41 protein-coding genes, 1 tRNA gene and 1 pseudogene (2 of these 43 cut by a window edge) are annotated in these 57,671 nt (G+C 35.6%); 19 read left to right on the plus strand and 24 right to left on the minus strand.

Features of this window, described 5'->3' with window-relative positions:
- From rpoN to Q0L65_RS07135, 3 genes are all read left to right on the plus strand, one after another.
- Positions 1-1,241: the 3' portion of an RNA polymerase factor sigma-54 gene (gene rpoN / locus Q0L65_RS07125; protein WP_296684824.1), read on the plus strand. 226 nt of this gene lie to the left of the window's left edge; only the last 1,241 of its 1,467 coding nucleotides appear in the window; its start codon lies beyond the left edge, outside the window; it ends in the stop codon at positions 1,239-1,241.
- A gap of 340 nt (positions 1,242-1,581) precedes the next feature.
- The gene (locus Q0L65_RS07130) at positions 1,582-2,964 is read left to right on the plus strand and encodes a hypothetical protein (protein ID WP_296684825.1); all 1,383 of its coding nucleotides are present in this window, start codon (positions 1,582-1,584) and stop codon (positions 2,962-2,964) included.
- 3 nt (positions 2,965-2,967) lie between these two features.
- Entirely contained in the window at positions 2,968-3,555 is a 588-nt protein-coding gene (locus tag Q0L65_RS07135; protein ID WP_296684827.1) for a hypothetical protein, read from the plus strand.
- A 55-nt stretch (positions 3,556-3,610) separates the two neighbouring features.
- Here Q0L65_RS07135 and Q0L65_RS07140 read toward each other — a convergent pair whose 3' ends face one another.
- Positions 3,611-4,201: a thymidine kinase gene (locus Q0L65_RS07140; protein ID WP_296684829.1), complete on the minus strand. Its 591-nt coding sequence runs from the start codon at positions 4,199-4,201 to the stop codon at positions 3,611-3,613.
- 191 nt (positions 4,202-4,392) lie between these two features.
- Here Q0L65_RS07140 and Q0L65_RS07145 point away from each other — a divergent pair, with 191 nt between their 5' ends.
- The 6 genes from Q0L65_RS07145 (at position 4,393) to Q0L65_RS07170 (ending at position 9,968) form a co-directional block, all read left to right on the plus strand.
- On the plus strand, positions 4,393-5,301 hold the full coding sequence (locus Q0L65_RS07145; protein ID WP_296684830.1) for a hypothetical protein: 909 nt from the start codon (positions 4,393-4,395) through the stop codon (positions 5,299-5,301).
- A 31-nt stretch (positions 5,302-5,332) separates the two neighbouring features.
- On the plus strand, positions 5,333-6,046 hold the full coding sequence (gene rsmI / locus Q0L65_RS07150; RefSeq protein WP_296684832.1) for a 16S rRNA (cytidine(1402)-2'-O)-methyltransferase: 714 nt from the start codon (positions 5,333-5,335) through the stop codon (positions 6,044-6,046).
- Between the two features lie 3 nt (positions 6,047-6,049).
- On the plus strand, positions 6,050-6,394 hold the full coding sequence (locus Q0L65_RS07155) for a HopJ type III effector protein (RefSeq protein WP_296684833.1): 345 nt from the start codon (positions 6,050-6,052) through the stop codon (positions 6,392-6,394).
- Positions 6,395-6,415: 21 nt separating this feature from the next.
- Entirely contained in the window at positions 6,416-8,104 is a 1,689-nt protein-coding gene (gene recJ, locus Q0L65_RS07160; RefSeq protein ID WP_296684835.1) for a single-stranded-DNA-specific exonuclease RecJ, read from the plus strand.
- Entirely contained in the window at positions 8,104-9,375 is a 1,272-nt protein-coding gene (locus Q0L65_RS07165) for an MFS transporter (RefSeq protein ID WP_296684837.1), read from the plus strand. The genes recJ and Q0L65_RS07165 overlap by 1 nt, the downstream gene beginning before the upstream one ends.
- 230 nt (positions 9,376-9,605) lie before the next feature.
- Entirely contained in the window at positions 9,606-9,968 is a 363-nt protein-coding gene (locus tag Q0L65_RS07170) for a DUF2200 domain-containing protein (protein WP_296684839.1), read from the plus strand.
- A 9-nt stretch (positions 9,969-9,977) separates the two neighbouring features.
- Here Q0L65_RS07170 and Q0L65_RS07175 read toward each other — a convergent pair whose 3' ends face one another.
- The 4 genes from Q0L65_RS07175 to Q0L65_RS07190 are packed head-to-tail and all read right to left on the minus strand — an operon-like array spanning position 9,978 to position 12,177.
- Positions 9,978-10,733, minus strand: coding sequence for a UDP-2,3-diacylglucosamine diphosphatase (locus Q0L65_RS07175; RefSeq protein WP_296684840.1), 756 nt, complete (start codon positions 10,731-10,733; stop codon positions 9,978-9,980).
- A gap of 10 nt (positions 10,734-10,743) precedes the next feature.
- On the minus strand, positions 10,744-11,196 hold the full coding sequence (locus Q0L65_RS07180) for a 6-carboxytetrahydropterin synthase (RefSeq protein WP_296684842.1): 453 nt from the start codon (positions 11,194-11,196) through the stop codon (positions 10,744-10,746).
- 35 nt (positions 11,197-11,231) lie between these two features.
- Positions 11,232-11,399 carry a hypothetical protein gene (locus Q0L65_RS07185; RefSeq protein ID WP_296684844.1) on the minus strand — a complete coding sequence of 56 codons (168 nt, stop codon included), beginning with the start codon at positions 11,397-11,399 and terminating at the stop codon, positions 11,232-11,234.
- Positions 11,400-11,409: 10 nt separating this feature from the next.
- Positions 11,410-12,177, minus strand: coding sequence for an enoyl-CoA hydratase/isomerase family protein (locus tag Q0L65_RS07190; RefSeq protein WP_296684845.1), 768 nt, complete (start codon positions 12,175-12,177; stop codon positions 11,410-11,412).
- A gap of 126 nt (positions 12,178-12,303) precedes the next feature.
- Here Q0L65_RS07190 and Q0L65_RS07195 point away from each other — a divergent pair.
- The 6 genes and pseudogenes from Q0L65_RS07195 (at position 12,304) to Q0L65_RS07220 (ending at position 17,109) form a co-directional block, all read left to right on the plus strand.
- Positions 12,304-12,377 (plus strand) — tRNA-Ala (locus Q0L65_RS07195).
- 266 nt (positions 12,378-12,643) lie between these two features.
- A pseudogene (locus tag Q0L65_RS07200) lies at positions 12,644-12,862 on the plus strand (GntR family transcriptional regulator); the annotation flags it as partial.
- A gap of 2 nt (positions 12,863-12,864) precedes the next feature.
- Positions 12,865-14,349 (plus strand): FGGY family carbohydrate kinase, encoded by a 1,485-nt coding sequence (locus tag Q0L65_RS07205; RefSeq protein WP_296684847.1) that lies wholly within the window; start codon positions 12,865-12,867, stop codon positions 14,347-14,349.
- Between the two features lie 6 nt (positions 14,350-14,355).
- On the plus strand, positions 14,356-15,681 hold the full coding sequence (xylA, locus tag Q0L65_RS07210) for a xylose isomerase (RefSeq protein WP_296684848.1): 1,326 nt from the start codon (positions 14,356-14,358) through the stop codon (positions 15,679-15,681).
- A 376-nt stretch (positions 15,682-16,057) separates the two neighbouring features.
- Positions 16,058-16,522, plus strand: a complete 465-nt coding sequence (locus Q0L65_RS07215; protein ID WP_296684850.1) for a mobile mystery protein A — start codon at positions 16,058-16,060, stop codon at positions 16,520-16,522.
- On the plus strand, positions 16,513-17,109 hold the full coding sequence (locus Q0L65_RS07220; protein WP_296684851.1) for a mobile mystery protein B: 597 nt from the start codon (positions 16,513-16,515) through the stop codon (positions 17,107-17,109). The genes Q0L65_RS07215 and Q0L65_RS07220 overlap by 10 nt, the downstream gene beginning before the upstream one ends.
- A gap of 572 nt (positions 17,110-17,681) precedes the next feature.
- Here the strand turns inward: Q0L65_RS07220 and Q0L65_RS07225 are convergent.
- The 9 genes from Q0L65_RS07225 to rhaT form a co-directional block, all read right to left on the minus strand.
- Positions 17,682-20,591 (minus strand): glycosyl hydrolase 115 family protein, encoded by a 2,910-nt coding sequence (locus tag Q0L65_RS07225; protein ID WP_296684852.1) that lies wholly within the window; start codon positions 20,589-20,591, stop codon positions 17,682-17,684.
- A gap of 170 nt (positions 20,592-20,761) precedes the next feature.
- On the minus strand, positions 20,762-21,349 hold the full coding sequence (locus Q0L65_RS07230) for an LUD domain-containing protein (RefSeq protein WP_296684854.1): 588 nt from the start codon (positions 21,347-21,349) through the stop codon (positions 20,762-20,764).
- On the minus strand, positions 21,339-22,742 hold the full coding sequence (locus Q0L65_RS07235) for a lactate utilization protein B (RefSeq protein ID WP_296684855.1): 1,404 nt from the start codon (positions 22,740-22,742) through the stop codon (positions 21,339-21,341). The genes Q0L65_RS07230 and Q0L65_RS07235 overlap by 11 nt, the downstream gene beginning before the upstream one ends.
- Before the next feature lie 32 nt (positions 22,743-22,774).
- Positions 22,775-24,151, minus strand: coding sequence for a glycoside hydrolase family 28 protein (locus tag Q0L65_RS07240; RefSeq protein ID WP_296684857.1), 1,377 nt, complete (start codon positions 24,149-24,151; stop codon positions 22,775-22,777).
- A gap of 26 nt (positions 24,152-24,177) precedes the next feature.
- Positions 24,178-24,918, minus strand: coding sequence for a (Fe-S)-binding protein (locus tag Q0L65_RS07245; RefSeq protein WP_296684858.1), 741 nt, complete (start codon positions 24,916-24,918; stop codon positions 24,178-24,180).
- Between the two features lie 4 nt (positions 24,919-24,922).
- A complete protein-coding gene (locus Q0L65_RS07250) occupies positions 24,923-26,287 on the minus strand; it encodes an FGGY family carbohydrate kinase (protein ID WP_296684860.1) in 1,365 nt (454 codons plus the stop codon).
- An 11-nt stretch (positions 26,288-26,298) separates the two neighbouring features.
- Positions 26,299-27,573: a TIM barrel protein gene (locus tag Q0L65_RS07255; protein ID WP_296684861.1), complete on the minus strand. Its 1,275-nt coding sequence runs from the start codon at positions 27,571-27,573 to the stop codon at positions 26,299-26,301.
- A 115-nt stretch (positions 27,574-27,688) separates the two neighbouring features.
- Positions 27,689-29,830: a bifunctional aldolase/short-chain dehydrogenase gene (locus tag Q0L65_RS07260; RefSeq protein WP_296684863.1), complete on the minus strand. Its 2,142-nt coding sequence runs from the start codon at positions 29,828-29,830 to the stop codon at positions 27,689-27,691.
- A gap of 31 nt (positions 29,831-29,861) precedes the next feature.
- Positions 29,862-30,911: an L-rhamnose/proton symporter RhaT gene (gene rhaT, locus Q0L65_RS07265; RefSeq protein ID WP_296684864.1), complete on the minus strand. Its 1,050-nt coding sequence runs from the start codon at positions 30,909-30,911 to the stop codon at positions 29,862-29,864.
- Positions 30,912-31,234: 323 nt separating this feature from the next.
- Here rhaT and Q0L65_RS07270 point away from each other — a divergent pair, with 323 nt between their 5' ends.
- Complete coding sequence (locus Q0L65_RS07270) at positions 31,235-32,275, plus strand: GntR family transcriptional regulator (protein ID WP_296685206.1); 1,041 nt, start codon at positions 31,235-31,237, stop codon at positions 32,273-32,275.
- A 63-nt stretch (positions 32,276-32,338) separates the two neighbouring features.
- Here the strand turns inward: Q0L65_RS07270 and Q0L65_RS07275 are convergent, their stop codons facing one another.
- From Q0L65_RS07275 to Q0L65_RS07285, 3 genes are read right to left on the minus strand one after another with little or no spacing between them, the layout of a single operon-like run.
- A complete protein-coding gene (locus Q0L65_RS07275) occupies positions 32,339-34,228 on the minus strand; it encodes a rhamnogalacturonan lyase (RefSeq protein ID WP_296684866.1) in 1,890 nt (629 codons plus the stop codon).
- Positions 34,229-34,255: 27 nt separating this feature from the next.
- Entirely contained in the window at positions 34,256-36,379 is a 2,124-nt protein-coding gene (locus tag Q0L65_RS07280) for a hypothetical protein (protein WP_296684868.1), read from the minus strand.
- An 11-nt stretch (positions 36,380-36,390) separates the two neighbouring features.
- On the minus strand, positions 36,391-40,059 hold the full coding sequence (locus tag Q0L65_RS07285) for a DUF4450 domain-containing protein (RefSeq protein WP_296684869.1): 3,669 nt from the start codon (positions 40,057-40,059) through the stop codon (positions 36,391-36,393).
- 188 nt (positions 40,060-40,247) lie between these two features.
- Here Q0L65_RS07285 and Q0L65_RS07290 point away from each other — a divergent pair, with 188 nt between their 5' ends.
- The 3 genes from Q0L65_RS07290 to Q0L65_RS07300 are packed head-to-tail and all read left to right on the plus strand — an operon-like array spanning position 40,248 to position 46,005.
- Positions 40,248-41,606: a rhamnogalacturonan acetylesterase gene (locus Q0L65_RS07290; RefSeq protein WP_296684870.1), complete on the plus strand. Its 1,359-nt coding sequence runs from the start codon at positions 40,248-40,250 to the stop codon at positions 41,604-41,606.
- A gap of 13 nt (positions 41,607-41,619) precedes the next feature.
- Positions 41,620-44,490, plus strand: a complete 2,871-nt coding sequence (locus tag Q0L65_RS07295; protein ID WP_296684872.1) for a glycoside hydrolase family 2 TIM barrel-domain containing protein — start codon at positions 41,620-41,622, stop codon at positions 44,488-44,490.
- Positions 44,491-44,496: 6 nt separating this feature from the next.
- Complete coding sequence (locus tag Q0L65_RS07300; protein WP_296684874.1) at positions 44,497-46,005, plus strand: rhamnogalacturonan acetylesterase; 1,509 nt, start codon at positions 44,497-44,499, stop codon at positions 46,003-46,005.
- A gap of 41 nt (positions 46,006-46,046) precedes the next feature.
- Here the strand turns inward: Q0L65_RS07300 and rhaM are convergent, their stop codons facing one another.
- The 7 genes from rhaM to Q0L65_RS07335 form a co-directional block, all read right to left on the minus strand.
- Positions 46,047-46,373: an L-rhamnose mutarotase gene (gene rhaM, locus Q0L65_RS07305; protein WP_296684875.1), complete on the minus strand. Its 327-nt coding sequence runs from the start codon at positions 46,371-46,373 to the stop codon at positions 46,047-46,049.
- Complete coding sequence (locus Q0L65_RS07310) at positions 46,370-47,383, minus strand: family 43 glycosylhydrolase (RefSeq protein ID WP_296684877.1); 1,014 nt, start codon at positions 47,381-47,383, stop codon at positions 46,370-46,372. The genes rhaM and Q0L65_RS07310 overlap by 4 nt, the downstream gene beginning before the upstream one ends.
- A 51-nt stretch (positions 47,384-47,434) precedes the next feature.
- Positions 47,435-48,979 carry a sialate O-acetylesterase gene (locus Q0L65_RS07315; protein ID WP_296684879.1) on the minus strand — a complete coding sequence of 515 codons (1,545 nt, stop codon included), beginning with the start codon at positions 48,977-48,979 and terminating at the stop codon, positions 47,435-47,437.
- Between the two features lie 126 nt (positions 48,980-49,105).
- Positions 49,106-50,623, minus strand: coding sequence for a RagB/SusD family nutrient uptake outer membrane protein (locus tag Q0L65_RS07320; RefSeq protein WP_296684881.1), 1,518 nt, complete (start codon positions 50,621-50,623; stop codon positions 49,106-49,108).
- Positions 50,624-50,630: 7 nt separating this feature from the next.
- Complete coding sequence (locus Q0L65_RS07325; RefSeq protein ID WP_296684882.1) at positions 50,631-53,771, minus strand: TonB-dependent receptor; 3,141 nt, start codon at positions 53,769-53,771, stop codon at positions 50,631-50,633.
- A gap of 260 nt (positions 53,772-54,031) precedes the next feature.
- On the minus strand, positions 54,032-56,446 hold the full coding sequence (locus Q0L65_RS07330) for a glycoside hydrolase family 2 TIM barrel-domain containing protein (protein ID WP_296684884.1): 2,415 nt from the start codon (positions 56,444-56,446) through the stop codon (positions 54,032-54,034).
- A gap of 190 nt (positions 56,447-56,636) precedes the next feature.
- On the minus strand, positions 56,637-57,671 hold the 3' portion of the coding sequence (locus tag Q0L65_RS07335) for a glycosyl hydrolase family 28 protein (RefSeq protein WP_296684886.1). It continues 291 nt past the right edge of the window; the window shows 1,035 of its 1,326 coding nt (coding positions 292-1,326); its start codon lies off the right edge, out of view; it ends in the stop codon at positions 56,637-56,639.

A 57,671-nucleotide genomic window follows, 5' to 3' on the forward strand; every position in this document is an offset into this window, starting at 1 on the left:
TCGATGCCGAAGAAATCAACATAGACGATTATCTAAGCAACGACGAAACTCCCGATTACAAAACACAGACCAATAATTATAGCGATGACGATGAGGACCATGATGCGCCTTTTGCGGCACCGATTAGTTTTCACCAAGATTTAATTAACCAACTCAATACGTTTATCCTCACAGAAGCCGACCGAGAAATCGCGGAATTCTTAGTGGGAAGTATTGACGACATGGGTTACATTCGAAGAAGCATTTCGGATATTGTGGATGATTTGGCCTTTACACAAGCCGTTTACACCGATGAAAAAACCGTAGAACGCCTCTTGCACGTGATTCACGAATTAGAGCCGTCTGGTGTGGGCGCGCGCGATTTACAAGAATGTTTGTTGTTGCAACTCAAACACAAAACACCTACGGAATACATCGAATTGGCTACTGATATTATCGAAAATCAGTTTGATGCGTTTACCAAAAAACATTACGACAAGCTCTTACAGAAATATAATGTTTCTAACGACCAACTGAAAAAAGCGATTCACGAAATTGAAAAACTGAATCCAAAACCAGGAGGTTCTTTCACAGGAAACACTAAAGTAACCGAGAACATTGTGCCTGATTTTGCTATTCGAATTGTAGAAGGCAAATTAGAATTGAGTTTGAACGGTCGAAATGCCCCTTCCCTACATGTTTCTAGAGATTACCAAGAAATGTTGCAAACATACAAAGTCTCGAAAGACAAATCGAATCAACAAAAAGAAGCAGTTCAGTTCATCAAACAAAAATTGGATTCGGCTAAATGGTTCATCGATGCGATTCGCCAACGCCAAGAAACACTTTTTGTGACCATGAATGCGATTATGCATTACCAAGAAGAATTCTTTTTAGACGGAGACGAAACCAAATTAAAACCGATGATTTTAAAAGACATCGCCGATTTAGTAGGTTTGGATATTTCGACTATTTCCCGTGTAGCCAATAGTAAATATGTGGAAACGCCTTATGGAACCAAATTGATCAAAGAGTTTTTCTCTGAAGCGATGAAAAATGACCAAGGCGAAGATGTTTCGACCCTAGAAATCAAAAAGATTTTACAAAATGTCATTGAGGAGGAAGACAAACACAAACCCCTTCCAGACGATCAATTAGCGGAAATTCTAAAAGAAAAAGGCTATCCAATTGCTAGAAGAACGATTGCAAAATACCGAGAGCAATTGGATATTCCAGTGGCGAGAATGAGGAAAAAGATATAATTTTTTTATTACAAATAAAATCTTTATGTTTGTAAGGAACAAATGAAAGCTTAAATAATTTTAAGCTAATTATCAATCCTAAATCTACCCCCAACTATCCATGAAAAATCCATAGTTTAAAATCCGTCAATTAGAATATATCTATAAATTCTAATCGCTACTCTTAGCAAAAAATCAAAAAAAAATTTCAGTTTATTATTCATATTAGTTTACACATAAAATAATGAATAAGGCTTTTTGTATGCAAAAAAATTAAACTGAAAAGGTCGGAGTAAACTAACCCAAACTCTAAAATCTTCGCCCCAAATGGCTTGTTAAGCAAAAGAGAGATTTAACAAAAATGAAACAAATATTCATATCAATATTCTTATGTTCTTTTTTATTTTCATGTACTTCCATTGAAAATTTAGAACCAATGGAGAATGCTACAAATTTAGCACCTAAAGACAGTATCAAAAATGAAATTTCTATTTTGATTGGAAAAACAATACTTGACAAGAATGCTAGAAAAGAATTTCTAGAAATAACATCAAATATTACTGATAATCGTAACTCGATATCTTTAGCAGCACTTCTAAATTCAAATGAGAATTTATCAATTCATGAAAAAAGAATGATAACTTCAAAATATCAAAATAAGTCTATGCCTACTTCATATTTTAAGGAAAGATTCAACAATATACTCAACACAGAAAAGAAAAACACTCCTGCAATTAATAATCTAAAAGAAAAAAAATCGATTACTAGCAAAGGTGTTTCTTCTTTATTAAACATCCTAGCAAAAGAAAATTTAGAAATTGTTGTGCCTTATCTTGAGGATTTTGACATGGATTCTAATAAAGAAATATCTGTCACTTATGACCCCGAAGTAAGAGATGATTGGAATTTTGGTAATAAATTCGAATTCAATGATAACGGAGAAATAGTGTCTGGAAAACAAGTAGTAATAAATGATGATTATGCATATCAAAATAATACACTCTTTGTTAGAAGTATTCCAGATTATGTTTTAGAAGACAGAGTTTATGTAGCCCCTATGCCTAATGTGACAACATCTATTACGAGTACGGATCCATATATAACCCCAGGAAGCCAGTTTTGGCTTACTCAAAACGTTGACCACACAAAAATATCGGAAAAAGATGTGTTATTGGTAACAATTCCAAAAATCAGAATGAATGGGCATCTCGGAAATATGTTTACTTCTAATCTGATTAGTATTGTTCGTGGTTCTGGAGACATTGCAACAAATTCAGATCCAAATTCAGGATTTTTAGCTAATTCACACGACGTAATTTCTTATTTTGAAATCAGCAAACACAATGCAAGAAATAATATATGGACAGATTTAAATGCAACATTTGATGGAGATTGGGATGTTCATGAAGCATCTCAACAAATTGTATTCATGAATCACAAAAGAAATGCTTACAATGACGAAGATTCAAAATTATCTGCAACTGTAGCAATTGGTTATGACAAGACCACCAATACCATAACATACGACCCTAAATTCAATCTGGAATGGAAAATGAATAGTAAGAAAAATTCGAAAATTCGATTTCACTCCGAGTTAAGCAGAAAAGATGTTCTATCCCATCTATTTGGAGACTTTTTTGGAAATAAAGTACAAACTGATGAAAGTGTTAACCTGCCATATTCAATCCGATCCGCTGGAATGTTTCAATATTATTTCAAAGTACATTTAACTAAAATTGACTAAACTATGAAACGAATACTAATTATAACTTTTAGCTTTTTATCAATATCCATATATTCTCAAAATTCAAAGTTTAGTTTAAAATACAATTATGGACTGAACATTGCTTTGCAATCCGATTTAATAGGAGTTTGTACAGATTGTAAGGCTAATACAATTGGAACCGTTGGAAATCTTGAACTTGAATACAAAATATCTCCATCAGAAAGTATTGGATTTGGGGTTGCAATGGCAAAAAACAAAAAAAATAGTACAACTATAGCGGGAGAAATCTATCCTTCTGTAGTTGAATATATTCTAGAGAAAAAAAGTACTTTTTTCGAATTGTATTACAAAAAAGACCTACTCAACGCTAAAAAACTTTTTGTCATAGGAGGAATCGGTCTTATGGATGTATACAGTCAAGAAAAAACGGGTCATTCCTCTGATAATCACAAACTCCTTTCTGAACCTGGAATTACCTTTGGGGCAGAATACTACTTAATCCAAAAGTTAAACTTTGAAATAGGTATTCATTCTAAAATTTATTGGACACCTTTTAATGATGGGATTCAAAACATCGGCATCGCTCCTGTCATCAAGTACAATTTTTAAACAAAAAAAGGGAAAACAAATTGTTTTCCCTTTTTTATATCAGAACGAAGAATATTTATTGTTCTTCATTTTTTTTCATCGCATGAAAATAAGCCGCTCTACTTAAAGGCTCATATTCTTCGGTTTCTCCCAACATCACTAATTTATCATTATCGGTTTTTCTAAAGCTGTAATTGGCTAAATTTCCGGTACGGGTACATACCGCATGTACTTTAGTTACATACTCGGCAGTAGCCATTAAAGCAGGCATAGGCCCAAACGGATTTCCTTTAAAATCCATGTCCAATCCTGCTACAATCACACGAATACCTCGATTAGCCAAATCATTGCAAACCCGTACAATCTCATCATCAAAAAACTGAGCCTCATCAATCCCTACCACATCACAACCTTGTGCCAAAATCGCAATATTAGCAGCAGCTGGAACGGGTGTCGAACGAATTTCGTTCGAATCGTGTGACACTACCATTTCATCATGATAACGAGTATCTACAGCAGGTTTGAAGATTTCCACTTTCTGTTTGGCAAACTGAGCGCGTTTTAATCGGCGAATCAATTCCTCTGTTTTACCCGAAAACATAGAGCCACAGATGACTTCAATCCAACCAAATTGTTCTTTATGATTTACTGTATTTTCGAGAAACATGGTGTGTTTTTATAACTTAAAAAATGAATCGTTTTTTTCCTTTGTAAGGGTATAAATTGAATGTAAAATTTTATACTTTTACGTGTTTCCAAATGTAAAAAAAAATTCTAAAGCACCGCCCCTAGTTTACCGAAATAAAAACAAAAAATAGTACTCAAACCAAACAACCTACACAGTATAATTTTTACGAGATGAAAAAAAGATTGGAAGCCGATTTAATCAGCATTGCACACCGAATTTTACAATTAAAAAACAAGTCTGATATCAATCAATTGTATCTGGAAACGCAAAAATTATATGAAAAACTAGCGTTGTTGCGTTTTGTTGACGAGCACTTTGGCGACAGCAAACCTACCATTGGGCAAGCAGCAATAGAACAAAAAATAGAGGCCGCTTTTGAGGCTATCGAAAACGAAACTCCTGTTGCTATCAGCATAGAAGAAATTACTATTCCTGCAATAGAAGAAACTCCTGAATTGATTTTGGAGGAAGAAGAACAAGAGGAAATCACCGAAATGGAGGAGCCCATTTTTGAAGAAAGCGAAGAGTTGGAAACCATAGATGAAGACGAGGATGAAGAGGAAGAAATCGAAGCGCCTTTCATCCCTGCTTTTGAATTAGAAAAAGAGGAAGAGGAAGAACTTATCGAAGAAACCCCAAAACAAGAAGCCGTTCAAATTTCTTTCGAAGAATTAATTGGGGGTGATTTTAGCGAAGACCTTTTTGTAAAAGTAGAAAGTAACGCTTTTGAAACTCCAATTGATGAAGAACCAGAAGAAGTTATGGAAACACCTTCCATAACACTTGACGAAATCGAACTCCCTGGGGAAGTAGAAGAGCCAAAATCAGTCACACTAAACGAAAAATTAGCCAAAGGAATCAGCATCGATTTGAATGATCGTATCGCGTTTACTAAACATCTTTTCGGGAACGACCCCGAAGATTACAATCGCGTGTTGAACCAATTAATCACTTTTGACACCTTTTATGAAACCCGCGATTTCATTAGAGATATGGTAAAACCAGACTACAATAACTGGGAAGGAAAAGAAGAATACGAAGAACGTTTTATGGAGATTATCGAGAAAAAATTCTTGTAATTCCGTTTATTAATTGAATTTTTAGCGCCGAATGTCAAAATTATACATCGTTCCAACGCCTATTGGCAACCTCGAAGACATGACTTTTCGTGCCATTCGCATTCTGAAAGAAGTCGATTTAATTCTTGCCGAAGACACCCGTACGAGTGGCAAATTATTGAAACATTTTGAGATTAGTACTCACATGCACAGCCACCACATGCACAATGAACACAAAACGGTGGAGAATGTCATTGCGAGATTACAAGCGGGAGAAAACATCGCCTTGATTTCGGATGCAGGAACGCCTGCTATTTCAGATCCTGGCTTTTTATTGACACGCGCCTGTATTGAAAACGGTGTGGAAGTAGAATGTTTGCCTGGCGCCACGGCTTTTGTACCTGCGTTAGTGAATAGTGGTTTACCTAACGACAAATTCATTTTTGAAGGTTTTTTGCCTGACAAAAAAGGAAGACAAACTCGTTATTTGGCTTTGGCCGAAGAAACCCGAACGATGATTTTGTATGTTTCGCCACACAAATTAGTAAAAACGTTGGCTGAATTTTGCACTTATTTTGGCGAAGACCGCCCCGTTTCGGTTTCAAGAGAATTATCCAAACTCCACGAAGAAAATGTCAGAGGTACAGTTAGAGAAGTATTGACTCATTTCGAAAAAACAGCTCCAAGAGGCGAAATCGTGGTGATTGTGGGAGGAAAAACAGTAGTAAAAGAAGCAAAGAAAAATAAATTTTCAGAAGAAGAATAAAACATGACTATAAACGCCTTTTTAGAAAAACTAAAACAAACACCTGAAGCCATTACTTTTGCGGAAACGATAGCAACGATTGAAAGCAATTACGAATTTACACCTACTGCTTTTCAGAATGGAAACCAACACAATGGAGCGGGAGAAAATTCAGGTTCTTGCAAATTATTTGCGTTCGCCAAAATCGAGCAATTGACGCAAGCGGAAACTTTAGCCTGCTTTGGCGGGTATTATTTTGAAGAAGTACTTGGCGACCCTCAAGGGACCAACCACCAAAACATTCGCAATTTTATGCAATCGGGTTGGGACGGAATTCAATTTGAAGGCGAAGCATTAGCATTGAAATAAACCCCAAAATCCCAAATCACTATGCGTTGGACCATCAAACCAAAACCCCAAAAAGAACAAATACAACAACTCGCTCAAGAGCTGAATGTAGATTCTTTAATTGCGACTTTATTAATTCAGCGCGGCATTACCACTTTTGACCAAGCCAAAGATTTTTTTCGCCCTTCGCTAGATCATTTGCACGACCCTTTCTTGATGAAAGATATGGAAGTGGCAGTGAACCGAATCGAACAAGCCATTGCCAACCAAGAAAATATTTTGGTTTTTGGCGATTATGACGTGGACGGAACCACAGCAGTATCTTTGGTTTCTTCCTATTTAAAAAGTGTTTATCCCAACATTGCGACTTATATTCCAGACCGCTATGCCGAGGGTTACGGAATTTCGTTTCAAGGCATCGACTTTGCCGAAGACAATGGTTTTTCGTTGATTATTGCTTTGGACTGCGGCATCAAATCGATTGAACATGTGGCCTACGCCAAAGAAAAAAATATCGATTTTATCATTTGTGATCACCACAGACCGGGAGATTCATTACCTGAGGCTATCGCTGTTCTCGACCCAAAAAGAGACGATTGCACCTATCCTTACGACGAATTATGCGGTTGCGGAGTGGGTTTCAAATTGATTCAGGCGTTGAGCCAAAATCGCAATCAAACTATAGACGATTTAATTCCGTATTTGGATTTAGTCGCCACAGCCATTGCAGCCGATATTGTTCCCATAACTGGTGAAAACAGAGTGTTAGCACATTTTGGATTGCAAGTGATTAATCAAGCACCACGACCTGGAATCCAAGCGCTGATTCAACAAATTAAGAAACAAACACTCACGATAACGGATGTCGTTTTTGTCATTGCGCCCCGAATCAATGCAGCGGGACGCATCAAACACGGCAATCATGCAGTAGAACTATTAACTGAATTTAATTTGGCTCAAGCCCAACAATTTGCCAAAGAAATTGAAGACTACAATTCGGAACGCAAAGGATTGGACCAATTAATCACCAAAGAAGCGCTACAACAAATCGAAGAAAATCAAGAACAAGAACGTTTTACGACGGTAGTTTTTCAAGAGAATTGGCACAAAGGTGTCATCGGAATTGTTGCTTCTAGATTAATTGAAACCCATTACCGACCTACTTTGGTTTTTACCCAAAGTGGCGACAACTATGCAGCTTCAGCACGTTCTGTAAGAGGATTTGATGTGTACAATGCGCTAGAAGCTTGTTCTGAACATTTAGAGCAATTTGGCGGACATAAATACGCCGCAGGAATGACTTTGAAAGCCGAGAATTACGAAGCTTTCAAAAATGCCTTTGAAAAAGTGGTGCAAGAAACCATTAATCCTGAATTACGCACTCCCGAAATTGAAGTAGATGCCGAAATTGATTTTTCAGAAATTACTCCAAAACTCGTTCGGATTTTAAAGCAATTTGAACCTTTTGGCCCACAAAATATGACGCCCGTTTTTGTAACTCAAAATGTTATCGACACGGGGTATCCAAAATTCATGGGGGCCAATGAAGAACACATTCGCCTTTTTGTAAAACAAAATAATTCGGAAGGCTTTGCTGCCATTGGTTTTAACCTAGCCCATAAAAAGGATTTGGTCGCCAATAGAAACTCGTTTCAAATGGCGTATTGCATCGATGAAAATGAATGGAATGGGCAATTAAGCCTACAACTCCGACTAAAAGATATCCAATAATGAAACCAAAAAACGACCCTTACGAAGCCTTACGTTACCGAGAATTCAATGTGTTTTTACTATTGCGATTTGCCATGGTGTTTGCCTGGTCGATGCAATTTATTGTGATTGAATGGCAGGTCTATAGTTTGACCAAAAGTGCTTTGTCATTAGGAATCATTGGGCTAATGGAAATTATTCCTGCAGTATCGATGGCGCTATTCGCAGGACATATTGTGGATCAAAACGAGAAAAAAGGAATGCTGCTTAAATGTATTTTGGGATTTTCGGTAATAAGTATTGGGTTATTTTTATTGACTTGGCCAGTGATCACAAGCGGTTGGTCTACTCATGTAGTTTTATATAGTATTTATTTTTTGGTCTTTTTGGGAGGATTAGTTCGCTCCTTTTTAGGACCAACTGTTTTCTCGTTAATGTCGCAAATTGTTCCTAAAAAAGCCTATTCCAATGCGGCAACTTGGAGCAGTTCGGTATGGCAAATTGCTTCCGTTTTAGGGCCTGCCATTGCAGGATTCTCAATTACGTGGATTGGTGTGCATTGGTCAATGTGTACAGTAGTGGTTTTTGCTGTATTGGCGCTAATTGCCTTATCAAAAATTGAATCGAAACCGATTTTAAATCCAAAAATTGGCGAACCTGTGATGCAAAGTTTAAAAGAAGGTGTCAAATTTGTATTCCAAAATAAAACGATTTTAGGTGCGCTTTCGTTAGATATGATTGCGGTCTTGTTTGGTGGTGCCGTAGCGTTACTACCCATTTTTGCCCAAGATATTTTAAAAGTAGGTTCGGAAGGTTTTGGAATTTTACGAGCAGCACCCGCTATTGGGGCATTCTTAACGATGTTTATTTCGGCTTATGTGCCTTTAAATAAAAATGCGGGAATGAAATTGCTCGTTGCTATTTTCGCTTTTGGCCTTTGTATCATTGTCTTTGGATTGTCCACTATTTTCTGGTTATCAGTTTTTGCTTTGTTCATGAGCGGTGTTGTAGATGGTATTTCGGTGGTGATTCGTCAAACTATTTTACAATTGAAAACGCCTGATCACATGCGCGGACGAGTAGCGGCTGTCAACTCTATTTTTGTGGGTTCGTCTAACGAATTAGGGGCTTTTGAAAGTGGATTGACTGCTAAGTTAATGGGAACCGTAACCGCAGTCGTTTTTGGCGGAAGCATGACACTTTTGACGGTTTTGATTACAGGAATTTCTTCGCCTACATTCCGAAAATTGGATTTAGAAAAAGACTTGGAAGAACACCGAAAAGAGGAGTAGATTGTTTTTAGAATATAACATACTGGGTATAATTATTAAAAACGTCAATTCGAGTGTTTTTTGTGTAGTGAAACGGAACAAAAAATGTATCGAGAAACCTTAGGTTCAACGGAGTTAATCATTTTTAATGAAATTTTACTTGTTCTCGATACAATTTTCTACCGAAAATTACTCGAACTGACGTAAAATTATCATCAAAAACTAAATACATCTTACAGGTTAAAAAAATTATGAACACAACTCCTGAACACAACGAACGAATCGCCAAGATGACTTTTGCTACAGTCTATCCGCTTTACCTTGCTAAAGTGGAACGAAAAGGCAGAACCAAAGAAGAATTGCATCAAGTAATTACTTGGCTGACGGGATTTGACGATACTACACTCCTCCAACTCATGGACGAAAAAGTGACTTTTGAAACCTTTTTTGAGAGAGCGCAGTTGAACCCAAAAGCGGAATTAATTACAGGAACCATTTGTGGTTACAAAATTGAAGAAATTGAAAACTCCTTGACCAAACAAGTCCGGTATTTGGATAAGTTAGTCGATGAATTGGCTAAAGGCCGAAAAATGGAGAAAATTCTAAGAGCGTAATTCGCTTACTTATTCGTATTTTTTAATTTCGAAGGTTTCTCCATCAAAAACGCCATAGGTAAAATAAGTAATCCAATCGCCTAAATTCACGTATTCGGACTTATTGCCTAAAGGAAAAACCATCGGTAAATGACGGTGTCCAAAAACAAGGTAATTGTAATGTTTGGTTTCGAGTTTTCGTTTGGAATACTGAATCAACCATTCGTTTTCTTCACCCAAAAATACTACATCTTCGGCACCCGAAATCAATTTGTTTTTTACCGAAAGGTATTGCGCCAAACCCACTCCCAAATCAGGATGCAACCAACGGAAAAACCATTTAGCCACCGGATTAGTAAACACTTTTTTCATGCGTTTGTACCCTTTATCCCCAGGCCCTTTACCATCTCCATGGCCTATTAAAAAGGTTTTGTCTCCAAACGTAAATTCTTGATTGTCGCGGTATACGGGAATATTGAGTTCTTTTTGGAAATAATCTTCCATCCACAAATCGTGGTTGCCCACAAAGAAATAAATAGGGATGCCGCTGTCGCGAATTTCGGCCAATTTGCCCAAAATACGAACAAATCCTTTTGGAACAACCGTTTTGTACTCAAACCAAAAATCAAACAAATCACCCAATAAAAAAATAGCTTCGGCATCTTGTTTCACCTCATCCAACCAAGCCACAAATTTTTGTTCCCTTGGGAAACTCAATTTGGCTGTTGGCGCTCCAAAATGCTGATCGGAGGCGAAATATATTTTTTTGTTATTGGTTAATAGCATCTGTTCTGAATTACAAATTATCGCTAGCAAACCACTCTGCAAATGACGAATCGGTTTCTTGTAGCTTTAAAGAAAAAAGTGCAATCCCTTGTGGTAATCTATTTTTGATGCGTTGGGCAAAATCAATTACCATATTTTCACTTGTAGGTTGGTAATCTACTAAAATCACATGATGTCCACGCGTTTTTAGTTCGTTAGCCAACTCAATATGAGGGGTTGTTTCGTTAAAGACAGTAGCGTGGTCAAACTGATCTACAATTTCTTCTTTCACGATTTTTTTCAAATCGGTAAAGTCAATCACCATTCCAAATTTTACATCATTACGGTTCACAATAGGCTTACCAATAACCGTCACGGATAATTTATAACTGTGTCCGTGTACGTTTTTACATTTGCCATCATAGCCATATAAAGCGTGACCGGTTTCAAAACTAAATTGTTTGGTGATTCTAATATTGCTCATTCCACTGTGTATTTGACTGCAAACTTACGAAATAATTAAGGGTTTTGGTCTCTTTTTTTGGCACGGATATACATCCAATACGCCAATCCTACCAAAATAACAAAAGGAATAAAAGAACCTATCAAAATTCCTATTGGGTAATCTCCATCTGGAGCTTGTTTTATTTTTTGTGCAATATTTACTTGTTGTACTACTACTAACATACTACTTATTTTATTTTTTAAAGGATGCCAAGGCCGTTTTAGTTACTTCAGAAAGCACTAATTTCCCAGTGATTGCTGCTCTTTCAACTAATAAAGTATCCCAATGTCCTGTTCCTTCCCACAATACTTTTTTCATAGCAGTTACCGCTTCTGGATTATAGGTTGCGAGTTGGTGTGCCAATTCAGTTACTGCCTGATCTAATTTTTCAATGGATTCAAAAGTATTGGCATACAACCCTTTTTCTTTCGCCCAAGCCGCTGATTTCCATTCTTGAGCTGTTAAAGATAATTCTGCCATAGCCGTTTTTCCTATCTTTCTGGATACGGCAGGTTCAATCACAAAAGGTCCGATACCAATCGCTAATTCCGATAATTTTATGCTTGCTTCTTGGCTCGCCAAAACATAATCACAAGCTGCTGCAATACCTACACCTCCGCCAACTGTTTTCCCTTGCACACGACCTATGATGAATTTAGGGCATTTTCGCATGGCATTAATCAAATGAGCAAATCCTGAAAAGAACGTTTTTCCTTCCGTTTCGTTGGTCACCGCAAGTAATTCATCAAAAGAAGCACCGGCACAAAAAGCAGCAGTACCTTGGCTTTTTAAAACCACCACCGCCACATCTGGACTTTGTCCCAAAGTCTCGATAGTCTTGGTTAATTCATGCAACAACTGGGCAGGAAAAGAATTACTGGCAGGATGCCCAAATTCAATTGTAGCGATTGTAGCATCGATAGAAATGGAAATAGAACCTGTAGCGTTTTGTATTGCCATAGCAGAAATTTTAATGTAAAGTTAAAACTATTCTGTTAGTTTGTTCTTTTTTTGAAAAGAATGGCGTGGTTTTTTTCGGCAATTAGGAATTTAAAACTAAATTAAGCTATATTTGTCGCCTGCATTGGGGATGTAGCTCAGTTGGCTAGAGTGCTTGACTGGCAGTCAAGAGGTCGTGGGTTCGAGCCCCATCTTCTCCACAGTCGTACCAATGACCTTAAATTCAGTTTTAAGGTCATTTTTTATTTTATATTGAACCTATAACCATCAGAAAATCAATTACTTGATTCGATTTTAAATCTATACCGTCCACAAACGCCAAACTCCTTAATCTCTTAAGGAGTTTTTTTTGTACCTATTGGAAAAATTTTTGAGTATATTTGAGTTAGTTCAAAGTCAGGAAACTTTTTGTAGAGGAGTTTGAATTACTAGGCACGAGCAAGATGCTCGCGCCAGCAGGAGAATATTCTTAGAGCAATGTAGAGAGAAAAATCTAGAACCAGGAAAAGATATAGGCTTTCTATCTTATAATGAAACCCCTATGAAAAAATTTATTTATAAAGGAATTTCGGTTATATCTACTGATTTCAAAGAATTAGGAACTAAAGGTGCGGAATTTATTACTAAAGACGAACCGATGCAGCATTGCGTATCAACAAAATTAATATTAAGAGAATCATTATAAGTATGTATTACATTGGGTATGATATAGGAAGTTCTTCTGTCAAAGTAGCCTTGGTAGAAGCCACTACAGGAAAGAAAATAATAACAATTAGCGAACCACAAGAAGAAATGCCTATAACTTCTTATCATAAAGATTGGGCAGAACAAGATCCTGAAGTTTGGTGGGAATACATTTGTATAGCAACAAAAAGAGCTATCAAAGAAGCTAATGTTGATGCATCAAAAATTTTAGGAGTCGGAATATCATATCAAATGCATGGATTAGTTGTAGTTGATAAAGAAGGTAACTCTTTGCGAAATTCAATTATTTGGTGTGATAGCAGAGCTGTAGAAATTGGAAATAAAGCTTTTTCTGAAATCGGCGAACAAAAGTGTGCTGAACATTTATTGAATTCTCCGGGTAACTTTACCGCTTCTAAATTAAAATGGGTAAAGGATAATGAACCGGAAGTATATGATAAAATATACAAATTTATGCTGCCAGGAGATTTTATAGCTTATAAATTGACAGGGGTACTGACTACAACTAAAAATGGGTTGTCAGAAGGAATGCTCTGGAATTACAAAGAAAACAAGGTAGCGAATTGGCTATTAGATTATTACGAAATACACCAATCATTGATTCCTACAATTGTTGAAAATTTTTCAAATCAAGGTGAATTACATTTTGAAGGGGCTAATGCTACAGGTCTTCCTTTAGGTATCCCTGTAGTTTATAGAGCTGGCGATCAACCTAACAATGCTTTATCATTGAATATTTTAAAACCTGGAGAAGTAGCTGCTACAGGTGGAACCTCTGGAGTTATATACGCAGTTACAGAAAAATTGAAATCAAAAGAAACTTCAAGAATAAATAGTTTTGTACATGTCAATTACACCAACGAAAATCCTATGGTAGGCAAACTTTTATGTATTAATGGAGCTGGAATCCAATACAGATGGTTGAAGAATCATAGTGTAGTAGATTCATACGAAAATATGAATAGAAAAGCTTCAAAAGTACCTGTTGGTTCAGATGGAGTGATTGTAATTCCTTTTGGGAATGGTGCAGAAAGAATGTTAAACAACAAAAATGTAGATAGTCATATATTGAATTTAAATTTCAACAAACACAGTCATGGTCATTTATATAGAGCTGCTTTAGAAGGTATCGCTTTTTCATTTGTCTATGGAATGGAAATTTTAAAAAATGATAATACAGAGATTAAAGTAATTCGTGCGGGAAATGACAATTTGTTTCGTTCTGAAATTTTTTCCAACACAGTCGCTACACTCATAGGGCATGAAATTGAAATTTACAACACAACCGGAGCTGTTGGTGCAGCTAGAGCTGTTGGTCTACAAGATAGTAATTATGAAAAATTTGGCGAAAACATTTTAAAGAATGACCATGTGATAACTTATCTGCCATTAAAAAATAGTGACCCTTATATAGAGGCATATAAAAATTGGAAAAAAGAATTAGAAATAATATTAAACAATAAATAACATAATATGATAGTTTTAGGCAATAAAGAGTATTATAAGGGAATTGGTCAAATTCAATTCGAGGGGAAGGATTCCGACAATCCTTTGGCATTTAAATATTACAACCCAGATCAAGTAGTTGCTGGAAAAACAATGCGTGAGCATTTTAAATTTGCAATAGCTTATTGGCATACCTTCTGTGGCCAAGGCTCAGACCCTTTTGGTCCAGGGACACAATCTTTTGCATGGGATCAATCTTCAGACCCTATTCAAGCTGCAAAAGATAAAGCAGATGCTGCATTTGAATTTATTAGTAAAATGGGATTTGATTATTTCTGTTTTCATGATTATGATTTAATTCAAGAGGGAGCAACCTTTTCTGAATCAGAAAATCGTTTAAATATCATTACCGATTATTTGAAAGAAAAAAAAGCTGCTTCAGGGATAAAATTACTTTGGGGAACAGCGAATTGTTTTTCAAATCCCCGTTATATGAATGGTGCTGCAACTAATCCTGATTTTAATGTTTTAGCAAGAGCAGGAGGACAAATAAAATTGGCTTTAGATGCAACCATTGCCTTAAGTGGTGAAAATTATGTTTTTTGGGGAGGTCGTGAAGGATACATGACATTATTAAACACAGACATGAAAAGAGAATTAGACCACATGGGACAATTCTTAATTCAGGCTAGAGATTATGCAAGAGCACAAGGTTTTAAAGGAAATTTCTTTATAGAGCCTAAACCAATGGAACCTATGAAACACCAATACGATTTTGATTGTGCTACTGCTATAGGCTTCTTACATGAATATGGTCTAGAAAAAGATTTTAAAATGAACATTGAAGTAAACCATGCAACATTAGCGCAACACACTTTTCAACACGAAATAGCAACTGCTGCTAAATATGGTATGTTAGGAAGTTTAGATGCTAATAGAGGTGACTATCAAAATGGATGGGATACAGACCAATTCCCAAATAATATTCAAGAAACAACCGAAGCAATGTTGGTGTTTTTAAAAGCAGGCGGATTACAAGGTGGTGGAATAAATTTTGACGCAAAAATCAGAAGAAATTCTACAGATATGGAGGATGTTTTCTTAGCTCACATTGGAGGTGCAGACACCTTTGCAAGAGCCTTATTGACCGCTGATAAAATCATTTCTTCTTCACCTTACGAATCGTTAAGAAAGCAACGTTACAGTTCTTTTGATTCTGGAAATGGAAAAGCATTTGAAGAAGGAAAACTAGATTTGAAAGCATTATATAAAATTGCACAAGAAAATGGAGAACTTCCGCTTCAAAGTGGTAAACAAGAATTGTTTGAAAATATTATAAATCAATACATATAAAAAGTTATTTCTAATTGTCATAAATTATTATTTGACCTTAAATTCAGTTTTAAGGTCATTTTTTATTTTACATCAAACTTACAACTATAATATTATCAACTAATTAACATAAAATAATTTATACTACCAGCAGTAATTAAAAAACCTCAAGAGAAACCTTGAGGTTTTTTATGGGCTTTTTTCAAATTTTCACAAAATTCTAACTATCAAAATTCTTAAAGACCAACAAACTCAAACCTTATTTTCATTTTAATCAAAACTCATATTATAAACAGGATGAACATATTTAATATTTTTAAGGTTAAAACCTTAAAAATATTTTTTTATTTCAGGTAATAACCTTAAATTTGTATTGTACATTTCAGGTAATAGCCTTATGAAAAACAACAAACAGCAATTGCTTTTACAGCAAATCGATAATAAATTAGAGTCTTTCAAGGATTTGAAAGCAACAGTAGTGCCAACAAAAGGTTGGATCAATACCTTTCGTACAGCATTAAAAATGTCGTTACGCCAATTGGGTAATCGTTTAAATATTGCACCACAAAGCACAAAAGAAATTGAAGAACGGGAAGCTAATGGCACAATTACCTTAAACTCATTGCGCGACGTAGCCAATGCTATGGATATGCAGTTAGTATATGGATTTGTTTCAAAACACAAATCGTTAGAGCAAATGATTGAAAAACGTGCAAAAGAATTAGCACTCGAAATTGTGATGCGTACGAACAATACAATGACATTGGAAGACCAACAAAATTCTAAGGAACGCATCGAAAAAGCCATTGCTCAAAAAACAAATGAAATTAAAAATGAAATGCCTAAATATTTATGGGATTAAAGATTGAATATATAGACGGTCAAACTCCTTTAAATGACGAGGAAAAAAATGGATTGCGAATTCCTTCTATCACTACTCGTAAAGAATTAGACGAATTTGAGCAACTCAATATCGAGAAAGCCATTCAATGGACTTTTGGTAAAAAAATAAAAACAGAACAACTGTTTTCGGAAAAATTCATCAAAGACCTACATAAGCGTATGTATGGCGATGTCTGGAAATGGGCAGGAACTTTTAGAAACTCTGAAAAGAATATAGGTATCAAAAGTTATCTCATAGCCATTGAACTGAAGCAGTTATTAGATGATGCTATTTTTTGGAAAGAAAACAACACTTATAATTCAGAAGAATTAGCCATTCGATTTAAACATCGTTTGGTAAGCATTCATTGTTTTGCAAACGGAAATGGAAGACATTCACGTCTAATGGCTGATTTAATAATGGAAAAATTATACAGTAGTAAATTCTTTTCTTGGGGTAGTACTAATTTAGTAAAAGAGACCGAAACAAGAAGCAACTACATACAAGCAGTTCGAAAAGCAGATAACAACGATATTGAGCCTCTAATTGCTTTTGCAAAATCCTAAGTGCTCACAAGTTAAACCAATGACCTTAAATTCAGTTTTAAGGTCATTTTTTATTTTATATCGAAACCATAACCATCAGAAAGTCAATCACTTGATTTAATTTTAAATCTATACCGTGCACAAACACCAAACTGCTTAAGAAATTAAGGAGTTTTTTTGTACCTGTTGGAAAAATTTCTGAGTATATTTGAGTTAGCTCAAAGTCAGGAGACTTTGCGTGCGAGATTTTAAATTGTAAAACCACGCGATAGGAATCGCGAGCGCGCGGGGCTGTTATTTTTCATAACTGCCCTTAGTTTTTGGTTTCAAGTGGTCTGTGGAATGGAAGCTTGTAAAAGCGACTGGAACAGCCCAACAAAACGAAGCAAACAATTGGAGGGAAACATTTTGATTGACCGTTAATATCTTAAATATTGATTATCAATATATTAAATTACGAAATTTGAGTCATCACTAATTTTGATACACTACCAAAAACGTAAATGTTTTTCAATAAACTTATTATCCACAAGTTCTTTCAAATTCCCAAATATTAGCTTTTCAAAGCCTTAATTTTTTTTAAATAATAACTGTTATTTTTTTACCGTTTCCGGTAAAAGGGAATAAGGTATAAGCTTGTTTTTATTCAAATTAATATAAAAATAGTCCAACGCCACTCCTGCATCAATAAGGTAGATTTTTAAGATATTCGCTCCTTTAAGGGCCGATTTGATAGCTGCTTTTTTAGTGGCTCTATTCGACAGGACATTTTGTTTCCATTCCTCACTTCTATCATAGGTTCTAAAATCAATAACCTGCATAGGCTCATCATTCCATTGTACTCCTATACGAACCCCTTGTTTATTAGTAATTGAAAGTGTCGGTATGGCGTGAAGCAGTATTTCTGGGTTTACAAAAGTATCCGGATTTCCCAGATGAATTTGATACTCCAAGCAAGGTGCTTCTGTTGCCAGACGATCTGTCTGCAATGACTCTGCCATCAACGGATAGCCTTGCATGGCTACCTTAGCATAACCCAAACCGTCTATTTTTTTCCACTGATACGGTTCCTTATTTTTTATGTATGTAAAATTTTGGGCATAAATGACAACTCTGTCTTCCATTGCAATAAATGATTTTTTAGGAAGAGTAGCCGTTGTAGCATCGACAGTTACGTTTAACGCTATGGTTTTATTATCATATTTAATTATGAACTGAGTTTTTGATGCTTTCACTTTCGTCCATTTGTTCCAGTCTATACTAAATTGTAATCGCTCATTAGTATTCTCCTTAGCACTCAAAACACCTTTCTTTTTATTGGCAATAACCCAATCCGGTAATTTTTGAAGTTCCCATGAAATCATCGCATCTTTTTTGAGAAAAATATCAACGAAATGGAATTGTAATACATTCGGATAATACGTTGGCAAAGTCAATTCTGCTTCATCCGTTTTGGTTGAGTTTTCCGCTATTACCCCGACAGCTTCGGAGGCATTTTCCACTGGAGAAGTTTCAATAGTCGCCTTATCAAATACCGGTAATTTTCTAGGACTCATATCCATTATTCCGTTCCACTTACCATTGGCTATTTGGTTGTATTCCTTAGTGATGGTTTTTATTTCATTAAATGCATTATCTGATTTATCCGCGTATTCTTTTGCCTGCAATCGCCTTTGTTTGCCATACAAATTTGCTTTATCGGCATACAAAAACTTTTTATTCATCAACGAAGATGCCTTTGCCGGATAATAGACCAATTGGAAATACGCATCCTGAAGATTTTTAGGAAGTTTGTCTTTTAAAGCGTTAACCTGATTTTCTAAATTTTGATATTTGGTAATGCGGGTCTGGTTTTCATCTCCGAAAAAGAAGGGATTGTAGGCTGTCAGTTTGGTTTTGGTAGTCGGTTCGGTCTGACTCCAACCCATGAATTCCGGTTTTCTTTCGAAAGCCAAATCGAAATAGTCCCATTTCGAATCCGCTATGGTTTTACCATAAGTCTCGCCAAAAATTGACGAATAAAAACGGCTCATGTGTTTTTTGACATTCGTTGCCTCTTCAAAAAAGGAGACATCATAGGCAATATCTAAAAAAAGCTGTGTCGAATATTCAATGGATTTTAAATCCCCCACATTCAGAATCCAGATTTTGTCGCAATTGGAATAATAGCTCTTCATCATTTCTTCTCTTAACAAAGCAGGATGAACCGAATCTACCCAAAGGTAATCATGTGGTCTTCCCCAATACGAAGCATGATAATACACCCCACCGCCACCGGGACGTTTTTGTTCTTCGGGATTGCTCAACCTTCGGATGTATCCATAATTGTCGTCTGTCCAAACCAAAGTGATATCTTCCGGAACCTTTAGACCTTCATCGTATAAGTCCAATACTTCCTTATACACCGTAAAGGCTTGTGGAACTTTGGTAGCATCAGGATTGATGTATTTTTCGATTAATTGTCGCTGATCCCCTAAAATATGTGTCAATAACTCTGCACCCTCTTTATTATTTTTGACACCTTCCATTTTGCTGTCATGCACCCCACGCATTCCCATGGTGAAAATGGCATCAACGTTCTTACTTTCTTTTACCCGGTCTTCCCAATATTTATAAACGCTTTCACGATTGGAAACATAATTAAATTGCCCCGTGGCATTTTTATTCCATTCGTCAACATTATTGCGCAACATCGGTTCGGCATGAGAAGTTCCAACCACAATTTGATACTTTTCGGCTATTTTTGCATTTCCTGGGATTTTAAAAAAAGCTGTCGTCCCTTCGTGCATGGCTGGCCAAATCGTATTGGCTTTCAAGCGCAATAACAATTCAAATATTTTGGCATAGGTTTTCGGACCAATATTTCCAACTTCGGGTTCAAAAGTCTTCGAAGCCCAAGGCAACAATCCCCAATCTTCATCATTAAGAAAGATTCCCCTAAATTTAACGGACGGTGCTTTGGACTGAAAATCCTTTTGCGAAAGCACTAATTCTTTTTGTTTTACAGCGGGCACATCTGACCACCAATACCATGGTGAAACTCCAATCTTTTGTGACAAATCGAAAACACCATAAGCCGTCCCCCTTGCATTAGTACCTGCAACAACAAAGGCTTTGTCAATCTTTTGAGTGGGTTTCAGAATTGTTTTGTAGCAATAGCTTTCCCATTGCTTTTCAAAACTTTTAAAATTGCTGTTTCCATTCAAAAAGGATTGTACCAAGGCTGATTGATACTGTCCGATAACAATGACGTTGCCTGAAACTTTATCCTTATTTTTAGTTACCAAGGGTTTAAAACCAGTCACCCTAAAAATATCTTCCGATAACGAATAGGCAACAATTGAATCTAAAGTAGTTCCGGAAGCATCATAAAGAATGGATGCTTTTGTTGCTTTGGTAAATACCTCAAATTGGGGAAGTGAATAGTTTTTTGTAAAACCCGTTTTTGAAAAAATAGTTTGACTAAAAAAAAGCAAACCTAAAATTGAAAATGAATACCTCATAATTAAAAATTAAATCATTTTGAATTTATTGTGACTGTAGTTGCAAATTCCAGTGATATTGACCTTCTGATTCAAATTCAAAATGACCCCTATTTTTAAGATCATCTCTTGTTCTATATCGAACCCATAACCTTCTTAAAAAGTCAATAGGTTGGTTCGATTACAATGTATTAATTCATTAGAAAAACAACCAAGCCTCTTGCTCCATGAGCTCCTAAAACGAGAGATTGCTCAATGTCGGCAGTTTTTGAAGGGCCTGCAATAAAGGTCCCAAAATCATATTTTGATTCCCCAATTAACTGATAGGCTTGATGCATCGTTGCAACTATATCTTTCTTACTCAATATTATCCCTAAATATTGCGAAATAAAAGGAGTTACCCGTTGTCCTAAAACGGCATCGGTTACCCAAAGAGCCGAATTCTCGGCAACACCAAAATGCGCCCTTACAATAGATAGTTCAACATCTTCTAAACTGTGTGGGTCATCATTTAGCCAATTCGTCGCACCAAATTCGGCAAGCTCTGGTATAGTAGTTATAATCCTCTTATCTGTTGAATAATGATTTTTTACATAATTGATCATATCACTATAGTCGCTAACATCAACACAATCACCTCCTATGCTTTGTAGCACCATTTTATACTTTTCAACTACATCAAATGACTCTAATCCTAAAACTTCCATATTAGGAAGTTCAGCACTTATTACCGGTTGATTTTGTCTTATTTTTTCTAATATCGCGGTTCTACTGTCCATTATTTTGAGATTTAGATTCTTTACCATTTTTCTTGTACCATTCTCTAAATGATTCGTCAGGAGGGCTAGGCATTTCTCGCTGTTTGTACCAAGGATTAAAATTATTATTAACCAAAACAGGTATTTTTTGCATCACTAATCTACCTGCTTTTCCTGCTAAATTAAATACCATTGGCTTGGACAAAACAGCTGCCATTCCGTTCATAGCAATTGTTTTCCCAATTGGCGTATGCCCTTCTTTAACTAAAACTTGACGCCATTTGTACAATTGATCATGAATATCAATTTTAACAGGACAAACATTGGTACAAGAACCACAGAGCGTACTTGCAAAAGGCAAATCGGCATTTTTACTCATATCTAAATTGGGTGCCAAAATAGAACCTATAGGACCAGCAACGGCATTATGATAACTATGCCCCCCACTTCGTCTATACACTGGACAGGTATTCATACAAGCGCCACAACGGATACATTTTAGTGAATTCCTAAAGTCTTCTCTTCCTAATTGGGTACTTCTTCCATTGTCTACAATAACAATATGCATTTCTTTACCTGCTCTAGGCGTATTGAAATGACTTGAAAATGTTGTGATGGGTTGCCCCGTAGCACTTCGCGCCAACAATCGCAGAAAAACACCTAGATGCTTGCGTTGCGGAATGATTTTTTCAAATCCCATACAGGCAATATGAACGTCGGCTAAATGGACTCCCATATCGGCATTACCTTCATTGGTACACACTACAAATTCTCCCGTCTCAGCAACAGCAAAATTAACTCCTGTCAAGGCTACTTTTCGTGTTAAAAAAGTATCTCTAAGGTGTAATCGAGCTGCCTCAGTCAAATACTGAGGGTCGTTATTCCCTGCTTCGGTGCCAAGATGTTCGTGAAATGTTTCGCTTACATCTTCTTTTTTAAGATGAATGGCTGGCAATACAATATGACTTGGTGGTTCTTTGCGAAGTTGAACGATTCGCTCTCCTAAATCAGAATCAATTACATCAATCCCTTTTTCAGCAAGATATTCATTTAAGTGACATTCTTCGGTAAGCATGGATTTGGATTTCACCATTTGATTAACACCATGTTTTGCCATTATAGAATGCACTATTTTATTGTGTTCTTCCGCATTAGCCGCCCAATGTACAATGACTCCATTAGCTTTAGCTTTCGATTCGAATTGGATTAAATAATCATGGATGTTAGCCAAAACGTTATTCTTAATTTGAGAAGCGGTTTCACGAAGCAATTCCCAGTCTGGTATTTGAAATGCTGCTTTGTCCCGTTTTTCACGAACATACCAAAGCGTTTCATCATGCCAATCTACACGAGGAATATCTTTATTAAAATCGGCTGCTGCCTCGCTATGTTGGATTTGTTTTTTTGAATGCATCTTTTCCATTTTATATCTAATTCCTTATCGAACTACCATTTATTTTCAAGTGTAAAATTCAATATATTTTGATGGATGTGATTAGCTCCTTGAATTGTATCTGCGTAAACATTAGTAAGTACTACATTTTCTACTGGAAGTTCTTTTTGCCCTAATACTCTAGATATGAACTTAACATTAGTAGCCTTTACATTGTCAAGATAAATATTTTTTATTGGGGTAAGTTTTCTTTCAATGGTTGGAACTAAATCTCTCCATTGGTACAAAACATCTGTTTCAATTCCCACAATTCCTTGGTCAATTTTACCCGAAGTAGTGTTACTTACGTATATATTTTGCACATATCCTCCTCTCCTTTCATTGGTTTTAATGAAGAGAAGATGGTTTAATTTGGCTCCAGCCGCCACCCGACAGTTATCAACAAAGACATTTTCAATTCCTCCCGAAAGTTCACTTCCTAGCGCTACTAATTGATGGCCATTTTTAACCGTACAATTCCGAATAACAATATTTTTTGAAGGAGTGTGTAATCGCCACGCATCTTGATTACTGCCTGATTTAATAGCAATGGCGTCATCTCCTTGGTCAAAAACGCAATTTTCTATCAACATATTCTGACTCATTTCTGGATCTACTCCATCATTGTTATGACCATGCGCATAAACATTTAGATTTCGAAGAACAATATTTTTAGATAGGTAAGGATGTATCGTCCAAAAAGGACTATTGGTTATAGAAATACCATCCATCAAAACATTTTCACAACGGTTAAACTGTATGAATTGAGGGCGAAAATTAGCACTATCATTAACCATTTGGCGTTCTTCCATTGGCTTATTATAAGACGCTAAATAATATAATCTTTTCAGACTTTCCATGTGGCCTTTAGGTCGTTTGAACCATGTTTTCCAAACATCCATTTTGGCTTTGATCTCTCCTTGACCGGTTAAAGCAATGTTTTTACATTGGTAAGCATAAATCAAAGGTGAATAATTATAGCATTCATATCCTTCCCAAGTACTATGAACAGCTGGCAAATAATCTTTCGGATCATCCGAAAAAACGAGAATCGCTCCTTTGGCTAAATGTAAATTCACGTTATTTCTAAAATGAATTTTGCCTGTTAACCATTCTCCTTTAGGAATCAGTACTGTACCGCCTCCTATACTATTTATTTTTTTTATAGCTTTTTCAATAGCCTGAGTAGTTTTAATCTTATTTCCCGCAATCGCTCCGCAAGCTGAGATGGAAAGCGTATCACAAGTACTAAAATCAGGAATTTTAATAGCGGGCATTTCGAATGGAGCCTTAACTATTATTTCTTGTATAGTCACATCAGTGGTAAATTTTCTATACGAAAAAAGAAAAAATGACAGACACAGAATAAAAAATAGAACTGTTTTTTTCATTACGATGTATTTGCTACTAATCAAATTTATACTGTAAGCGAATTTAATATTTCTGCAATATGAATGGTTTTTATAGGACTTTTTTGTCGCTTTAAAATTCCTTCTAAGTGCATTAAACAAGACATATCAAAACCAGTAATATAGTCTACATTATGATTCTCATGATCTTTGATTCGATCTTGTCCCATCTTAACCGAAATGGCTTCTTCGGTTACGCAAAATGTTCCTCCAAAACCACAGCATTCATCTTTACGACTTAAAGAAACCAAATCGAGTCCTTTAATTCCTTTTAATAGTTGTTCTGGTTTAGAGAAATACGGCGCATTCAATTCACTCATTTGCGATAGTTTCAACCCTCTTTGCCCATGACAACTGATGTGCATTCCAACTCGGTAAGGAAAGTTGCCTTCAATAGTCTCAACTTTTAGAATATCGGTTAAGAATTGAGTCAATTCAAAAACTCGTTCTCTAATTTGGCTCGCCAACACTTCATTTTTATCATCGTGTAAGTGGTCTTTGACATGCAAAACACAGCTACCTGACGGACAAACTATATAATCATATTCGGCAAAATTAGCAATGAAATTAGCATCACACCCTTTTGTCAAATGCTCGTATCCACTATTAGCCATCGGTTGACCACAACAAGTTTGTGCTGATGGAAAATGAACTTCACAACCTAATTTTTGTAATAACTCATAGGTAGCTATTCCTACCTTTGGATAAAATTGGTCTACATAGCAAGGGATAAAAAGTCCAATTTTCATTTTTCTAATGTTTATAAAATTTCAGGTCAATTAAATCATTTTGAATTGGTTTTGGATTCCAATTTTTATGAATAGCTAATGCTGCACCCAAAGCACTTGCTTGAGCCATCGAGGCTGCATATACTTCCATTTTTGGATACGCCTCTGCCAATAAATTCATGAATATCGGATTTTTACTAAAACCTCCATCCACAAACACTTTCTTAACCGGGCTATTATGAATTACTAAATTAGTTGAAATAATTTGCTGAGCTACAATATCTAACAATAATTGATGATAGGCTATTTCATAACTTTTAAAATCATTCAAATTTCTATTTTCAAATGAAAACTGTCTTAGAATTTCTTTTTGATATTGAGAAGGCGCACTATTAAGATTAATCCCTCTCAACTGTTTAATGATATCTTTGTCATACCCTACTTCTTTGTAAGTATCAATTGAAACTCCAAAATGGTCTGCCAATCTCTTTGTTTGAATCTCATGTTCATTACCTGCAAATAATCTCGAAGCCTTAACCGGTTTTCCTTGATAATGTAAAAAACACAAGCAATCATCTTGTAGTTCTTCAAAAGTTAAAGGTTGATTATTAAACGGATTCATTGTAATTACCCAAGTTCCTGTAGACAGTAATACAAATGGTTCTGTAAAATTAATAATATAGGGTATCAATGCCGATGAACTATCATGCAAACCAATCCCAACAGAAATGGCATTATTTTGCAATAATGGCAGCGTTTCTTCAGCGCTGTGCATTGGTGCAATTTTGGTAATAATATCTTCTTTTTTTAACCATTTATGGTATTTCATTTTCTTAAAATTCCACAAATTAGTATGACAACCCACACTGGTAATATCAGTAAAAAATTGACCTGTTAGTAAGGAGCTTAAGTATTGTGGCAAATGCAAACAATAGTTAACGGTATTAAAAACAGTAGGATTCTCCTCTTTCAACCTATAAATTTGCATTCCCGAATTAAGACTTCCCAAAACTGGCGAAGCTGTCTTGGTTGCAAATTTTTCTTCTCCTTTGTATTTGCTATAAAATTTTTCTTTAAGCAATTCTGGATACGGTTTTAAATAATTGTATAATGGAGTAAGATTATTTCCTTCTTTATCCACATATACAAAACTAGCACCATAGGTACTGAAATTGATAGCTTTTAAATTATAATCTTCTAAGGCTTCCATTTCGGCCAAACGATAGACAATCCAATTCCTAAGTGACGTTATATCTTCACAAGGAAATCCATCTTCATCTACTGTTTCTGGAAAAACAACCGACTGCTCCCATACAATTTGGTAGTTTTCATTAAAAAGAAAAACTTTTTTATTCGTCTTTCCAATATCAAAAACAGCTACTACATTCATTTTTGATTGTATTATAATCCTGTTGCAACAGTTTTTGTTCCTCTTTCTTTGATTAGCTCTTGTCTTACCGCAAAATCACGATACAAAGCCACTGGATTTAATGCAGCACCTGAACGCAAACGTGCCTCAGCTACTAAAGCTCTAACATCGGTACGGAAGGCATTCTGTAAAATTTCTTGTGCTTTTACCACATCATTTTCATTTTGCGCAATTTCTAAAGCTTTTCTATCTACTAATAACGCTTGTGCATAAGCAATCATAATTGCTTCAACAGATTGCAATAAATCTTCTAATGGATCTTTAACATTATGAGAAGCATCAATCATCCATCCCAAATCTTTGGCATGATTCATTCCTCTAGCATCCATACCTTCTACCAACTCATTGAAAATCAAAAACAATTGGTAAGGCTTCATTGCTCCTGCAGTCAAATCATCATCTCCGTATTTAGAATCGTTAAAATGGAATCCTCCCAATTTACCTTCCATTAACAATATCGCTACAATTTGTTCAATATTAGCATTTGGCAAATGGTGTCCTAAATCCACTAAAGTAAAGGCTTTATCTCCTAATTTTTTTACATATGAATACGATTGTCCCCAATCAGCCACAGTAGTAGAATAGAAATTAGGCTCGTTGCTCTTATACTCTAAGTACATCTTCCAATTTGATGGTAAAGCGGCATAAATTTCCTCTAAACTTTCCAAGGTATTTTGGTAGGCTTTGCGAAAATTCAACTGCCCAGGAAAACAAGATCCATCGGCCAACCAAACTGTTAAAGACTCTGAACCCAATGCAATTCCTTGTTGAATTACTTCAATGTTATGTGCAATGGCTTGTTTACGAATAGCTTTATTTACATTCTGTAAAGAACCATATTTATAAGTGTATTCTTGATTGGTTTGGTCTTGAAATGTATTTGAATTTACCGCATCAAATTTCAGTCCGTGTTGAGAAGCCAAGTTTTTGATAGCTTGATAATCTGTTGGAATATCCCACGGAATATGTAATGAAATCGCACCTGAAGCATTGTTCAAAGCATGCAACAATCCTACATCTTCTATTTTTTCTTCCAGTGAACGAGGCTCTCCTCCTCCTGGAAAACGACCAAAACGAGTTCCCCCTGTACCTAATGCCCAAGATGGAATAGCGATTTGAAAATCAATTAATTTTTGGATTATATTTTCTGTTTCACCAATTTCTGATGCAGTGAAAACTAATTTATTAGCATGCGATTTAAGCAAATCAGCATTATGAGAAGCTATTTTATTTGAATCAAGTAACATAATATTTTTTTTAAAGGTAAATAAAAAAGAGAATTAGACAACGATTTTTAAAATTAAATCTCTAACGCCCAAACCAAGAGACGTTAGAGATAAAAAACAAAAACCAATCTAAAAACTATCGATAAAATCCCATTGACACCCCACCGTCAACATTCAAGGCATTTCCTGTTGATTTATTCAACAAACCTCCTACGAATGCATAACAAGCGTTGGCGATATCATCTGGTAATATAATTTCATTCAACAAAGTACGCTTAGCGTAATAAGCAGGTAATTCTGCTACAGTAATTCCGTAGGCTTTTGCACGACCTTCTGCCCAACCTCCTGACCAAATATTAGAATCAGAAATTACTGCATCTGGATTAACTGTATTCACACGAATTTTATCTGCACCTAATTCAGCTGCCATTAATCGTGTTAAGTGAGCCTGAGCCGCTTTGGCCGAACCATATCCAGGATTGTTTGGGCCTGCTACCACTGCATTTTTAGAAACGATATTCACAATATCTCCTCCAAAACCTTGTTTGCGCATGACCTCAATTCCAGCTTTTGAAACAATAAATTGTCCTTTCACTAAAATATCATACAATCTATCCCATTCTTCTAGACTATGTTCCGCAATTGATTTTGAGATACTGATTCCGGCGTTATTCACCACAATATCTACTCCACCAAAGGCTAAACAAGCCGCATCTAGTGCTTTCTCTGTACTGTTTTCATCGGTCACATTTAAAAGTGCACTTGAAACCGCATCTTTACCAAACATTTTAGTAAAATCTGCCGTAGCTCCTTCTAAACGTTCTTCATTAATATCATTGATAATTACACAAGCCCCTTCTTCAGCGAAGCGTTTAGCAATTGCTTTTCCAATTCCTCCTGCTGAACCTGTAATTAAAGCTACACGTCCTGACAATGCTTTTGGTTTTGGCATACGTTGCAACTTAGCCTCTTCCAATAACCAATATTCAATATCGAAGGCTTCTTGATGAGGCAATGAAGTATATTCTGAAACTGCTTCAGCTCCTTTCATTACATTCACCGCATTCACATAGTATTCTGAAGCCAAACGGGCCATTGTTTTATCTTTCGCAAAAGTGAACATACCAACACCTGGATATAAAATTACCACAGGATTTGGGTCACGCATTGCTGGTGAATTCGATTTTTTACAAGCATTGTAATAGTCTGAATACATAGCTCTATAGGCTTCAAAAGCAGGTGCTAACTTTGCTTTGATTGCTTCCACATCCGACAAATCTTCATTTGGAGTTAACTCCAATACCAAAGGACTAATTTTAGTTCTCAAAAAGTGATCTGGGCAAGAAGTTCCAAGCGGCGCTAATCGTTCTAAATCGTTCGAATTAATAAACTCTAATACCCTAGCATCATCTGTATAATGACCAATCATTTTGCGCTCTGACGAACAAAATCCACGTAAAATTGGAGCTACTTTAGCGGCTTGTAATTGACGAGAATCTATCGCTAGACTTTCTAGTTTTTGCCCACCAAAAACAGGACGTTTTTTCCCGTAATTGCTTTCTAAATATTCGGCACATTTCTCAATTACTTCCAAAGTATTGATATAACTTTCATAAGCTGTATCGCCCCAAGTGAATAATCCGTGAGAACCTAGCATAATTCCTCTTAACTTTTTCCCGCGAGACGCCGCTTCTTCTAAACACGCTCTTAATTGCAATCCTAAGTCAAACCCTGGTTTTTGCCATCCTACCCAACCGATTTCTCCATTGAATAATTCTTCTGTGATTTTAGCACCGTCTTTAGCGGCTGCAATGGCAATAGCTGCATCTGGGTGTAAGTGATCAATATGTTTAAAAGGCAAAAATCCATGTAAAGGGGTATCAATAGAAGGTGCTTTTGAAGCCAAATCAAAAATACAGTGGTTGAATAGCTCTACCATTTCATCTTCAAACTCAATCCCTCTGTACACATTTTCCAAATTGCGCAAACGCTCTAAATAAAGTGCAGCACAACCTGATTTAGTCAATGTTCCAATATCTCCACCAGAACCTTTAATCCACATTACTTCTGAATCAGCTCCTGTTAATGGGTCTTTATCTGTGATTTTTACTGAAGTATTTCCTCCTCCGTAATTCGTTAATCTTAAATCAGCTCCTAATAAATTAGAACGGTAAATAAAAAGTGCTACCTCATCTCCTGCTAATGCCTTCGCTTTAGTTTCATCCCATAAGTAGCTCACGTGTTTAAAAGTCATGTTATCTGTATTTATATTTGACATAGTTTATTATTTGTTTTAAAAAAATCTACAATTATAATGAGTTTCCAATACCCACTATAAAAATGGATGCCAAGATTAGACCGATTCCTAAAAGAAATGTTCGGAACGTTTTTTTGGAAACGCCTGACCATTCTTTTAAATAAAATCCCCAAAAATTAGCCGTTAAAATGATCGTAGCCATGTGTAAAATCCATGAACTCGCCCCATTACCTAATTTACTTTCTCCCATTCCATAAAAGAAAAATTGTAAAAACCACATGGTCCCTGCAATAGATGAAAACAGCACATTTTTAGCTATAGGTGTGGCGGTATTGGTGTAATCTACAAATGATTTATTTTTGAAGTTCAGGTACATACACCAAATGAAGTTAGTGGTTAATCCTCCCCAAAGGATCACGATATAAGTCACGTTATTTTGAAACAACGGGTTAAATCCTTGTCGCACTGCTTCATCTGCCATTGGCTTTCCAGCTTCGATTCCGAAATTGAAAAATGAACTCAAAATACCCGAAATAATAGCAATAATTAATCCTTTTACTAAACTAAAATCTTTGTCTTTATCTTCATGACCTGTAGCAAAATCAGCTTCTTTTAGCATTCCTGCTTTCCCAGAAATTGCTATTCCAATCAGACAAACTAAAACTCCAAACAACACCATTTGACCTCCTGTATTAGAAATCATATCCGTAAAAGAAACTTTTCCCTCAACAGGGTAAAAATTATAATAAATAGAAGGGACTAATGCTCCAAAAGCAGAACAAAAACCTAATGTTATTGAATTTCCTAAGGACATTCCCAAATAACGCACACCTAATCCATAGGTTAATCCGCCAATACCCCATATCAATCCCATAGTATAGGTTACTGTTTTAATAGAAGGAGCAGTAGCACTAATAATAGCAGAAAAATTAGGAACCGTTAAATAAGCTGCGATGGGTGGTACAATGAGCCATGAAAAAAAACCTCCTACAATCCAGTAGCTTTCCCAAGACCATCCTTTTACCTTTTTAAAAGGCATATAAAAACTTCCCGAGGAGAAACCTCCTATCGAGTGAAATAAAATTCCTAATAATGATTCCATTCTTTTCTATTTTTTTAATTACTAATTTTCGTTTGGTAAAATAAAAGAATGTAAAAAACAAAACTATCCTGTACTATCCTTTACTAAAAAAGAATTTTAATTCTAATTTATTTTTACAATTATCTCAATTGATTAGCAAACAAAACCTTCGAAATAATAACATCTAATAGCATTGTAGGATTAAATTTAATATATATATTTGAGCCGTTTATTGTACCTAAATAACAACACCTTTTTGCATTTTAAACTAGAGCTTATTTTGTAGAGATTCCCAATATCGTCAAAAACTAAATACGAATAGAACACCTGTATTTATTATGGAAATGATTAAATTTATCAATATAGATGAAAATTCACGAGTACCAAAATACAAGCAAATTGTAGACTCTATCATTTATAATATCTCTATTGGAAATCTTCAAATAAATCAAAAGATTCCATCAATAAATATGTTTAGTGAAGATTTTTATATCTCTAGAGATACCGTAGAAAAAGCATACAATATTTTAAAAGAGCGAAAAGTAATTTCTTCCATTAAAGGAAAAGGGTATTATATTACCCGTACCAATTTAATTTCTAAAACAAATATTCTTTTTTTAATTAATAAACTAAGCCCATACAAAATGACAACGTATAACTCTTTTGTCAATAGTATTGGAGCTAATTCAAACACTGATTTATTGATTTATCATTGTGACGAAACTTTATTTTTAAATCTTTTGGATAAAAACAAAGACGATTATGATTACTATGTAATCATGCCTCACTTTAAAACAGACGATTTAAAACATGTGAGTTATACCGAAGAAGTGGTAAAAGCTATAAAGAAAATCCCTAAAGAAAAGCTTGTTATTATGGATAATATTAAGCTCGGAATGGATGGCCAAATCGTTGAAATTTACCAAGATTTTGAAAATGATATTTATAATGCACTAAAAGAAGGTCTATCTAAAATAGCCAATTATGAAAAATTAATTCTAATCTATCCAGATAAAGCAGTTTATCCGTACCCAAGAAGAATTTTGCATGGATTTAGAAAATTTTGCGTAGAGTATTCTATTAATTTTGAAATTTTGAATGAAGTCTATGATGATATGATCCTGAAAAAAGGGGATTTATTTATCACTATTGAAGAATCTGACTTAGTGAGTTTAGTAAAACAAATCAGAGATAGTACATTCACTTTAGGAGAAAATATCGGGATTATTTCTTATAACGACACCCCTCTAAAAGAATTACTTGGCATAACCGTTATGTCTACCGATTTCAAAGTAATGGGAGAAAGCGCTTCTCAAATGATTATGAACAATGAAAAAGGCACCGTTAAAGTCCCATTTAATTTCATTGATAGGAATTCTATTTAAATTTTCAAATAACAATATCCTTTTGTCTTAAAGACAAAAAGAGGCATCTCAAATAAAATATTTTTATTTCTTTTTTATCAAATTAAATTGATTGAATGGAAGCAATATAATATTAGGTTTTGAAACAGATTTCATCCCTTTTCCCATATAAAAACTAGTGTGAGGTGGCTGATTATATCCAACATTTTGCCAAGCAATGCTCAATCTGTATTGAGGATCATGCATCAATGTATATTGTTTAATCTCAGTTGGAATAGTGGTTGTATAAATTCTTAATTCTTTATTATCTGAGCTTCTTAGAATAAGTTCTTCTCTCCAATCACCGAAGATATCAGCAGAAAGTGCTGGAGTTGATTTAGTCCCATTATTAGATGCCGCGCCTTCAGCTGTAAATAACCTTCCAGAACCATACTTATCGATGGTGTTAGAATTGAGCAATTCTCTACTCGAATCTCCGTCCCAATAAATTAAAAAATTAGTTGATGCAGGAACTTTCCCTACTATGTTTCCTTTAATATCAAATAAAAAAGGAGATCCTGACGACCACATTTGCGCCCCCTCTTTAGTGGCATCAATATTATCCGCAACACCTCTACCAACATCCTTATTTTGTGAACCTAAAAACAAAATTTCTCCATTAATAGCTGAAAACAAAGCCACTCCAGGACCTGTGGTTCCTTCTTCAATTTCATGAACTCCAAAAACTTCTAGTCCAGGAATAGTTGGGTCAAAATCACTTACGTGCAAGGCGTCCCCATGTCTCAAACCAGTAGTATACAATCCTTTTCCATTGTCATCTACACACATAGAACCAAAAATAATTTCATCCCGTCCATCATTATCTACATCGGCAACCGAAAGATTATGATTCCCCATTCCTGAATAAGGGTCATTCCCATTCTTAGTATCGAATACCCATCTAGAACTCATTTTTTTATCTTTGAAATCCCAGGCAGCCAAAACAGTTCTTCCATAATATCCTCTACCCATTACTATACTTGGATGAATCCCATCTAAATAAGCCACACAAGCTGTAAAACGATCTGATCGGTTCGCAGTTTTGTCGTTTTTTCCATTACCTCCTTGACCTCCCCAAGCCCCTAAATCTCCTCTAGATGGAATATAGTCAACGGTACTAATCAATTCTCCTGTTTTTCCATTAAAAATGGAAAGATATTCTGGCCCTTCTACTATTTTACCATAAGTAGGTGAATCTGTTTTTTTATCCCTCCAATCTTTGGAAACATCCCCCACTGATTTTCCGAGACTATCCGTAGTACCATCTGCTGTTTTACATACAAATTCCGAAATCCCATCACCATCAAAATCATACACTAAAAATTGAGTGTAATGTGCCCCTTCACGAATATTAATTCCTAAATTGATTTCCCATAAAAAAACGCCTCCTAAAGTATACGCTTGAAAAACAGGAGGGTCTGTCATTCCTGTAAAAGAAGGATCTAGTCCTTTGCCTGTTAAATGAACTATTAACTCGTACTGCCCATCTCCATTCAAATCTCCTACAGCAACATCATTAGGAATGTATCCTATTTTCTCTTTTATAGGAATGGATAAATATTGTCTTTCTAAACTATTAGAAGGAAGTGTAAAACTCCCTAAGGGATCACTTTCAACACCATCAAGAACGGTGGTAACATACCATGTATTTTCATCCCTAACTTTAGCTTTGGTATCTATAAAATTAGTTGCCCCTACGATAGGCGCTTTATTAAGTCGAATTGCAGTGTTACCTGCACTCTTGCGGTATAGGTTAAAGGCCAAATTATCAGGGTCGGTACCTAAAACTCTCCATCCAATAAAAAAATTACCATTATCATTTACTACAATTACACCTCTGTCTAGTGCTTCCATTTGTCTTTGACCAAAAAGGGTCCAACCAGACAAAATGAATAAAACCAACAATAAGTGACTTTTTTTAAAAAAATTTATCATGATTTTTTAATTAATTATTATCCTCTTTTAAAACATCTTTTTAAACCCTTCACTTTGTACTTTCCAAGTACCATCTTTTGGGAATCCAGGATTGACCTCTGTACTTCCATCCCATCCAGCACACATCATAGCAACAGCTGCTAACACTCCTCCATTTCCTGGCAAATACAAGCGAAGTCGTTCATCTTGAAAATTATGCCCATTTTTTAAATAGGTATTGGTTCTAACATTCATAAACAAAGCATCCACAGCTTTTTCTGGAAGCTGTAAACGTGCCGCACACATAGCAGTCATTGGAAAATCCCATCCCCATGTTTTTTCCCAAGACCAATTGTCCCAAATCAAATTAAATGTATTTTTCATTATGGATTTATCCAAAAGGCTTGTCTCTGGAAGCATTCCAAAGGTCCCTAACACCGAAGGATGATCTGTCTTAAATTCGGGATTTGTATAGGAATCTGTAGCACTTTCTGTGGCAAGATATACTTGATTCTTCACAGGAAGAGGGGCTAATTTTATAGCTACTTCTTTCCATCGTTCTGGAACAGATTCATTCAATCTTTTCTTCCAATTAATGGCAGTATTTAATGCCCAATTCCAATACGCCAACTCATACGTTGGGTTAAACGTTTCCATTGCCTTAAAACGTTCTTGTGCAGGAATAACTCCGGGTCCCAAATTATAAACTTTCTTTTCAGGATCATATTGTGCAAACGAAGCCATAAAATCTGCCGTAGCAAAAACACGTTCTTTGTATTTTTCTAAAGTCAGCTGAGTAGGTAAGGAACGGTACAACAACTCCGCATAGGTAATAAAATGAGGTTGTTGCCAAATAAGAAAAGAACCTATTGAAGATGGGCTTTCATTGCCATCAGGGTCAGTCATTTTTTGCCATCTAGCACCCTCGAATCCTTGTCTTTGGGCAATTATTTTAGCTTTATCGAAAACTTTTTGATACCACGGAAGACTTTTTTCAAGTAACTCCGGACGATTCCAGAGTGCAAAATGTACCCCGTGCCACCAATGCATTTCTAAATGGGGTTTTCCGTACCAACTGTTATAGGTCAAACCTGTTTCTTGAGGAGGTACTGTTCCAGTACACTGTAGTTTTGTTACATATTGAGAAAGGATGACTCTTCGTTCCAATTCATGGGCGCGTTTGTCTGTGCTTCCCGAAAAATCAACCGCTGCACCACTCTCCCAAAAATGTTGCCAACCTGATGTACTACTAGTTTGAATCTCCGAAAATGAAGGAACTGTTTGTTCTTTATTGGTTGTTGGGGCAAACAAACAGCTCAGTTCTATGGTGTTTGTTTTAAAAGGTTCTATTAGAAAATAATGATTGCCTTTCTTTTTTAATTGAGCATTCCCTTTCCAATTCAAACGAATAGCATAAGAGAGACTATCCATCTCATGCGTCACAAGAGCCGATGTCTTAGTTTTTTGGACAACCGTACTTATATAATCTTCAACACCTTCCCATTTCGTTCCTGTATCGTCCCAATTTCCTGTTGGATACGGAATTTTTAATCGAATTTTCAACCTCCCACTTTGAAGTAAATCAGATTGTATTTTAACCCCTATCGCGTCTTTATTTTGATGGGAAGAAGTTTTCACCTTCACTGGTATTCCTTCAAGGATGAAAGAACTTTCAATTTCACCAGTCCATAAATTTAATACCTGAGAAATCGATTTAATATCCTTAGGTTGAGCCAAGGTGCCATCTTTTTTAACCAACTCAAATCCTAAATTACCTAATTGCAATAAATGTGGATTTTGCCTGAACCAATTGACCGCTTCTTTAACTCTTTCGGGGGTTTTCAACTGAGTCGTATACGAGATATTTCGACCAAACTGTTTAAATTCTTTTAAGGTTTCTGAAAATTTATACTGATTCTTATTTTTATAACTATCCCAACCCCATTCTGAAGCTGTGCCTAATGGAACTCCATTCTTATAGGTATCTGGAAAAGTTTGCAATCCTGTAGCATCTACCGTAAATGCAAAAGTACCATTCCCTACCGTTAAAGAAGCTAAAGTATCTATCTCGTGGACATGAACATTATGACGACTGACTAACGCTTTTCGGTCTATTTTAGATTGCGCTAATAGGGAAAAAGAGAATAATAAGAGTATAAAATTGTACTTCATGATTTTAATTTTTATCTAGCTAAGGTAACACTCATTAATCCAATGACTACATCATTAGCAATTGTTCGTAACGTAAGACTTTTCAATTTTTTGTTTTTATTCAAGGGTAAATCTAAAATGGTAGCAGCTCCACCATCAATTGATTTCCCATTGTATTTTTCTTTTGACTCCTTTCCAGAAACGATTGTTCCTGTTTTTAAATGAACCCGCATAGGCCGTGGTATTTTCAATGCAAAAGCAAAACCATCTGTATAATAATCTTGTTCTATTGGCCACCAGGTTTCTGGATTTCGTAACACCAATTTATCGGTTGTGCCATCAGTATATTCAATAATTACAACACCATTATCAAATTGGCTTTGCATAGGATTTGTAGAACCCGCCATTAAAAACCACGCGTGAGAAGCATTTCCTGTAAGTGGAATGGTTTTCTCTTTTGGATAATTATCCCATTGCGAAGTGAATAAAATATTGTTGGCACCTTCTATCCCTGGGGTTGAAAATAAAACACCCTGAGGAAGTGTGATTGTGTTCTTTTCTCCTGCTAATTTGCGGAAACCACCATCATCTACATCAAATGTTCGTAATGAATGTGGCCAATCGCCTATCCCTTGCCAAGGGAGTTGTAAAGTAGTAACCTGTGGTCGTGGAGACAGGTATTTATTTTTAAAGATTTGGGTAACCTTATCATTAAAATACCCTGACAAATCAACAGTTTCTAGCTTATCTTTTGTAGTAGCCTGCCAATTGTATAACGATTCAGTTACAATTTCACCATTAGAAAGTGTAATGGTTACGAGATTTGTTCCTGTCATCAGGTTGTTTTCAGGAACTACTACCTCTGTACTAAATTTACCCGAAGGAATGTCGACTGATGTAGTAAATCCGTTGACACGTACAACTGCTTGTACAGGACTGTTTGTATTATTCTGCAATACAAAACTATTGCTATTTTCCTCCGAATCCTTTCTTGTAATTAAACGAACCGCCTTTTCAACTTTGAAACAAATGGGCATCCACCACGATAATTTTCCTTGTTGTAATTGTAGAAATACAGTATAATTTCCAGCTGAAGCATTAACTTTAGCTGAAAATCCCGATGATTGAGTAACAATATTCTTCAATGCGTTTTGTGGGTCATTTACTTTTAAAACAGTTGCTCCTGAAAAATTTTCGTTTATCAAACTACCATTTATATATGTTTTTTCAGCAGGCGGCAATACCGGTTTATCTCCTTGCCAAGTAATATGGATTACATATTTATCAGATGCGGTTGTGTTAATTTCGATTACTGGTTTGCCTACAGCTGAAGCTATATTTATCCAACTAACCGATTTCCCATTTATAGTAATGTTTTTTACCTGACCTTTAGCAATAGCTTGGAATTTTAAATTAAGACTTTGAGGTAATTTAGGTTCCAATGTATACACATCTTTTGGACCACTACGTTTAAAATCAAACGAAATATCTGGTGTGGCAAAAGAAGCGTAATTCCAAGTTGAAGGCAAACCTGGGCGAATAGTAAGTCTGTTACTCAACCCATTTGGTACAATCCCAAAAAGACCTTCTACCAAAGCTCTTGAAAACATTCCTATAGGATCGCCAAAATCTCTGTAAGCTTCATTACGTATCGCGTCATAATACGAAATTTGCACAAAATTACCAGGGCTTCCGCCAAGGTACATCGAAGCTAGCACCTCACTTTTAAATAATTTATACGCTTCGTCAGTACGACCTCCTTGCCAATTGGCAAGTGCTGTATGCATCGATTCTGCCAATACCGAATTGTTTAATGACCACTCATAAGGCATCCATTTGGTAGTAGAAAGCGTATAATAACCATCATCATCTAAACCTTTTGCTTTTATGGGAATATGTGGTATTTCATTATCGATGTAACGCAAACTCTGATAGGCCTGAAATGGGTTCGTCGTTTCCGAATCTAAACTGTGATAAACCGTCCATAATGCAGGTGCCGAATGCAATAAACGGTTTCCCAATGCATCTTTATATTCGGCAAAAGTCCCCTTATCTTTCATCCATAATTGAGTATTCATCGCGTTCAAAATCGTATCAGCCTCATTACGGTAAGGTGTTGGGTCTTCACCAAGAATAGTGGCTATTTGTGCCGCTTTTTTGAATGCATAATAATTATAAGCCGATGAATGTGCCACACCTCCGCCACTATATTGCAAGGCATCGCTCGCCCAAATAGCTGCATAAGCATCGTACAAACCATCTCTATCCGAATCAAAATTGCGAGTCTCCCATTCTAGATGACGCTTTACTACCGGCCAAGTTTCCTTTAAAAAAGTCATATCAGCCGTCCATTCGTAATGCCGCAATAATATATCGATATATACTAAATTCATATCGTAATGATGTGCAGTTAGTTTTTCTCCATTAGGATTTCTACTAATATAACCACTCGTAAACATTCCTACTCCAAGTTTCTCAAGACTTCGAGACAGATGATGTACCGTATCGGCAATAACAGATCCGCTCATTGGGCTTGTTAGTTGAGATTTAGCATAGCTTTCTAAATGCATTTTGGCTCGGTCATGCCAACCCAAAGCATCTGCAGTATATGCACCTCGCCAACCATTCAATCGCATACGCCAACCTATTGAACCGTGCATATAAGACGGTGCTTCCCAAGTAGCATCTGATGCTATCGCCAAAGTTCCACCAAGAGTATTAATATAAGGATCTGGAGTAGTGATGGTAATACGATCTGCTATTGATTTTCGAGCTATTTCTGCCTTTGCAAAAACCTGAGGTACCTCACTATAATTAAACGCAATTTTAGTAGCTGGATTATGGATAGTAAAGTAATAATCCGTATTGGTTTTAGCATCTATTCTACCTGCTAAAGCGGGCGCACCTTCTGCATTCGAATCATAAAATCCTTGTGGTGTGTTTAATTTAGTAGCCTCACTTATTTTTAGTGTAGCCTCTGAAGGAAAAGTTCCTACTAATACTTGTGCTTTAAGTTTTTTAGATTCTTGCTTTAAATCTTCTACAAAATAGCGACCGTCTTTTCCGACTTCTAATCCCGTTCCGTATTGCAAAGTAAAGCCTGTGTTTTCAATCGTATAATTATTATCCTTGCAATTTTCGGGTTTTAGGTAAAAACTTGATTCAGGATCTGGCCCCATGTCTCCATCACGACTGAACTTTTTACCCGAAGCACCACCAAAAGCCCAGAATAATACAACGGGTGTTTTTACATCTTGCATTTTTGCTTTTATAATACAACCTTCCGCATCTGCCATTGCCAATACTTCCAGCAACAATTTTCCAGTTCCAAGCATCGGGTCTTCTATAGTATAAAGCATCGCACCAGCTCTATATCTTGCCGTAATTGTTTTAGCTGTAGTAAGCCATTTACTAGTAGTGCCTGTACCAATACCTAATTTAAAATTACCTCCCATTCCTGGCATATACAAAGCAAATTCTGGTAAATCACCGGCCTCAACTCTAAACGCTGTATGGGTTCCATAGAGCGCTCTATTGAATTTTCTTGTACCATTTTTCAGAAGAAAACTATCTCCATCAGGCACATAATGCATTGTACGGACATTTCCGTGCCAAAGGGCTTTTTCTTGACCAATAATTATAATTGGCAATAAAAAAAACAGACAGTTAAAAAAAAGACGAGGTATTTTATTATGTATCATACTTTGTTTTTCTTTGATGTGTTTTGAAAAACTGAAAGGCAATTTCTTTATTTTAAAATGATTTACTGTCCTGTACCTACCTGATATTAGGTAACTTTTTACCTCAACTTGTCAGGATGGTACAGGACAGTAATACAAACTTCAACAACTATTTTTGAATACTACGTACATCTTTATTTATTGTTTTTATGACTTTAAAAAAACTATTTGTTCTTGTTTTTCTCTTTGGTTCTGCCAATATAGGTTTCTCTATGAATTGGTTTGATTCCCAAAACGATCCAACTAAAAACAACACAATCAACGGTATAAATAAGACGAAAATTCAGCAGTTTATTTTTGGCAAAAACAAAAACAAGACAGGGATTATAATTGATTCTTCTATTCAATATGACTCCAAGACAGGCTATGGATTTGACTTCAATACTGCACAAAATGTACAAATTAAGGCTAATAACTTTAGCGCTATAAAGCCAACTTATTTTTCAATTAAACTTCCTGAAGGTAATTATAGCATTAAAGTCACCATGGGGAGTAGTGAGCAAGAATCTAATATCACTATTAAAGCGGAATCCAGACGAATACTGCTCGCCGAACTCCGAATTCCAAAAGGAAAAGAAATATCCAAAACTTTCAATGTGAATGTAAGAAACCCTAAAATCGACACTAATTCCTCTATTACTCTTAAAGAAAGAGAACTAAGTGACCTCAACTGGGACGATAAACTTTCTTTAGAATTTCTTGGAATCGTGGCTATCCATAAAATTGAAATCATCCCCATATCAAAAATAACGACCCTTTTCTTGGCTGGAGATTCTACTGTGACTGACCAAGATTTAGAACCTTGGGCGTCTTGGGGACAATGTATAACTCAGTATTTTGACACTGCTATTGTAGTAGCTAACTATGCTGTTTCTGGAGCCTCTCTGAGTTCTTTCAAATCAAGTGGCCGATTAAAAAAAATAGAAACATTAATTCAACCAGGAGATTATCTCATTATTGAATTTGGTCATAACGACGAAAAAATAAAAGGCGAAGAAAATGGTCCATGGCGTTCTTATTCTGACTTGCTCACTGAATTTATTCAAATGGCAAAATCGAAAGGAGCAATTCCTATTTTAGTAACTCCAACTCAACGTCGCTTTTTTAATGAAAACGGAACCTTAAAAGCCACTCACGGGGAATTTCCTGATGCCATGCGCGCAGTAGCTACAAGAAATAATGTATCACTTATTGACATTACTAAAATAACTACTGATCTCTACGAAGCATGGGGAGACCCTCTTTCTAGAAAAGCATTTGTGCAATACCCAGCCAATACTTTTCCTGGTCAAACGAATATTTTAGAAGACAATACGCACTTTAATAGTTTTGGTGCTAATGAAGTTGCACGATGTGTAATTACAGGAATTCAAAAATTACCGATTCCGTTAAAACAACACATCTTACCATCTGTTACTACTTACAACCCAAAACAACCTAATATGTTTTCAAATTGGACCCTTCCAATGAGTTCTCGATTTGAAGCAGTAAAACCAGATGGCAATTAATCTATCTTGAATCATGATTTTAAAAAAAATATTCTCGTACCTCATTATTATTCTTTTAGCATTTTTTTCAAAAAAAAGCGTTGCTCAACAAACCGATAAAATATTCCTTTCTGGAAAAGATTTTGAACATCCCATTCAATGGGATTTTTATTGCACTGATGGAAATAACAGTAAAATCTGGTCAAAAATAAACGTGCCTTCTCAATGGGAATTAGAAGGTTTTGGAGAATACACCTATGGAAGATGGTACAAAGAATTAAACCAGAAAGAGCCTAGTAAAGAAGAAGGTCTTTATAAATACGAATTTGAAATTCCTGCCGACTATAAAGACAAAGATGTAGTGATTGCTTTTGGTGGAGCCATGACTGATACCGAAGTGAAAATAAACGGTAAATTAGCTGGAGAAATTCACCAAGGTGGTTTTTATGAATTCAAATACGACATTACTTCTTTATTACAATTTGGCACCAAAAACAAGCTGGAAGTTCATGTATGGAAACATTCAAGTAACAACTCTGTTAATGCTGCAGAACGAAGAGCAGATTGGTGGTTATTTGGCGGAATTTATCGTCCAGTATGGCTAGAAGTTTCACCAAAAACACAAATTCAGCATATTGCAGTTAACGCCAAAATGGATGGTTCAATCACTATTGATATGAATCTTAAAAACATTCCTAAAAGTACCGTGCTAGAAGCATCTCTTAAAGGATTGAACGGAGAAAATTTTCAAACATTCTCTTTTCCAATTAAGGCAAAAAGTGGTAAAGAAACTATTGCTGCCCAATGGAAAGATATCAAACCGTGGAATACAGAAACCCCCAATTTATACAACTTAGAACTAGCTCTAAAACAAAACGGGACGGTACTTTATAAATTGGACAAAAAAATTGGTTTCAGAACATTAGAATTCAAGAAAAAAGACGGAATTTATGTGAATGGCACCAAGATCATAATGAAGGGTATCAACCGCCATTCCTTTTGGCCAGAGGGCGGGCGAAGCACCAGCAAACGCATTAGCATATTAGACGGTCAGTTGCTAAAAGACATGAACATGAATGCTGTTCGGGGTCATTACCCACCCGACGATCATTTTATGGACGTTTGCGACTCATTAGGACTTTTTGTTTTGAATGAATTGGCTGGATGGCAAAATTCGTACGACACCCCAACAGGAACTAAATTAGTTCAAGAAATGGTGCGTCGCGATGTTAACCATCCTTCAGTAATTATTTGGGACAACGGAAACGAAGGGGGATGGAATTACGAAGTGGATAACGTTTTTACCGAAAATGATCCACAAAAAAGAATCGTGATTCATCCTTGGTCGGACTTCAATGGTTGGGATACGCACCACTACCCTACTTATTTAACAGGAATGCACCGATTCAACAGTGGAGAAAACGTATTTTTTCCAACAGAATTTATGCACGGAACTTACGATAACGGACACGGTGCCGCTTTAGAAGATTTTTGGACGAGATACAAGCAAAGTCCTTTATTTGCAGGGGGATTTATGTGGGCTCTTTTAGATGAAGCTGTTTTACGTTCAGATTGGAAAGGAGATGCGAAATTTGACTCGAAAGGTTCTTTAGGAGCAGACGGAATTTTAGGCCCTCATAGAGAAAAAGAAGGAAGTTATTATACCGTGAAAGAAATTTGGGCACCTATCCAATTTCAGCCAAAACAAGTAACCAAAGATTTTGATGGTTCCTTTTTAATAACCAACGATTACCTGTTCAGTAATTTAAATTCCTGCAAAATGGAATACAAAATAATACAATCAGATGCTGACATTCTTTATTCAGATGCTGTTTCTAAAGAAATACGTTCTGGAAAAATTGATATTCCAAGTATTGAGCCCGGCGAAACCCGCAAAATTAAATTTGCGGTTCCTGATAATTTCTTCGATGGCGATGTTTTATCAATAACTGCGTATGACATACATGAAAAGGAAATTTATACTTGGACTTGGCCTATTCATAAAGCCAATTACTTTGCCTCTAAGTTTTTACTATCCAAAGACACTAAATCTAAGGCCGTGGCAACTCGTAATGGAAATCAAGTTGTTTTAACAGGAGCCAATGTTACGGTTACTTTGGACAGTACAACTGGGGAAATCGTAACGATTAAAAACGCAACTGCTGTAGTTCCTTTAACGAATGGTCCTCGTCCTATAGGAATGAAAGCTAAACTGAAAGAGGTAAAACTTTCACAAGAAGGTGAAAAAGCAGTCTGCACAGTAACTTACTCTGGCGGATTAAACACTATAAAATGGATTATGCATCCTGATGGTAGATTGAAAATGGAATTGATTACTTTGAAAAACGCAGAAAATTCAGGTGGTTTTGACGGAGCTTATTTTGAAGACAAAATTAATTCCTTTGGAGTTACATTCAGTTTTCCTGAAAAGGAGGTCACTGGAATAAAGTGGTTCGGAAGAGGGCCTTATCATGTTTGGAAAAACAGAATCAAAGGAACTACTTATGGTGTTTGGGAAAAGAGCTATAATACCACAATAACAGGAGAAAGTTTTGAGAATTTAGTTTATCCGGAATTTAAAGGCTATCATGCCAATTTATTAGGTGCCAATTTAAAAGCAGGTACATCATCATTTAAAGTTTTCAGTGAATCTGACAATTTGTTCCTGCGCTTATTTACTCCTGATTTACCTAAAAATGGGTTCCCAGGAAGTAATCCACAACCTGCTTTTCCTGAAGGCGACATTTCCTTTATGTATGAAATTCCAGCGATGCGTGATTTCAAACCATTGGAGCAACAAGGTCCAGAAAGTCAACCCACTAATATTCGCATCAAAAAAGGGGATGACGGAATTTCAATGAATCTATGGTTTGATTTTAGGACCTATAAACAACATTCTAATTAAAATACAATGAAAATAATCAAAATAGCCTTAGTGCTACTTATAGCACTCTTATTTTTCAATTTTAAAGATAAAGACCACCCTAAACCTGTTATCTATCTCGTAGGTGACTCCACTGTAAAAAATGGAAAAGGTGATGGAGCTGGCGGACTTTGGGGTTGGGGCGATTTCATCGGACAATTTTTGGATACTACAAAAATAAGCGTTCAAAATCATGCCTTAGGCGGAACAAGTAGCCGTACTTTTCAAAGTAAAGGATTATGGGAACCCGTTTACAATAAGCTTAAAAAGGGAGATTATGTAATAATCCAATTTGGTCACAACGACGATGGACCATTGAACGATACACTTCGTGCAAGAGGTACCATCAAAGGCATTGGAGAAGAAACCCAAGAAATTGACAATATGCTAACCAAAAAACATGAAACTGTTCACAGCTACGGTTGGTATATACAAAAAATAGTAAAAGAGGTCAAATCAAAAGGGGCAATCCCAATCATTTGTTCCCCTATTCCAAGAAACGATTGGGCAGCAGGGAAAGTACCAAGAAACGACAAATCGTATGGATTATGGACCAAACAAATTGCTGAAAAAGAAAACGTGACTTTTATCGATTTGAATGCTATAATGGCTCTTAAAATGGATACATTAGGAGAATCTAATGTTACGGAAACTTATTTTTACAAAAGAGATCATACACATACTTCTGCAAAAGGGGCTGTGATGTCAGCTACTTCAATTATTGAAGGTTTGAAAGCGAGTGATAACCCATTAAAAAAATACATTTTAGACAATCCAAAAATTATACTTCCTGCCAAGAAAAAAATCTATTTGATTGGCGATTCGACAATGGCCAATAATGGCAACAATCCTAATGCCGTAGGTTGGGGAGTTGCCTTCCCTAAATATTGCGACACCACTAGAATTGAAGTTATCAATAAAGCCCGTGGTGGAAGAAGCACTCGTACTTTTGTTAAAGAAGGATTGTGGGATATGGTAAAAAATCAATTAAAACCCGGAGACTTCATTATGATTCAATTTGGTCATAACGATGCTGGAGCGATTGATAAAGAAAAATTTAGAGGTTCGTTAAAAGGAAATGGTAATGAAACACAACAAGTGGTTCGAGATAGTATCACTGAAACGGTGCAAACTTTTGGTTGGTATATGGAAAAATTCGTCAAAGAAGCGAAAGAAAAAGGAGCTATTCCAATCGTTTTGAGTCAAACGCCAAGAAACGAATGGCCAAACGACAAAGTGGAACGAAGAGCTGATTCTTACGGAGGATGGTCGAAAATTGCAGCAGAAAATACAGGTGCTTTTTTCATCGATTTAAACGAACTTGTAGCCTTGAAATACGAGCAATTAGGTAAAGAAAAAGTCAATACCTTTTTTCCAAAAGACCATACACATACAGGTATTGATGGGGCTATTTTTAATGCCGAAACGGTTGCCGAAAGCCTAAAAAAAATCAGAAAAATTGGCCTTGAAGAATATATTATACTTCCAAAAAAATAACAGTATACCCCCGATTAAAAACGGGGGTATTTTTATAAAAATTAATCCAAATGAAACACCTCTTGTAACGGAATTGCAACAGGAGAATTATCCGGATTAGTTTCCATAATATCCGCCATATAACTCCACCACTTTTTAACCACAGGATGGTTAGGCAGATACGATTCATTAAAGCCTTCATCTAATTTTTGAAAAGCAAAAAGAGTTAACGTTTCTTCATCAAGAAAAATACTATAATCATGGACTCCTGCTTCAGAAAGCAAGTCTTGTAATTCAGGCCAAATTTCATCGTGCCTTTTTTTATACTCTGCCTCAAAACCCGGTTTTAATTTCATTTTGAAAGCATTTCGATAGGTATTCTTTGTCATTTTTTATGTTTTAAATTAATCTTCACAATTTGATCACGATGACACATAATTTCACCATTTTTATATTCAAGCTCTGCAAGTTGAATAGAACTTCTTCTAGTATCGTAAGTATCTTTTCCTTTGTTTTCTGGAATTCGGCCAGGGTGTGTAAAATAAAAAATATAAGCCTTGTTTCCATTTATAATCACATCAGGATGTCCCCCAATAACTTGATCATCTTGTCCAACCCCTGGAATTTGCAAAATATTTTTCTCTTGTCGATTCCAATTTACAAAATCTTCTGACGAATAAACGCTTAGTCCATTCCAAGTATCACAAATCATCCAGTTTTTACCTTTCCAATGAAATACTTTGGGCCCTTCTCCTCTATCCTTTATAACCTGCTGATTGATATCTACCCAGTGGTATAAATCAGGACTATCTGCGTAATAAATAGACTTCTTATCCCGTTCGTTATTGTAATACATTCGCCAATGCCCATTTGGTAATCGAAATACAGAAGCATCGATACAACGATCTGAAGCCAATTTCAATTCCGATTGAAAATCCCAGTCTAATAAATTTTCACTTGTTAAATGAATAATATAACGTGGATGATTCCAATCTTCAAAAACACCTGGAACTATGGTCAGGTACATATGAAAAATACCGTTATGTTCAATTACATCTGGTGCCCAATAGGTCGCATTTTCAAGAGCATAATTAATCCTACAAGTTTGTTTATAGCTCCAGTGTGCTCCATCTGTAGACGCTGCGATTCCGATAGGAGTGCCATGAACCCAACTCACTCCTTTACTGTCTTTGTCATTGGCTCTCCTATTAGTGTAGAACATAAACCATTTCTTTTCTTTTAGATTCCAAATTACCGTTGGGTCTGCAGCACCATCGTAAATAGTATCTCTAAATAACGGTTTACTTGCTATATGACGAGTTTGTGCAATTAAAGGCAAGAATAATACACTAAAAATTATTGAAAGTAAAATCTTATTTTTATCTATTATAATTTTCATCTTTACATGTTTATAAAACATCAATTCCATATAATTAATTTCTACAACTAATTAAAAATTCATATACGTTTTCTCTGGCCAATCATCAGTACGGAATGGTGATGCTGGCAAATTCTCTTTATTATATAAATTAGGTTCTGGAATGGCTTTCCATGCAAATCGAACCGCTACTGGTTTTTTTACTTTTGACGAAGAAACCAACACAGATTTACCCTTTATTACTGCCTCAGCAGGATAAAATAATTTATCTTCTCCTGCAATTTCAAATTCTGTTAGGTGTTCTCCTTTTTGCATTAGACCTGAATCAGCGTAATCAAAATAAATTTGGATACGAGACCCTACTAATTTCATATGATTGTATATTGGTCCCGAATAAGTCAAATTAGATTCTCCATACGTTTTAGCACGAGCCCAAATAGCAAGTCTTTTTCCAACTGTTTGTTTGTCAATTGGATGAATATTTTTAGCATCCCCTACATCTGTTGTAACCACCATCCCTGAATTATTTATAGTTTTCAAGGCCAATAACTGTGCTTCTCTTATCTCTGCATTTTGGCCTTGGTGAGGTGTTATTTGAACATAATAAAAAGGGAAATCGCCTTGTTTCCAATCGTCTCTCCAGTTTTTAACCATCGCTGGAAATAAAGTTCTATATTGATAAGCCCTTTCTGAGTTACTCTCTCCTTGGTACCAGATAACTCCTTTCATAGTGTAGTTAATCAATGGATAAAGCATTGCATTGTACAACACACAAGGTTCTTTATTAACACTCTCTTTTGTTGGTTTTTTAAATACCGCTTTAGCTAAATCCGAATCCTTATTGGTTTCTAATTTTTGCTGACGAATATTTAAATAATATTTTTCTAAAGCGGCATTGTATTCTTTTTCTTTGACAGCATTACGCTCTAGAATAGGTAAGAAATCAGGATTGGATTCTAATACTTGTTGCGAAGTCCATGCCTCAGCTTTGGTACCTCCCCAAGAAGAAGAAATCAAACCAATTGGAATACGTAAATTTTCATAAAGATCTCTACCAAAAAAATAAGCTACAGCCGAAAAGGTAGTAATTGTACTCGAATTGCATTCTTTCCAACTACCTTTAACATCATTTAAGGGCTTTTGGGAAGCATCTAATGCCACCGTAAACAGTCGTATATTGGGATAGTTTGCCTTTTCTACTTCTTCTTGATAGTTCTTAACTCCTGTTTTCCAAGTTTTCTCTTCTCTTCCTACAGGGAAAAACATATTGGATTGACCCGAACATATCCATACTTCTCCAATCAAAATATTGTGAAGTATAATTTTATTTTTTCCTTCTAATTCAATAGTATACGTTTTTGTGCTTCCTGCAGGAGTTGTAACAGTTGTTTTCCAATTGCCTTCTGTATCAGCTATGATTTCTAAAGGAAACGTTTGCCAGCCCGTCTGAATACTAATTTTCTCATTTGGCGATGCCCATCCCCATAAATTAACCACAGCGTTTTGTTGTAAAACCATATTGTCTCCTACTAAAGACGGCAATTTAATTTGGGCATTGGCCGAAAACAGGAAACAAATAAAGGCTACAAATACTGTTATTTTTTTTAAACTCATCATTGTAAATAAATTTTAACGGATAGATTTTAAAGATACTAGAGCTAATTAATATGAGTATCCTGTACTAGCCTGCAAAATAAAAAGGCGCTATAAGTATAGCGCCTTTTAAGGAATTCAAACAATTTATTAATATCCAGGATTTTGAGTATATAATCCCGGTGCAGCTAAAATTTCTTGCAAAGGAATTGGATATAGCAACGAATTTTTATCAATAGTAAGTATCTTATTATTGATATCTTCTGTCGCTTTCCAAGCATTCATAATAGTCAAAGCATTTCCTGATCGAATTAAATCAAACCATCTAGTCCCTTCAGAGAAAAATTCTTTTCTTCTTTCATCAAATAATTGATCTAAAGTTGTATTCAAAGCATTTGCAGGAATACCAGCTCTCGTTCTAACTTGATTCATAATAGCATCTACGTCAGCTTGAGTTCCTCCACCTCCGTGAAGCGTACATTCAGCCATCATCATTAAAATATCTGTATAACGCATCACCATAAAATCAACACCCCAATCTGTTCTAGATAATCCATATCTAGTTTTATCAATGTATTTTTTGAAAACAGGTAACGTATAAGCCACATTTGAAGCCGTATAACTCGTTGCTATACCTTGTATTTTTCTTTTATCAACGGAACTAAATTTATTAAGAAATTCATTTGAAATTGGTCTAGCTTCCAAAGAACCTTGCTGTGCTAAACCTAAAGAAGTGAAATACGGCTCATATCCTACTTCAATAACAAAATTACCTCCTACTCCATTTCCAGTTCCTTGTGTGTATGGAATTGTTAAAACATTTTCTTTATTTGCGAGACCTTCAACTGTAAAAATAGCCGCATAGTCTGTTCCAAATGCATACAACCCACTATTCTTGATATCTAATAATTGTTGGTACGCTTTATCCCATTCATTCAATCCTAGAGTAGAACCATCTATACCGTATGTTGGACTAGAACGAGTCATATACACTAATCCTAAGATTCCTTTTGCAGCATATTTAGTCGCTCTTCCGTAATCTGCAGCTGCGTAAGATGCTGGTAAATCAGCTATTGCTTTTTCTAGGTCAGAAATAATTAACGTATACACGTCTTTAACAGGGGTTCTTCCAATTTTTGCTGCTTCTTGAGCTGACATCGTTTTATCGATTAACGGCACACTTCCAAACCATCTGATTAAATCAAAATAACAGAACGCACGTAAAAAACGAGCTTCGGCCGCCATTGTTGCTCTATCAGTAGTATTAGTGATAATAGAACCTTTTTGGTCTATTTTTTCTAATAATTGATTGGCTAAATAAATAGCTTTATAATTACTTACGTAAGCTTCTTTCAAATAAGAATTAGAAGCTATTGAAGTATAAAAACTATTAATCCCTTCCCATTCTCTTGATGCAGTAGTAGTAGCATACAAGTTGTCAGATCTTGTTTCACTCAAATTCAATACTCTATTGGCATACCCATATTCGTTAGCTCCGTGGAATGCAAACGAATAAACACCATTTCTAGCCTGAATAAAATCATTAGGCGTTGAATAGAAGTTCTCTGTAGTACCTTGGGATAAAGGAAGTTGATTTAACTCCTCATCACATGACGCTAGAACAAATAATATAAAAATATTTGCTACTAAATAAATATATTTCTTCATCTTATTTTTAATTAAAATTAATGTTAAGTCCTAGTACCAATGATTTTGCCAAAGGTGCTCCTCCGTAATCAACAGGCAAAGCAAATGCTCCATCAGAACTTGCGGCAGTATTAACCGCTTCTGGATTGTATCCTACTTTGTATTTGTTCCAATAGAACCAGTTCTCTCCACTTATGTAGATTCTAGCTTTATCAATTCTTGTTAAAGATTTTACAGCTTTAGACAAATCATATCCTAGAGTAATATTTCTGACACTTAGATAATCTGAACTATATAACCAATCCGTATTAGCTTGGTAACCAAAAGAAGTTTTCCAATTACCTCTTACAGCAGGATTTACATCTAAATTATTTTCTCCAGCCGACATCCCTGTACGATTAATACCTCTACCTATCAATCCGTATACAGTACCTCCATTTTGTCCTTGAACTAGAACATTCAAATCAAAATCTTTATACTTAAATGTATTAGTGATTCCCCAAGTAATTTTAGGTGTTGGATTCCCAACATCAACTCGGTCATCCGCAGTAATTTTTTTGTCCCCATTTTGGTCAACATATCTTGGATCTCCTAATTTTAAAACATTCCCTCCAATTGTTGTTCCTCCTTTATCAATATCAGCTTGAGTAACTACACCATCCTGAACTAGCATATATAAAGTATACATTGGTTTCCCTACTTCTAATTTTACGTATGGAACTCCATTAAGACTTGTAGATATTTCAATCTTAGATTGACCCGGACCTAAAGCTAAAACTTTATTTTCATTGTGACTTAAATTAAGTGAAGTCTTCCATTTGAAACTTTTTGTAGCAACATTAGAAGTATTCAATTCAAATTCCCATCCTTGGTTTTGTACTTTACCAACATTAGTCAGATAGTTAGTAAATCCAGACGCACCCACTACAGGTACTTGTAATAATAAATCGCTATTGATTTTTCTGTACACCTCAAATGTTCCTGAAATTCTGTTTTTCAAAATTGAAAAGTCCAAACCTAAGTCGGTACTTTTAGATTCTTCCCAATGTAATAATGGGTTCGGTATTGAACCAACACCTTGACCTAAACTATTAGCACCTCCTAGGGTGTAATTATAACTTGCTAAAGTAGAATAAGCTGCGTAATTACCAATATTATTACTACCATTAACCCCTGCACTCGCTCTTAGTTTTAAATCATTAATCCAATCCACTTTTTTCATAAAACCTTCTTGGGTAACTCTCCAACCCAAAGACAATGATGGAAATACTCCCCAACGTTGTTGAAACCCAAATTTAGAAGACCCATCTCGTCTAATACTAGCAGAAATTAAGTACTTCTCTTTAAAATCATATTGTAACCTTCCAAAGTATGAAAGTAATGTATTCTTTTCTGAATTGGTAGTCCCTGTTGAACCTGTAGGCAAAGTCTCAATAGAAAAACTATTATAAAGAGCACCTGATGCAAGATTAGACCTAGTCATTTGGTAGGAACTGAATGATTGTCCTAATAATAAATTGAAACTATGATCTTTAAAAGATTTGATATAATTTAAAGTATTCTCATTTACAATGTTTTGTCTTCTATAAGTATTATATGCCCCGATAATACCTGTTAGAAGGTTACTTGGTGTATAATTCTCAGTGGTATTATCTGTATTATCAAAGTTTATTGTACTCTTTAACGTTAAATTGCTACTTAATTTATAACTCGCATAAGATGAAATTAAATTTCTATACATCGAGTTTTTTCCTTTTCTAGCCAATAAATTTAACATACTAGTAGTACTACTACCCCAAGCATATCGAACAGTATACTGCTCACCTAAATCATTAAAGGCGTTTTCAAAAACAGGAGGAGCACCAAGAGCTTTGTGTAAAGTATTATCTTTACCTTCAACTCCCGGATCGTCTTTAATAGAATAAGATGGTGCTAAATTAAATCCTACTTTAAAACTATCTGATAATTTGATATCAATGTTTGCTCTAGCAGAAAACAATGAATATTCTGTACCAATAATATAACCTGTGTTTTTTGAATAATTAGCAGACACGTAGTAATTTACCGCATCTGATGCTCCTGAAGCTGACAACTGATAATTTTTAAATTCTCCTGTACGGAAAATTTTATCCTGCCAATCAATATAATCAAGACCCGGATGACCTGGCATATCCCATCTAGCATCATATACATACGAAGTATATTTAGAATTACTTGGTATCAAAGGTGTAGATGGATATCTTAGATTATAAGTGGCTATTCTTTCTGCTATAGTTTGAGTAGCTGTTGCTCCTGGTATTCCTGATGTTATCCAGTTATCATCTATAAATGTTTTTTGTCTAGCTATCCATTGATCTGCATTCAAAACATCAACTCGATTAGCTTCCTTACTTAATCCTGAATAAGTATTAAACGTGAATTTAGCTTTTCCTGCTTTACCTCTCTTGGTGGTGATAAGCACCACTCCATTTGAAGCTCTAGAACCATAGATTGCAGCGGCGGCGGCATCTTTAAGAACTTCAACAGAGGCAATATCGTTGGGATTCATATTATCTAAGGGGCTTCCATTTGAAAAACCTCCTGCACTGTTCCCTCCTTCTGTGTGAATAGGAAATCCATCGATAACGTACAAAGGTTCATTACCCGCAGAAATAGATCCTGCTCCTCTAATCTCCACACTGAAAGGTTGGCCTGGCAAACCTGTAGTTTGTTTTACTCTAACCCCAGCTATTTGTCCTACCATTCCTTGATCTAATCTTGAAATAGGTCTCTCCGTAAAACTTTCTGTTTTAATAGAAGACATAGAACCTGTAGTAACTTTTTTCTTTTGAGTACCGTAACCAACAACCACGACCTCGTTTAAGGACTCATTTTCGGTTTCTAAAGCAATAGTATACGAACTCGCACTACCCACTTTTTGTTCTTTGGATTTAAAACCTATATAAGAAAACACTAATGTACCTCCATTAGATACGGAAATACTAAATTTCCCATCGAAGTCTGTACTTACTGCCTTTTTAGTTCCTTTTACCAAGACAGTAACCCCTGGTAAAGGTTGGCCTGAAGGATCGTTAACCTTCCCTGTAACCAATTTTTCTTGAGCAAACGCTGATGTACACATTAATGTATACATAATGATGCTCATTAAAAGAATAATTTTGTTCTTCATTTTACAATAATTTTGGTTGTTAATTAAACCAAATGTATTTATAACGTTTTCGCTTTCTGTCCTGTACTTTCCTGTAGGAATTGTTGTAACTGAATTAAAAAATACTAATTAAATATTTAAACAATTGAAAATCAATTATTTAAATATTTTATTTTGCAATAAAAAAAACGCACTTTTTTGAAAAAAGTGCGTTTTTTTGAAACTTTTCCTTTTTTTAAATCATAAAAAAATCATTACAATTTACTGTATTGGTTTAATAATTACTTTACTGTTAAGGTCTTCTCAATTCCTTTCAATCCCGTAGCTGAAACTTTTAGTTTTACAGTTCCTCCTTTTTGTGATGAACGTAAAATTGCCATTGCAAAACCGTTGTAAAGTTTCTTTTTATTACCCGAAAACAAATCATCACTTGAATGATTTCCATTGTCTACTGCAATTATAGCAGCAGGACCACTAACATCAAAAGTTACTTCTCCAGAAACAGTTGCTACTTTATTGCCAATACTATCCACAGCATACACTTTAACATACTGAAGATCCATTCCATCTGCTTTCCAGTTTGGATTTTCTGTTTCTAATTTTAGTGCTACTGCTTTTCCAGTCGTCTCCAACTCGTGACGAGCTACTTCTTTGCCTCCTTTTCGAGCAATAGCCGTAATTTTACCCGCTGAATATGGAACGTTTTTCCAATAAATAGTATTGCGTTTTGTTACTTCAGTACTATTTTGCTGTACACCTATAGACTTTCCATTTACTACTAATTCTACTTCATCTGCGTTAGTATAGGTGTACAAATTATATGCATTCCCTTCTATGCGGTTCCAATGTGACGAAATTACTTTTTGCCCAACCACTTGGTCGTTCCACATTTTGGATTCCCCTTCATTATCCACTATACCGATATAAACTAAAGGTTCATCTGTAAAAATACTTTTGGTTAACCATGCTTGAGGAAAAGGTTCCATCGAATGATTGAAAAACGAATAGTTCCATCCTTTTCTTGGCCAACCTTGAGATTCACCCCAATATTCAATTCCTCCCCAATACGCCAGTCCGACCATTTTTTCTCTGTCCATTCCAAAATAAGGTGCAGCCAACTCATTGGTTACCGCTTCACTTTGATAAACAATCATATCAGGCGCATGTTTTAGATACTCTTGGTAATCCTCCCAAGTATAATTAAAACTAGCCACTTCGGTAACGGTTGCCAACTCAGGCGGAACAATATTTTCTTTGATACGAAAGTCCGGATTGGCTCTAATAATCCCTCCGGCGCGGGCTGGATACATAGCAACTGTTGTTTTACGGGTAGGATCATAGCGTTTAGCCACTACATCCATAATTTTATAGGTAGTTACACCCCAATCAGTTGTTGGCCAATTCCATCGTTCTTCCTGAAACTGTAATTCATTTCCAAAACTCCACAAAATTACCGAAGGATGATTACGGTCACGTTTAATCCACTCTTTCATATTATTGTACCATATATCATTCCATGGTGCACTCCCTGCCCATGCTGTTTGGCTCCCCCACTTGTCGTATAATTCATCAACCACTAAAATTCCTTTTTCATCGGCAAGTTTAAAAAAAGACTCTGAATAGGGATTATGAGAAGTTCGAATGTGATTAAAACCAAAAGCTTTTAACTTATCCATCATTCTAGCAATTGCCGTTTCATGAGCAGCTGCACCTAACGCACCTAAATCATGATGATTAGCAACACCTTTAAGAAAAACTTTTTTACCATTTAATTTAAGTCCAAATTCTTTTGAAAACTCAATGGTGCGAATTCCAAACTTTTCAGTAAGCTTATCAGTCACTTTACCGTCTACTACCAATGACACTTCAGCTGAATACAAATGAGGTGTTTCGCAAGACCAAAGCTGTGGATTAGCGATATTAACCTTTGGCAATGCAACTTCTACTTCAACAAGATTTGACTTTTTGGGAGCCATCGTTTTTGTTTCGGCTACTTGTTTCCCTTCGGGAGAGACTATTTTTGTAATAATTTCTAATTGGTATTCTTTATTTTTAATACCTGCCACTTCAACCTGTACATTCACTTCTGCATTTTGATTAGAAATTTTTGGAGTCGTTATAAAAACACCATGACGCGCAATAGAAATTGGGTCTTTAACTACCAAATGTACATCTCTAAAAAGTCCGCCACCGGTATACCAACGAGAACCTCCCTCTGTAGAAGAACGAACAGCAACTACATTGACATCATCATATTTAATAAGATTAGAAATATTTGTTTCAAAACCAAGATAACCATAACTAGTTCCGCCTATTTTCTTCCCGTTCAGCCAAACTTCGCCATGCAGCATAATCCCCTCAAAATCAAGAAAAACTTGTCTCCCAACCCAACTAGCATCTGCTTTGAATGTTTTACGGTACCAAGCAATACCAAGAGTTTTAAATCCACGCCCTTTATTGGCTGTTTGATCCCAAGGTTGTTCAAACTGAAAATCATGTGGTAAATCCAGCACACGCCAATCATTATCATTAAAATTGAGTTCTTGAGCGTTTGGAATCTCACCTGATTTGAATTTCCAACCAAAATTGAAAAGTTGGTTTTTTCTTATATTATCATTAGTGCTTTGAGCCAAAGTTGATATACACATCAGAACACAAATGATGGTGCCCATTAAAAGAATAGTTTTATTCTTCATATTACAATAATTTTATTTTGGTTGTTAATGAATTTCAAATTTATTTACAATGAACACATACTCCGTCCTGTACTTTCCTGTAGACATTAATAATAGAATTTAAACCATTAGTGATATAATTAAAAAATAAAAAAACGTGATTTATTAAAATCACGTTTTCCCGATTATTAAGGTTCCTATTTATAGATATTTACTGTATTTCTTTACTATTAAAATAAACATTCTTAAGAGTAATTCCTTGTATTAAACTTTTATCCATTTCATCGTTCAAGGTTTTAATTTTCAAATTTTCAAATGAAAAATTTGACAACCGAACATTTGGATCTTTTTCTACCCCATAAAAAACATCACAACTAAGTTCAATATTTTTTAAGGTGATATGGTCTCCATATGATAGCGGAATATCGGGACGGCCTTTTAAATCAAAAAACTGTTTCCACGCAAAAACAGCCAATCCAGTTTTTGCATCGCCTTTTATATTCTCCACTCTAATATACTCATATCGTTGAGGAGTATCCGGTCTCATTTTGAGCCATAATAGTCGTGATGCATCTTTCACCTCACAATTACGCATGATAATGTTTTTATTATGAATCGCCTCACTTCCATTGGTCAAAGCCGAATGGCAAAATCCAAAATTGCAGTTTTCAATTATCACATTGGTATTTTCTCCGTTATTTTTATCTTGGTCGGCATAAGGTCCTTTACCTCCTTTTAAAGCAATAGCATCATCATTAACCGACATATAACATCCTTTGACCAAAAAATTAGAACAAGCGTCAATATCTATAGCATCTGTACTCGGCGCTTTTACACCAATATGCGGGGAATAAATATACAAATCCAAAAGCTTCACATTAGTACACTTATAATAATGACTCGTCCAAAAACCAGAATTAATTAATTTGACGTCTTGAATTTGTACATTATTAGAATTCCAAATAAAAACCAATCTAGGTCTAGAAACTTCAAGATTCGTACATTTTGGATTCTCTTTGCGTCGTTGCCAAAAAGCCTTCCAATAATTCAATCCGTTTCCATTTATAGTCCCTTTACCCGAAATAGAAAAACCATCTACCTCATAAGCATTGACTAAAGCCGGAAAATAATCCAAGTTTTGACCTTCCATTCTTGAAGGCATAATTGGATAATCAGCAATCAGGTCTGATCCTTTTAAAACTCCATTCGCCACAATATGCAAATGCGTTTTAGGTTTAAAAAAAAG

The sequence above is a fragment of the Flavobacterium sp. genome (assembly GCF_024642105.1).
Taxonomy (GTDB): domain Bacteria; phylum Bacteroidota; class Bacteroidia; order Flavobacteriales; family Flavobacteriaceae; genus Flavobacterium.

Coding starts and splice junctions, on each gene's coding strand:
- Q0L65_RS07325 (WP_296684882.1), bottom strand. CDS start 53,771: ATGAAGAACAAAATTATTCTTTTAATGAGCATCATTATGTATACATTA.
- Q0L65_RS07180 (WP_296684842.1), bottom strand. CDS start 11,196: ATGAGCAATATTAGAATCACCAAACAATTTAGTTTTGAAACCGGTCAC.
- Q0L65_RS07240 (WP_296684857.1), bottom strand. CDS start 24,151: ATGAAAAAAACAGTTCTATTTTTTATTCTGTGTCTGTCATTTTTTCTT.
- Q0L65_RS07235 (WP_296684855.1), bottom strand. CDS start 22,742: ATGCATTCAAAAAAACAAATCCAACATAGCGAGGCAGCAGCCGATTTT.
- Q0L65_RS07225 (WP_296684852.1), bottom strand. CDS start 20,591: ATGAGGTATTCATTTTCAATTTTAGGTTTGCTTTTTTTTAGTCAAACT.
- Q0L65_RS07230 (WP_296684854.1), bottom strand. CDS start 21,349: ATGGACAGTAGAACCGCGATATTAGAAAAAATAAGACAAAATCAACCG.
- Q0L65_RS07245 (WP_296684858.1), bottom strand. CDS start 24,918: ATGAAAATTGGACTTTTTATCCCTTGCTATGTAGACCAATTTTATCCA.
- Q0L65_RS07280 (WP_296684868.1), bottom strand. CDS start 36,379: ATGAAGTACAATTTTATACTCTTATTATTCTCTTTTTCCCTATTAGCG.
- Q0L65_RS07165 (WP_296684837.1), top strand. CDS start 8,104: ATGAAACCAAAAAACGACCCTTACGAAGCCTTACGTTACCGAGAATTC.
- Q0L65_RS07315 (WP_296684879.1), bottom strand. CDS start 48,979: ATGATGAGTTTAAAAAAAATAACAGTATTTGTAGCCTTTATTTGTTTC.
- Q0L65_RS07295 (WP_296684872.1), top strand. CDS start 41,620: ATGATTTTAAAAAAAATATTCTCGTACCTCATTATTATTCTTTTAGCA.
- Q0L65_RS07260 (WP_296684863.1), bottom strand. CDS start 29,830: ATGTCAAATATAAATACAGATAACATGACTTTTAAACACGTGAGCTAC.
- Q0L65_RS07255 (WP_296684861.1), bottom strand. CDS start 27,573: ATGTTACTTGATTCAAATAAAATAGCTTCTCATAATGCTGATTTGCTT.
- rsmI (WP_296684832.1), top strand. CDS start 5,333: ATGTCAAAATTATACATCGTTCCAACGCCTATTGGCAACCTCGAAGAC.
- Q0L65_RS07135 (WP_296684827.1), top strand. CDS start 2,968: ATGAAACGAATACTAATTATAACTTTTAGCTTTTTATCAATATCCATA.
- Q0L65_RS07290 (WP_296684870.1), top strand. CDS start 40,248: ATGACTTTAAAAAAACTATTTGTTCTTGTTTTTCTCTTTGGTTCTGCC.
- Q0L65_RS07320 (WP_296684881.1), bottom strand. CDS start 50,623: ATGAAGAAATATATTTATTTAGTAGCAAATATTTTTATATTATTTGTT.
- Q0L65_RS07190 (WP_296684845.1), bottom strand. CDS start 12,177: ATGGCAATACAAAACGCTACAGGTTCTATTTCCATTTCTATCGATGCT.
- xylA (WP_296684848.1), top strand. CDS start 14,356: ATGATAGTTTTAGGCAATAAAGAGTATTATAAGGGAATTGGTCAAATT.
- Q0L65_RS07330 (WP_296684884.1), bottom strand. CDS start 56,446: ATGAAGAATAAAACTATTCTTTTAATGGGCACCATCATTTGTGTTCTG.
- rhaT (WP_296684864.1), bottom strand. CDS start 30,911: ATGGAATCATTATTAGGAATTTTATTTCACTCGATAGGAGGTTTCTCC.
- Q0L65_RS07270 (WP_296685206.1), top strand. CDS start 31,235: ATGATTAAATTTATCAATATAGATGAAAATTCACGAGTACCAAAATAC.
- Q0L65_RS07285 (WP_296684869.1), bottom strand. CDS start 40,059: ATGATACATAATAAAATACCTCGTCTTTTTTTTAACTGTCTGTTTTTT.
- Q0L65_RS07300 (WP_296684874.1), top strand. CDS start 44,497: ATGAAAATAATCAAAATAGCCTTAGTGCTACTTATAGCACTCTTATTT.
- Q0L65_RS07220 (WP_296684851.1), top strand. CDS start 16,513: ATGGGATTAAAGATTGAATATATAGACGGTCAAACTCCTTTAAATGAC.
- rhaM (WP_296684875.1), bottom strand. CDS start 46,373: ATGACAAAGAATACCTATCGAAATGCTTTCAAAATGAAATTAAAACCG.
- Q0L65_RS07140 (WP_296684829.1), bottom strand. CDS start 4,201: ATGTTTCTCGAAAATACAGTAAATCATAAAGAACAATTTGGTTGGATT.
- Q0L65_RS07145 (WP_296684830.1), top strand. CDS start 4,393: ATGAAAAAAAGATTGGAAGCCGATTTAATCAGCATTGCACACCGAATT.
- Q0L65_RS07205 (WP_296684847.1), top strand. CDS start 12,865: ATGTATTACATTGGGTATGATATAGGAAGTTCTTCTGTCAAAGTAGCC.
- Q0L65_RS07275 (WP_296684866.1), bottom strand. CDS start 34,228: ATGATAAATTTTTTTAAAAAAAGTCACTTATTGTTGGTTTTATTCATT.
- Q0L65_RS07155 (WP_296684833.1), top strand. CDS start 6,050: ATGACTATAAACGCCTTTTTAGAAAAACTAAAACAAACACCTGAAGCC.
- recJ (WP_296684835.1), top strand. CDS start 6,416: ATGCGTTGGACCATCAAACCAAAACCCCAAAAAGAACAAATACAACAA.
- Q0L65_RS07175 (WP_296684840.1), bottom strand. CDS start 10,733: ATGCTATTAACCAATAACAAAAAAATATATTTCGCCTCCGATCAGCAT.
- Q0L65_RS07250 (WP_296684860.1), bottom strand. CDS start 26,287: ATGAATGTAGTAGCTGTTTTTGATATTGGAAAGACGAATAAAAAAGTT.
- Q0L65_RS07310 (WP_296684877.1), bottom strand. CDS start 47,383: ATGAAAATTATAATAGATAAAAATAAGATTTTACTTTCAATAATTTTT.
- Q0L65_RS07130 (WP_296684825.1), top strand. CDS start 1,582: ATGAAACAAATATTCATATCAATATTCTTATGTTCTTTTTTATTTTCA.
- Q0L65_RS07215 (WP_296684850.1), top strand. CDS start 16,058: ATGAAAAACAACAAACAGCAATTGCTTTTACAGCAAATCGATAATAAA.
- Q0L65_RS07170 (WP_296684839.1), top strand. CDS start 9,606: ATGAACACAACTCCTGAACACAACGAACGAATCGCCAAGATGACTTTT.
- Q0L65_RS07185 (WP_296684844.1), bottom strand. CDS start 11,399: ATGTTAGTAGTAGTACAACAAGTAAATATTGCACAAAAAATAAAACAA.